Below are 56,357 nucleotides of genomic sequence, written 5' to 3'. Positions count from 1 at the left end.
GCTCGAGGTGACCCTGCTCGGTCAGAACGTGAACGCCTACGGCGTGGAGTTCCGCGACAGCGGCGCCTTCGCCGACCTGCTGCGCTCGGCCGGCCGGATCGACGGCCTGGAGCGGATCCGGTTCACCAGCCCGCACCCGCGCGAGTTCACCGACGACGTCATCGACGCGATGGCCGAGACGCCCGCCGTGTGCCACCAGCTGCACATGCCGCTGCAGAGCGGCTCCGACGACGTGCTCCGCCGCATGCGCCGCGGCTACCGGCAGGAACGCTACCTCGGCATCATCGACCGGGTCCGCGCCGCCATGCCCGACGCGGCGATCACCACCGACATCATCGTCGGCTTCCCCGGCGAGACCGAGGAGGACTTCGAGCAGACCCTCGAGGTCGTCCGGCAGGCCCGCTTCGCCAGCGCCTTCACCTTCCAGTACTCCAAGCGCCCGGGCACGCCGGCCGCGGAAATGGACGGCCAGCTGCCCAAGGAGGTCGTCCAGGAGCGGTACCTGCGGCTCACCGCGCTGCAGGACCAGATCAGCTGGGACGAGAACCGCGCACTCATCGGAGGCAAGGTCGAGCTGCTCGTCGCCTCGGGCGAGGGCAGCAAGGACGCCGCGCGGGGCCGGCTCTCCGGTCGCGCGCGCGACGGCAGGCTCGTGCACTTCACGGCCGCCGACGGGATCCGGCCCGGCGACGTCGTCGAGACGGTCATCACCGAGGCCGCGCCGCACCACCTGGTCGCCGACGGCGTCCTGCTGTCGCACCGCCGCACCCGGGCCGGGGACGCGAGCGAGGCGGGCACCCGCCCGACGACGCCGGGTGTCTCCCTCGGCATGCCGCGGATCGGCGTCCCGGACCCGCTGCCGGTCCTCACGACCGGCTGCTGAACCCGGCGACGGGATGCCGGAGGCGGCTACCAGGCCTGTCCGGGGGCGTAGGTGCCGAAGCTCCACTCCCCGCCCTCGGGGTCCAGCAGCCGCGGGCGACGCGTCCCCCACCCGGTGTCCTCCGGCGGGATGACCGGAGTGCCGCCGGCGGCCGTCCCCCGGTGGAACCGGTCGTCCACCGCGGCGGCGTCGTCCAGCACGAGGTACAGGCCGCCGCCGGTCGAGGCTCCCACCAGGGGTGGCCGCCGGTAGTCGGCGTCGTAGCTCGCGACCATCAGGACGACGTCGTCGCAGCGCACCTCGGCGTGCGCCACCGTGCCGTCCGGCGCATCGCTGCGGCGGACGACGTCGAAACCGATCGCCTGCAACCACTCCAGCGCCGCGGGCGCGTCGCGGTAGCTGAGGTAGGCGGCCAACCGTGCTGCCATGCGCCGGACGGTAGCGAAACGGCCCCGCTGCCCGGAACCTCCGCGGACGCGGGCGGTGGGGCAGCGGGGCCGGTCCTGGTTCTCAGCGGCGGGCGGACTTCTCCGCCTCGGCCAGCCACTCCTGCCGGGTGGCCAGGTTGGCCCGGGCCTCGTCGATCCGGCGCTCGTCGCCCGCCGCCTCGGCCTTGGCCAGCTGCTCCTCGGCCTTGGTCACCGCGGCCCGCATGGACGTGACCATGGGGTTCTCCGGCGCGACGCGGACCCGGCCGGCGTCGGCGGCGCCCCGCACCTTCTCCTCGACGGCCTGCATGCGGTCCTCCAGCGAACGCATGGCGCCGCGCGGCACGTGACCGATGGCGTCGTAGCGCTCCTGGATCTTCCGCAGCGCGTTCTGGGCGCCGCGCAGGTCCTTGCTCGGGTCGAGCTTCTCCGCCTCGGCGAGCAGCTCCTCCTTGGCCTGCTGGTTGGCGACCTGCTCGGCGTCGCGGGCCTTGTCCTGCTCGGCGCGCGCGTTGAAGAAGACGTCCTGGGCGGCCCGGAACTCCTTCCACAGGTCGTCGTCACCGTCGCGGCCGATGCGGGGGATGGCCTTCCAGCGGTCCATCAGCGAGCGCATGGCGGCGCTGGTCGGGCCCCAGTCGGTCGAGGTCGCCAGGCGCTGCGCCTCCTTGATCAGCTCCTGCTTCGCCGCGCGGGATTCGCCGCGCTGGGCGTCGAGCTGGGCGAAGTGGCTGCCGCGGCGGCGGCCGAAGGCGTCGCGGGCGGCGGCGAACCGCGACCACAGCGCCTCGTCGGTCTTCCGGTCGATGCCGCGGATGGTCTTCCACTCCTCGACGATCGCCTTGAGGCGGTCGCCGGAGGCCTTCCAGGACGTCGACTCCGCGGCGATCTGCTCCGCCTCGGCGGCCAGCGCCTCCTTGCGCGCGACCTGCGCGGCGCGGGCGGCGGCCTTCTCGGCGCGGAACTCGGCGGTGGCGGACTCGGCGGTCTCCACCATCGCCCGGGCGCGGGCGGCCAGCCCGTCGAGGTCACCGACGGCGGCGGCGGTGGGGATGGACTCGGCGAGCTCCTGCGCCTTGTTCCGGATCTCGCCCGGGTTGCCGGTGTGCGCCTTGAGGCGCGCCTCGAGCAGCGAGACCTCGGTGGCGAGGTCGTCGTACCGGCGGCCGTAGTGGGCCAGCCCGGCCTCGGCGTCGCCGGCCTGCCACGAGCCCACGGCGCGCTCGCCGTCGGCGGTGCGCACGTGGACCGTGCCGTCGGCGTCGACGCGGCCCCACTTCGTCGGGTCGCTCACCACCCGCTCGGCCGGAGGGGCCGACGGTGCCGGGGCGGGGGTCGGGACGTGCGCCGGTGCCGACGGCGTCGGGCCAGGCACCGGCGGGGTCGGCACCGGGCCCGGGGCCGGGGCCGGCTCGGCAACCGCGGCCGGCTCGGCGACCGCGGCCGGCTCGGCGACCGCGGCCGGCTCGGCGACCGGGGCCGGCTCGGCGACCGGGGCCGGCTCGGCAGCCGGGGCGCCGTCAGTGGGGTCGGCGAGGGCCGCGTCCGCAGGTGTGGGCGCCGCCGGCGTACCGGCCGCGGGGGTCACCGCGTCGGAGCTGCCTGTCTCCTGCGGCGCCTCCGGGACGGTCGTCTCGAGGGTCTCCGCAACCGGCGGAGCTTCCTGCTGCACCCCGGTGCCGGGGTTGTCCGTGCTCGACACGTCCGGAAGTGTCCCACGTCCCATCGGCGACACTGCTGCCGTGACCACCGTTCCGCACGGCCGGGCCCGCTCCTCGGCCGCTGTCGCCTTCTGCCCGAGTCCGCCGCTGCTGCTCCCGGCGGTGGAGGGACGGGCAGCCCCGGAGACCGTCGCCCTGCGGAACGCGTGCAGCGAGGCGGTCACCGCGCTGCTCGAAGCGGCACCGGACGTCGTCGTCGTCGTCGGCGACGGCCCGGCGCCGGGGGAGCGGTTCGGCGTCGGCGACGGGGGCGACCTGCACGGGTACGGCGTCGACCTCGACGTCCCCCTCGACGGCTGGGTGCGACCGGGCGGGCGCACGATGCCGCTCGCGCACACCGTGGGCGCGTGGCTGCTGGAGGAGGCATCGTTCGCCGGTACGCGGGTCGGCGTCGGGCCGGCCGACCTCGGCGAGCTGCTGCGCGACCTGCCCGCGACCGTGGGCGTCCTGGCCATGGGGGACGGGTCCGCGCGGCGCACGGTGAAGGCTCCCGGATACCTGGACCCGGCGGCGGAGCCGTTCGACGCCCGGGTGTCGGCCGCGCTGGCCGACGGGGACGCCGCGGCGCTGTCCGCGCTCGACCCGGAGGAGGGGGAGCGGCTGCTCGCCGCCGGGGTGCCCACGTGGCGCGCGGTCGGGGCGGCGTTTTCCGGGCGGCACGTGACGGCGCGGCTCCGCCACGACGCGGCCCCCTTCGGCGTGGGCTACCTCGTGGCCGATTGGGTGGTGGCGTGACCGACGCCCCGCCGGTGGTCGCCGTCGTCGGGCCGACGGCGACCGGGAAGACGGCGCTCGCCGTCGCCCTGGCCCAGCGGCTGGGCGGTGAGGTGGTGAACGCCGACTCGATGCAGCTCTACCGCGGGATGGACATCGGCACCGCGAAACCCGACGTCGCCGAGCGCGGCGGGGTGCCGCACCACCTGCTCGACCTGTGGCACGTGCGCCAGCCGGCCTCGGTCGCCGAGTACCGGCTGCGGGCACGGGCCGAGATCGACCGGCTGCGGGCGGCCGGGACCACGCCGTTCCTCGTCGGCGGCTCGGGCCTCTACGTCCGCGCCGTGCTGGACGAGCTCGACTTCCCGGGCACCGACCCGGCGGTCCGCGCGCGCCTGGAGGCGGAGCTCGCCGCCGTGGGCCCGGCCGAGCTGCACGCCCGCCTGGCCGGCCTGGACCCGGCCGCCGCGGCCGCGGTGCTGCCCGGCAACGGTCGCCGGATCGTCCGCGCGCTGGAGGTCATCGAGCTGACCGGCGGCCCGTTCCGGGCGGTGCTGCCCGAGCCGAGCCCGCACTACGAGGCCGTCACCATCGGCCTGGACCGGGAACCGGCCGAGCTGGACGAGCGGGTGGCCCTCCGGGTGGACCGGATGTGGGCGGCCGGTTTCGTCGACGAGGTCGCGGCCCTGGCTGCCGACGGGCTGCGCGAGGGGCCGACGGCATCGCGCGCGCTCGGGTACGCGCAGGTGCTGGCGCAGTTCGACGGCACGCTGACCGCTGACGAGGCCCGCGAGCGCACGGTCACCACCACCCGCCGGTTCGTCCGCCGGCAGCGCTCCTGGTTCCGGCGGGATGCCACCACCACCTGGCTCGACGCCGCCCGGCCCGACCTGGTCGAGGCCGCCGCTGCGGTGATCACCGCCCGTACGATCGGCGCGTGACCTCCTCGCCCCGCGTGCTGATCGGGCACGGCACCGAGAACGACTTCGTGGTGCTGCCCGACCCCGACGGCACGGTGTGGCCGGGGGACCGGCTGGACGCGGCGATGGTGCGACGGCTGTGCGAGCGCCGCGCGGGGCTCGGCGGCGACGGCGTGCTGCGGCTGGTCCGCAGCACGCACGTGCCCGACGCGCCGGAGGTGCTGGGGGAGGACCTCGACCGCTGCGAGTGGTTCATGGACCACCGCAACGCCGACGGCTCCCACGCCGAGATGTGCGGCAACGGCATCCGGCTGTTCCTGCACGCCCTGATCAGCGAGGGCCTGGTCGAGCGGGCCGCGTGCGAGCAGGGCCTGCTGGTCGGCACCCGTGGCGGCCCCCGTCGGGTCGGCGCGGCACCGGACGGTGGCTACTGGGTGGACATGGGGCCGGCGCGCGCGTTCGGCCGCGGGACCGCGCAGCTCGGCGGTCGCTCGTTCCCCGGGATCGCCGTCTCGATGGGCAATCCGCACCTTGCGGCGCTCACCGACGTCGACCTCGACTCCCTGGACCTGACGACGCCGCCGCGCTTCGACCCGCAGCTGTTCCCCGACGGGGTCAACGTCGAGCTGGTCAACGTGCTCGAGCCCGCGGCGCACGTGCGGCTGCGGGTGTTCGAGCGCGGGGTGGGCGAGACCCGCTCGTGCGGCACCGGGGCCTGCGCGGTGGCCTACGCGGCGCTCGTCGCCGAGGGCCGCACCGAGGGCACCGTCGTCGTCGACGTCCCCGGCGGGCGCCTGACGGTGCAGGTCGGAGTGCGGACCACGGTGCTCACCGGGCCCGCCGTCCTGGTGTCGGCGGGCGTGCTGTGCCCGGAGTGGCTGTCCGCCTGAGGGGCCTGCGGACCGGCGGTCGCCCCCGCCGGGATGCATCGGGGGAGCCGGTGCGTTGTACCCGGCGATGACAACTCAGGTGACCCGCGCGCGGGACCGTGCCACGCTGGACCCGATGACGACCGCTGCTGACGCTCCGCTCGACGACGAGCAGACCCCCTCGACCCGCCCTGCCCCGGCCGGGCAGTGGGACGAGCCCGACGACTCCACCGGCTCCTACGCACTCGAGGCCCGTGGGGCGCTGCGTCGCGTCGCCGGCCTCTCCACCGAGCTCGCCGACGTCACCGAGGTCGAGTACCGGCAGCTGCGGCTCGAGCGCGTCGTGCTGGTGGGCGTGTGGACCGAGGGGACGCAGGCCGCCGCCGACCGCTCCCTCGCCGAGCTCGCCGCACTGGCCGAGACCGCCGGCTCGGAGGTCCTCGAGGCGGTCAGCCAGCGCCGCGACAAGCCGGACGCCGCCACCTACGTGGGCTCGGGCAAGGCGAACGAGATCCGCGACATCGTCGCGGCGACCGGCGCCGACACCGTGATCTGCGACGGTGAGCTGACCCCCGGCCAGCTCAACCAGCTGGAGAAGGTGCTCAAGGTCAAGGTGGTGGACCGCACCGCGCTGATCCTCGACATCTTCGCCCAGCACGCCACCAGCCGGGAGGGCAAGGCCCAGGTCGAGCTGGCGCAGATGCAGTACATGCTGCCGCGGCTGCGCGGCTGGGGTGAGTCGATGTCCCGGCAGGCCGGTGGTCGCGTCGCCGGTGGTGGCGGTATCGGTACCCGTGGTCCGGGTGAGACGAAGATCGAGACCGACCGTCGGCGGATCCGGTCGCGGGTGAGCAAGCTGCGGCGCGAGATCGCCGGCATGGCCACCGCCCGGGCCACCCAGCGGAACAGCCGTGATCGCAACGCCACCCCCAGCGTGGCCATCGCCGGCTACACCAACGCCGGCAAGTCCAGCCTGCTCAACCAGCTCACCGGCGCCGGCGTCCTGGTGGAGAACGCGCTGTTCGCCACGCTGGACCCGACGGTGCGCCGAGCTCAGGGGCCGGACGGCCGGGAGTACACGCTGACCGACACGGTGGGCTTCGTGCGGCACCTGCCGCACCAGCTGGTCGACGCCTTCCGCTCCACCCTGGAGGAGGTGGCCGCCGCCGACCTGCTGCTGCACGTCGTCGACGGCTCCGACCCCGATCCGCTGGGCCAGATCAACGCGGTGCACATCGTGCTGCAGGAGATCGACGCCTCCTCGGTGCCCGAGGTGATCGTGGTGAACAAGGTGGACGCGATGGGGGAGGAGGACATCCTCGCCCTTCGCCAGGCGCTGCCGGATGCCGTGTGGGTCTCGGCCCGCACGGGCCTCGGCATGGACGAGCTGCGTGCCCTCATCGCCGAGCGGCTGCCGCACCCGGACGTCGACGTCGACGTGCTGGTGCCCTACGAGCGGGGTGACCTCGTGGCGCGGGTCCACCGGGACGGCGAGGTGCTCAGCGAGCAGCACGAGGGCGAGGGCACGCGCCTGACGGCGCGGGTGGACGGCGCCCTGGCCGCAGCGCTGGAAGAGTTCGCCGCGCCGGTCGCCTGAGCGTGCGGCGGGCCCGGAAGCGGATCTCGATCCGGTTTCGGGCCGGTACGGTGGCCCGGTGACGAGGGGAGCGCTGCGGGAGGTGGATCTGCCCGGATCCCCGCCCGTGGTCTCGGCCGGCCGCCCGCCGTGGTGGCTGATGGCCGTCGCCCTCCTGCTGGGCGTCCTGGTCACGGCCGATCTGCTGAGCCGGGGGCGCCTGGAGCGCATGGACCTCCGCATGTCGGAGATCGTCAGCGACTGGGGGTTGAAGGACTCCGCCGCCTACCCCCTGGTCTGGGTGCTGACCCAGGTCGGCGGGCGGGTGACGATCCTCGTGGTCCTCGCCGGTCTCGTCGGCTACCTGGCCTGGCGCCGGGGCACGTGGGTGCCGGCGCTCCGCGTCCTGCTGGCGGTGGCGGTCCTGACCGCGGGCGTCTACGCGATCAAGTACGGCACGGGCCGGACCGCACCGGCGTTCCCGGGCTCGTACTTCTTCCACGCCGAGGGCGCCTCGTTCCCGTCGGGGCATGTGGCCAACGCCGTGCTCATGTGGGGAGTGGCCCGGTGGCAGGCGGTCCAGTACGGCCTGTCACCCACGATCCAGCGCACCTTCTGGTGGTTGAGCATCGCCGGACCGCTCGTCACCGGCGTCGCCATGGTCTCGCTGGACTTCCACTGGGTCACCGACGCCGTCGTGGGGGCCGCCGTCGGCATCGTGCTGTTGGGCGTGGTTCACGCACTGGACGCAACGGTCCTGTCACGCTGGGTATATGCCCATGAGGGATCCCGCACGACCTAGCCGCGCCTGGGGGCGCCGGCTCGTCGTGGCCACGGCGCTGGGCGGCGCCCTGGGGGTGGCGGCTCCAGCAGTGGCGGAGGAGACCGCTCCGTCGGCCGGCCCCTCGACCGTCCGGTGCTCCATCACCGACGCCCGGCTGGCCGAGCTGTCGGGGCTGGTCGTCGTCGGCGAGCAGACGCTGGCGCTCGACGACGGCGGCGACCAGGTCAGCGTCCTCGGCCTGGACTCCGCATGCCAGGTGGTCGACGTGCAGACCGCGCCGGTCGACCCCTACGACCCCGAGGACCTCGCGGTGGGCCCCGACGGTGCGGTCTGGGTCGCCGACATCGGCGACAACGACGCCAAGCGCCCGACCGTCGCGCTGCACGTCCTGCGGCCCGAGGGTCCCGCGCTGTACCGGCTCACCTATCCGGACGGACCGCACGACGCGGAGGCGTTGCTCCTCGCTCCGGACGGCACCCCGTACGTGGTGACCAAGGAGGTGCTCGGCTCCAGCGGTGTCTACCGGCCGGCGGGGGCGCTGGCCGACGGGGCGACCGTGCCCATGGAGCGGGTCGCGACGGTGAACGTGACCCTCACCGGCACGCCCGGCGGACCGGTCGGCCGGGCGGGGCAGCTCATGATCACCGGTGGGGCGGTCGCCTCGGACGGCAGCGCGCTGGCCTTGCGCACCTACACCGATGCCTACGTCTGGCCGCTGGTCGGTTCGGACGTGCCCGGCGCACTGGCGACCACCCCGGTCCGACTGGCCCTGCCGGAGTCGCCGCAGGGGGAGGCGATCAGCTTCAGCACCGACGCCCGGAGTCTCGTGATCGCGAGCGAGGGGCTCCCGATCGATGTGACCGAGGTTCCGCTGCCCACGGTGGTGAGTGCGGCGACGCCCGCGGCAGAGACCGAGGTCCCCGGCTTCGCCGCCCTGACCAGGGAGGGCTCACCGCTGCCGGCCGCTTTGCTGGCCGCGCTGGGCGCCACCATCGTCGTCTGGGTCGGCGGGCGGCTCATCCGCCGCTCCTGAGCTCAGGGCAGGGGATCCCAGCCCAGTTGCCGGCTGCACTCCGCCGCGGCTCGGGCGACCTGCTCGCCGTACACCGGCCACAGGCGCCGGGGGAACCGCTGCGACGGCAGTGACAGGCTCAGCGTCGCCACCGGCTGTCCGGGCTCGCTCAGGATCGCCGCGCCGACGGCCGCGACGTCCGGGTGCCTCGTGCCCACGGCGACCGCGTACCCGTGCCGGCGCACGCCCTCCAGTTCCTGCAGGATGGCCTCGACGTCGGTGTCGGTGTGGTCGGTGAGCGCCTCCAGCGGTGCTGCCCCCAGGAGTGCCGCCGCCTGTGCCGGCGGCATGGCGGCGAGCACTGCCTTACCGGATGCCGTCGTGTGCAGTGGCGCGCTCCGACCGACCTCGGTGTGGGTGCGCACCGGGTGTTCGCCCTCGATCTTGTCCAGGAGCACGATCCGGCGGTCCTCGGGCACCGAGAGGTGGACCGTCTCGCCGGTGGTGGCCGACAGCCCGTGCATCGCGGGCAGTGCGATGTGCCGGATCTCCTCCTGGCCCCGGTGTCGTGAGCCGATCGCCTGCGCCTTGGTGGTCAGCGACCACCGGGTGGGCTCCTCCGGGCTCGCCCGGATCCAGCCCAGCTCGCCGAGGGTGAGCAGCATCCGCTGAGCCGTGGACTTGGGCAGCTGCATGGCGCGCGAGAGCTCGCTGACGCCGACCGGCTGGCGTTCGGACACGGCCTCGAGGACGCCGAGCGCGACAGATACCGATCGCATGTGGTTGACGTCACTCCTGTCCGACCTTAACGTGGCGCCGGTCACACCGTGCCACCACGTGGCAAACCGTGCCACGTGGTGGCACGGTCGTCAAGTCGAAGTCGGGAGAACCACGTGTCAGATCCGGTTCGGCCCAGCGCGCTCGCGGGCGTGCGGGTCCTCGACCTCACGCAGGTCATGGCAGGCGCCTACTGCTCCATGCTGCTGGCGGACATGGGCGCCGACGTGATCAAGGTCGAGCGGCCCGAGGGTGGTGACGACACGCGCCGGATGTCGCGCGGGTCGGACGTGGAGCTCTCGCCGGCGTTCAACGCCATGAACCGCAACAAGCGCGGCCTCGCCGTCGACCTGAAGGACCCGCGGGGTGCCGAGGTGGTGCGCCGGCTGGCCCGGGACGCCGACATCCTCGTCGAGAACTTCCGCCCCGGGCTGCTGGAGCGCTTCGGACTCGGCCAGGAGGCCCTACGAGCTGAGAACCCGGCGCTCATCTACTGCTCCATCTCGGGCTTCGGCGCCACCGGCCCTTACGCCGGCCGGGGCGGCTACGACCTCGTCGCCCAGGCGATGAGTGGCCTGATGAGCATGACCGGCGAGGACGGAGGCGCGCCGGCGAAGGTGGGCGTCCCGATCTGCGATCTGAACGCCGGCGTCTTCGCCGCGTACGGCGTGCTGTCGGCCTACATCCACCGCCTGAAGACCGGCGAGGGTCAGTTCGTCGACACCTCGCTGCTCGAGGCGGGCATCGCCTACACCGTCTGGGAGACGGCCATGTTCTTCGCCACTGGAGAGGTCGCCCGGCCCATGGGCTCGGCGCACCGGTTGTCCGCGCCGTACGAGGCGCTCCCCACCGCGGACGGCTGGATCGCCATCGGCGCGGCCAACCAGCGCAACTGGGAGCGGCTGTGCGGCACCCTCGGGCTTTCGACGCTGCTCGAGGATCCCCGGTTCGCCGACAATCCCGCGCGGATGAAGCACCGCATCGAGCTGGCCGGGGAGCTGGCGACGACGCTGCGCCGGCGAACCACCGCCGAGTGGCTGGAGGTCCTCGGCGCGGCCGCGGTGCCGAGCGGCCCGCTGTACGACATCGAGCAGGTCTACGCCGATCCGCACGTGCAGGCGCGGGAGATGGTCGTGCAGACGGTGCACCCGCGGATGGGCACCGTCCGCCACATCGGCTCCCCGGTGAAGCTCTCGGCCACCCCCTCCGCCGTCCTCCGCCCGGCGCCGCTGCTCGGGCAGCACAGCCGCGAGGTCCTGGCCGGATCCGGGTTTGCCGCCGCGGAAATCGATGAGCTGATCACCGCCGGCGTGCTGCTGAGCACCCCCACCGGCGAGGACCCGGGGGAGTTGTCCTCCAGCCCCACACGTCCCTTCCAGCCGACGGAGGCCTCGGCATGACGCACCTCGTGTTGTCCCGACTCACCAAGAGCTTCGGCGCGGCCCCCGTCGTGGACGGGGTCGACCTGTCCATCCAGGAGGGCGAGGCCGTGGTTCTTCTCGGGCCGTCCGGCTGCGGGAAGACCACGTGCCTGCGCATGATCGCCGGTTTCGAGCGGCCCGACTCCGGGGAGATCCGGCTCCGCGACCAGGTGCTCGTCGGCGGGCGGACGTTCGTCCCGCCGGAGCGCCGCCGCATGTCGGTGGTGTTCCAGAGCTACGCGCTGTGGCCGCACCTCAGCGTGCGGGAGAACGTCGGCTACGGGCCGACGACGGCCAAGGTGGGCCGGACGGAGGTCCGCCGGCGCACCGACGAGGCGCTCGCCATGGTGCAGCTCGACGGTCTCGCCGACCGCTACGCCCACCAGCTCTCCGGCGGGCAGCAGCAGCGCGTCGCGCTGGCCCGCGCGCTGGTCAACGACCCCGCGCTGCTGCTGCTGGACGAGCCGCTGTCCAACCTCGACACGCGGCTGCGCGAGGAGATGCGCTCGGAGATCAAGCGGATCCACCGGTCGCTGGGGGTGACGATGGTCTACGTCACCCACGACCAGGCCGAGGCGCTGTCGCTGGCCGACCGGCTCGTCGTCATGCACTCGGGGCGGATCGTGCAGGTCGGAGCACCCGAAGATGTCTACCGGCATCCACGGACGAGCTTCGTCGCGCGCGCCCTGGGGGCGACGAACCTGCTGCCTGCCACGGCGTGCGGACCGTCGTCCCCCGAGGGGGTTCCCCTCCGGCTGCCCGGGGGGATCACGGTGACCGCTCCGCGGCCGGCGGACGTGGCCGTGCAGGCGGGGGACGTGGTTGCCGTGTCGATCCGTCCGGTCGACCTGCGCCTCAGCTCGGGAAGCCCCGGTGCCGCGGGTGCCGCTCGGGTCAGCGAGGCGCTGTTTTTCGGAGACCACGTGCAGTACGCCGTCGACCTGCCCGGGCTCGCCGAGCCGCTGAAGACGACCGGGCCCAGCCTGGGGCGTTTCGACGTCGGTCAGGACGTCGTGGTCCAGGTGGACGGCACCGCGGTCGCCATCGTCAGTGATGGCCCGGGCAGCCCCGTCCTGGGCCAGGACGACCACCATCCAGGCTCCTCCGCCACCGCGGGGGCCCCGCTTCCCCCAGCTCCGGCCGGGCGGTCCGCCGCGTGACCGGGTTCCGTCGCTCCGCCGTTCGTCCACCCTCCGCGCACGTCCGTCCGAGAAGAGGCACCGTGTCCATCCGTCCCACCGCCCGCCGCAGGAACGCCCTGTTCGCCGTTCCCTTGTCCGCCGTCCTCCTCGCCGGGTGCGGCGACGGCTCCGAGCCGGCCGCCGGCGGCGGCGGCGGAAGCGGGGGCGAAGCCGCCGGCATCGAGGGCATCAGCGAGGACCTCATCGCCGCAGCCCAGGAGGAGGGTGGCGTCGTCATCTACGCCGGCGGCCACACCCGTCCAGGCGTCGAGCTGCTCCAGCAGCGCATGCAGGAGCTCTTCGACATCGAGGTGACGTTCACCCGGGAGGACTCCGGCGCGGTCGCCAACTCCATCTCCGCGGAACTGGCCAGCGGATCCCTCAACGCCGACGTGGTCAGCCTGACCGATCCGGACACGCTCCAGCAGTGGGCGGACGAGGGGGTCATCACCGACGCCGACATCCCCAACGTAGACAAGATCATCGACGGCCTGGACAACCCCGACAACCCGCAGGTGCCCTACAGCCTCGTGCCGCTCGGGATCATGTACAACGGCGCCACCACCGACCCCGCGGACCTGCCGACCACCTGGGAGGAGTTCGCGTCCTCGGCCCAGGGCACGATCGTGAGTGCCGATCCGGGCGCGTCCGGCACCGCGCTGGCGTTCTACACGACGCTCACCGGTCTGTACGGAGAGGAGTGGCTCCAGCAGCTGTCCGAGCGGAACGTGATCGTGACCGACAGCAGCCTGGCTCTCGCGCAGCTGGTGCTCACCGGCGAGGCCGACATCGGTGTTCCGGCCATCGAGTCCGCGGTGCTCAGTGCGGCCGCGGAGGGGGAGCCGCTCGAGATCGCCTTCATGGAGGACGGCGTGCCGACCTTCACCAGCGAGCTGGCGTTGCTCGCCGACGCGCCGCGGCCCAACGCCGCGAAGTTGCTGATGCAGTACCAGCTGAGCGAGGACTTCCAGAACGCGCTGGTCGAGATCGGCGGCCGCAGCGTGCTCGACGGTGCTCCCCAGCCGGCAGAAGGCGCTGACCTGTCCAAGGCCACGCTCCTTCCCTCCGACCTCGAGGACATCGCTACCCGGGGAGACCAGGTGGTGGCCCGCTTCGCCGAACTGTTCAACCGATGAGCACGGACCCGCTACGGGCCGGCGCTCCCGCCGGCCCGCCGGGAGGGGGCGGATCGTGACCCTGAGCCACTCCGCGACCTCGACGGTGTCGGAGGCCGGTCCGCGCGCGCGGTCGGCCTCCGGCCCGGCCGGGGGGCCGACCCCCGGCCGGGCGCCGCGCCGCCGACGGTCGACCGGGTTCGAGCGCGCCATGCGGGTGGTGTGGACGCTGGCGCTGCTGGCCCTGGTCGGTTATCCGATCGCGCAGGTGTTCGGGCAGAGCATCGTGGCCGAGGACGGCGGCATCACCCTGTCCAACTACGCGTTGCTGGGCACCGAGCCCCAGTTGCTCGCGGCCATCCGCAACTCGCTCTGGATCGCCTGCGGCACCGTGCTGGGCAGCCTCCTCATCGGGCTGCCACTGGCGTGGTTCACCGTGCGCACGGACATGCCGATGCGGCGGTTCTTTCGCGGCAGCGCCGTCCTCACCTTCGCGGCCCCCAGTTTTATCGCCGCCCTGGGATGGGTGCTCCTTCTCGGGCCGCGCAACGGGGTGCTGAACACCACGCTGATGTCGATCTTCGGCCTGGAGGAGTCACCGTTCAACATATTCACGGCGTGGGGGATCATCTTCGTCCTGTCGCTGTTCCTCTACCCGTTGGTCTTCCTGCCCGTATCGGCGGCCTTGGAGGGGATCGACCCGGCGCTGGAGCACGCCGCGGCGAGTCTCGGTGCCTCCCGCTGGCGGGTACTGCGTACGGTCACGTTCCCCGTCATCGCGCCGGCCCTGATCGCCGGGGCGATCCTGGTATTCGTCTCCTCGGCGATCATCTTCGGCCCGGTGGCGATCCTCGGGGCTCCCACCGGTTTCCAGACCATCCCGACGGTGCTGCTGAGCCTCATGCAGTTCCCGCCCCGGATCGAGGTCGCCGCGGTCATCTCCGTGCCCATCCTCGTCATCATCGCGGCGCTGCTGCTGATCCAGCGAAAACTCGTGGGCGGGAGGCGTTTCACCGTCATCGGGGGAAAGCCGGGTCGGCAGGACGTCACGCACCTGGGGGCCGGTCGCTACCTGGCGGTGGCGTTCTGCACGGCCGTCGTGGGGCTGAGCCTGGTCCTGCCCTTCGGCATGCTGCTGGTGACGTCCTTCCGCAAGGCACTGGGCCGTCCCCTCGGGTGGGACAACTTCACCCTGACCGGCAACTACGAGGAGGTCTTCGGTCGGCCGCTGATCGCCGCGGCCATGGGGAACAGCTTCGCGCTGGCGATCGGCGGCACCCTCCTGGCGCTGCTCGTGGCGCTGCTCGCCTCGTGGCTGGTGCACCGCACCAAGGCACGCAGCAATGCGCTGATCGTCGGTGCCATGGCCGCTCCGCTGGCCTTTCCGGGGGCGGTCCTCGGTATCGGGCTGATCATCGCCTACGCCGCCCAGCCGTTCGGACTCGGCGGGACGCTCACCATCCTGCTCATCGCATACGCAGGCAGCGCCCTGCCGCTGACGTTCGCCTACGTCCACGCCGGCATGGGCCAGATCGGCGCCGAGGTGGAGGAGGCCTCTCGCGGCCTGGGCGCGTCTTGGGCGCGCACGTGGCGGCGGATCACGGTTCCGCTGCTGCGGCCCTCGCTGCTGGCCGCAGGTCTGCTCAACTTCGTCCTGCTCTTCCGGGAGCTGGAGATGTCGGTGTTCCTCTACACCGGCGCCAATCCCACGGTGGCCACGGTGCTCTACAACCTGGCCAGCGAGTCGCTCTACCAGCGGGTCGGCGCGCTCTCCGTGGTGATCCTGCTGATCAACATCGTGGTGACCGTGATCGCGATGCGGCTGCTCGATCGCAGGCCCGGCGAGTCCGCCAGGCGGTCCCGCCGATCCCCGTCCGTCGTCCTCGACACACCCCCGGAGGAAGCAGCATGACTGAGACCACCACAGATGTCGGCAGCGGCGTCCACCTGCGCTACGAGACGCCGCACATCGCCGTCCTGACCCTGGACTCCGAGCCGGCCAACACGTTCAGCTGGGAGAGCCGGCGATCCTTCATGCGGGCGCTGGACATCCTCGACGCCGACGAGAACGTCCGGTGCCTCGTCATCACCGGCGAGGGCCGTGCGTTCACGGCAGGGGCCCAGCTGCGCGAGGACCAGTTCATGTCCGACGAGCAGCTCACCGACTACCTCGCCGAGTTCAGTCGTGTCCTCAACGGGGTGCAGCACTTCCGTGCGCCGGTCATCGCTGCGATCAACGGGGCCACGGTGGGTGGTGGCCTGGAGTTCGCCCTGTGCGCCGACATCCGGATCGCCTCGACGGACGCGTTCTTCGTCGCCGCGGGGGTGAACGTCGGCCTCATCGTCAGCTTCTGGCGCCTGCCGCGCGTCATCGGGCTGGGGCCGGCCAAGGAGATCCTGCTGACCGGGGCCCGGTACACCGCCGAGCAGGCCCTCAACTGGGGGCTGGTGACCGAGGTCCACGAGCCGGCGGATCTGATGCCGGCGGCCCTGGCGAAGGCGCATCGGATCGCGACCCGTGCGCCGCTGTCGGTGGAGGTCACCAAGGAGGCGGTGACCAAAGCCTTCGAGATGGACTTCGGCGAGGGACAGGCCCTGCAGACCAGGCGCTTCCTGGAGATGTTCCGGACCGAGGACCATCAGGAGGCGCTGAGCGCCTTCTTCGAGAAGCGTGACGGGAACTACCAGCGTCGCTGAGACTCGCCGCACGACCCGACGGCTGACGGCGGCCTCGTCCCTGCGGGGGGCGGGGCCGCCGTCGGCCGTTGCGGTCAGACCCGGCGGAGCACCGAGACCACGCGGCCGAGGATCGTCGCCTCGTCACCCGGGATCGGCTCGTACGCCGGGTTGTGCGGCAGCAGCCACACGTGCCCGTCGCGGCGCTTGTAGGTCTTGACCGTGGCCTCGCCGTCGATCATGGCGGCGACGATCTCGCCGTTCTCCGCGGTCGGCTGCTGACGGACCACGACGTAGTCGCCGTCGCAGATGGCCGCCTCGACCATCGAGTCACCGACGACCTTGAGCATGAAGACGGTGCCCTCGCCGACGAGCTCGCGGGGGAGGGGGAACACGTCCTCCACCGCCTGCTCCGCGAGCACGGGACCACCGGCGGCGATGCGGCCGACCAGGGGGACGTAGGTCGGCGCCGCGGCCTGCTCGCCCTCGGCGGTCGCCGGACGCTCGACGGTCGGGGCGGTGCTGCGGCCGGTCTCGCCGGGCAGGCGGACGTCCAGCGCCCGGGGCCGGTTCGGATCGCGCCGCAGCCAGCCCTTCTTCTGCAGCACCGACAGCTGGTGCGCCACGGAGGATGCCGACGACAGGCCGACGGCCTCGCCGATCTCGCGGACCGACGGCGGGTAGCCGCGCCGCTCGATCGAGTCGCGGATGACCTCGAGGACCCGGCGCTGGCGTTGCGTCAGGCCGTCGCCGTCCGCGCTGCGGTCGGGAAACGTGCGGACCGAGGCCGAGGCGGCATCCGTCGTCCGCGTGTCGCCGGGGGTCCCGCTCGAGTCCGTCACGTGTCCTCCTCGTCGGCCGCCGCGCAGCCCGTGGCGTCTTCCGTCCCAGGGACCGTAGCGCCGATCGGGCCCCAGTTCAAACAGGTGTTCGAAAATTTCCCGTGCCCCGTCGCTTCTGTCGGCGTCATCCGGTAGACATCGGACAGGCGTTCGAATCGAACAGGTGTTCGGTTCGTCGATGGAGTGGCTGATGAGGGGCGGAGTGGCATGGCGAGCAGCACGGCACTGCAAGCGGCAGGAGCGACGGGTGCGGGACGTGGGCGCGGCTCCGCGCCGGTGCGGCCCGAGCGGCACCTGCGGGTGCTGCCGCCGGTGCCGGCGGCGTACGCGGTCGCACCGGCGCGCCGCGGTGCCGCGCCGGGTGTCGGCACGGGAGCCCTCCGTCCGGCACCCGAGGCGGCCCCCCGGCTCCGGTTGACCGCGCGGGGTCGCCGCCTGGTGGCCGTACTGGTCCTGGCAACAGGTGTCGGGCTGGTGGCCCTCGGCGAGTCCGTGCTGGGGGGTGACGGCGGTGGTCTCGAGCTCATGGGCACGAGCAGCGTCGTCGTCGAGCACGGTGACACCCTGTGGTCCATCGCGGGTGCGGTCGCCGGCGAGCGGGACGTGCGCGAGGTCGTCGACCGCATCCAGGAACTGAACGGCCTGCACAGTGCCGACATCGAACCCGGCCAGGTGCTGCAGCTGCCCTAGGTGCCTGCTGGCGCGGTCCGCGGCGCGTGTCGGACGTGCCGGATGGCGTCGACAGAAGGTGCACAACGCGACGCGGCGACTTCGTCAACCCTCTGTATGGGCGCATTCACGCTGTGTGCTCGCCGGCGACATACCGTTCTCACGTGTCGAGCGTCATGGAGAACCGAGCAGCCGTGTTCACCAGCCAGCCCCAGGTCGTCGAGGTCTACCAGGCAGGCGCCTGGTGGGCCGGGGAGCTGCTGGGGTGGCGCCACGACGAGGGCGGCGCCTGCCAGGTGTGGGTGCGCGCCGTCGTCGGTGGCGTGGAGCAGACGACCTGGACCGACCTGGCCGCTCTCCGGCTCCCCGAGCGCTCCACCGAGGCTGCAGGGCAGATGTCCCCACACCGCGACGGGCAGGAGCTGCCGCCCCGCGGGTCCAGCGCCGGCGTGCGCCGTCACTCGGCCGACGCCGCGACCACTGCGAGCCTGCCGCTGGCGCGCGACCGCGGGAGCGAGCCAGCCCCGGTGCGTCCGGGTGGCCGGCGCCGCGCGCCGGAGGACGCGGAGGTCCGGGTCGTCGCGGCATCGGCCGTGCCCGTCCCACCCGGACGGCACCGTGCGCCCTCCACCGATCCGGACGCCGGGCGGCACCGCGCGGCCGACACGGGCCTGTTCCCGGCCGTCGTCGACGAGCCGGCCCCGACGCCGCGGCGTCCACGCGAGGAGTTCCCGCCGACGGCCGCGTGGACGGTTCTCGCCGCCCGGCCCGCGCCGGCGGAGGAGGCGCTCGCCGACGCCTCGTGGGGCAACCCCGGCGACGAGCTGCTCACCCGGCCCATGCGGCTGACCGACCAGGTCCCGCACTCGCGTCGCCCACGCCTGATGGCGCACTGAGGCGACCCATGCGTTCCGCCGACGGCGCCGGGGCCCTGACGGGGCTCCCGGCGTCGTCGGCGCGTGTCGGTGGCGGCCACCCGGCAGGGGAGCGGGCGGGTCTTCCGCGCGTCGCGCACGGCGTGTCGTGTGACGGGTGGGGGCGGGTGTTCCGCGTGCGCACGCCCGGGTCCGGGGGGAACACGCCGAGGAAACGATCACTTGCACATCTTGTGGAGCCCGGCCTAGGGTCCCCCTACATCTAGTAGTTACAGAGCTGTAAGCCCATCCACAGGCGCATCCTCAGGTTCTCCCCGGCGCATCCACCGGATGTCCCCAGGGAGGTCCACAGGACGCCGGTGGGGGGCAGGCCGGGGCGCCCGCCGCGTCCGGCCGGGAGAGGAGGTGAACCACCGTGCGCTGCCCGTTCTGCCACAACCCCGACAGCCGGGTCATCGACTCCCGCGAGGCCGACGAGGGCGCCACCACCCGGCGTCGTCGGTCCTGCCCGAAGTGCGGACGGCGGTTCACCACCGTCGAGGAGGCGGTGCTCGCCGTCGTCAAGCGCAACGGCGTCAGCGAGCCCTTCAACCGCAGCAAGGTGGTCGCCGGCGTCCGGCGGGCCTGCCAGGGCCGCCCGGTCGACGAGGACCAGCTCAAGCTCCTCGCCCAGCAGGTGGAGGACACCATCCGCGCCAGTGGCGCGGCCGAGGTCCCGAGCAACGAGGTGGGCCTGGCCATCCTGGGCCCGCTCCGCGAGCTCGACGAGGTGGCCTACCTCCGGTTCGCCAGCGTGTACCGGTCCTTCACCTCGGTGGCGGACTTCGAGCGCGAGATCGCCGAGCTCAAGGCCCGGGAGTCCGCGTCACCACCGGCCGGGCCTGCCCCGCGGGACCCTGTCCCGTCCGGCGGCTGAGAACTGTCAGTGCCGACCGATAGACAGCAGTTCGAGCAGTTACCGATCGCGGCTCTTCCCCAGCCCCCGATCCACCACCGCGCAGCAGCACCGCGCAGCTCCGCGAAGCACCATGCGACACACGACCAGGGAGAGCTCCACACCATGACCGAGACCGACGACCGCTTGGCGACCCGGGCCCGCCGTTCGAGCAAGGCGCCCAGCCGCAAGGGCCTCAAGATCAAGCGCGTCTTCACCACCGCCGGTGTGCACCCGTACGACGAGGTGACCTGGGAGCGCCGCGATGTCGTCATGACCAACTGGCGGGACGGCTCGATCAACTTCGAGCAGCGCGGCGTGGAGTTCCCCGCCGAGTGGAGCATCAACGCCACCAACATCGTCACCACCAAGTACTTCCGCGGTGCGGTGGGCCAGCCGCAGCGCGAGAGCAGCCTGCGCCAGCTGATCGACCGGGTGGTGCTCACCTACACCGAGGCCGGCCGCGAGCACGGCTACTTCGCCACCGAGGGCGACGCCGAGATCTTCGAGCACGAGCTGACCTGGATGCTGCTGCACCAGTACTTCAGCTTCAACAGCCCCGTCTGGTTCAACGTCGGCACGAGCGCGCCGCAGCAGGTCAGCGCCTGCTTCATCCTCGCCGTCGACGACGAGATGGACTCGATCCTCAACTGGTACCGCGAGGAGGGCCTGATCTTCAAGGGCGGCTCCGGTGCCGGCCTGAACCTCTCCCGCATCCGCTCCTCCAAGGAGCTGCTGTCCTCCGGTGGCACCGCGTCCGGTCCGGTCAGCTTCATGCGGGGCGCCGACGCCTCCGCCGGGACCATCAAGTCCGGTGGCGCCACCCGTCGCGCGGCGAAGATGGTCGTCCTCGACATCGACCACCCCGACATCGAGGAGTTCATCGAGACCAAGGCGCGCGAGGAGACCAAGATCCGCGCGCTGCGCGACGCCGGCTACGACATGGACCTCGGTGGCAAGGACATCACCAGCGTCCAGTACCAGAACGCCAACAACTCGGTCCGCGTCTCCGACGAGTTCATGCGCGCGGTCGAGGAGGGCGACGAGTTCGGTCTCCGCGCCCGCCTGGACGGCTCGGTCATCGAGACCGTCGACGCCAAGGCCCTGTTCCGCAAGGTCACCCAGGCCGCGTGGGAGTGCGCCGACCCGGGCATCCAGTACGACGACACGATCAACGACTGGCACACCAACCCCGAGACCGGCCGCATCAACGCGTCCAACCCGTGCTCGGAGTACATGAGCCTGGACAACAGCTCGTGCAACCTGGCGTCGCTGAACCTCATGAAGTTCCTCAAGGACGACGGCACGTTCGACTCCAAGAACTTCGTCAAGGCCGTCGAGCTGGTCATCACCGCGATGGACATCTCGATCTGCTTCGCCGACTTCCCGACCGAGCCCATCGGTGACACCACCCGCGCCTACCGGCAGCTGGGCATCGGCTACGCCAACCTGGGCGCGCTGCTCATGGCGACCGGCCACGCCTACGACTCCCGCGGGGGCCAGAGCCTGGCCGCGGCCATCACCTCGCTGATGACCGGCACCGCCTACCGCCGCTCGGCCGAGCTCGCCGGCATCGTGGGCCCGTACGACGGGTTCGCCCGCAACGCCGACGCGCACGCCCGGGTCATGCGCAAGCACGCCGCGGCCAACGACGCGATCCGCCCGGTCGGGGCCGACGACGCCGACGTGCTGAAGGCCGCCACCGCCCAGTGGCAGGACTGCCTGGAGATCGGCGCGGAGAACGGCTGGCGCAACGCGCAGGCCTCGGTGCTGGCCCCCACCGGCACCATCGGTTTCATGATGGACTGCGACACGACCGGCATCGAGCCGGACTTCTCGCTGGTCAAGTTCAAGAAGCTGGTCGGCGGCGGCTCGATGCAGATCGTCAACCAGACGGTGCCGCGGGCGCTGCGCAGCCTGGGCTACCAGGAGGAGCAGATCGAGGCGATCGTCGAGTACATCGCCGAGCACGGCCACGTCGTGGACGCCCCGACCCTGCGTCCGGAGCACTACGAGGTCTTCGACTGCGCCATGGGCGAGCGGGCCATCTCCCCGATGGGCCACGTCCGCATGATGGCCGCGGTGCAGCCGTTCATCTCCGGCGCGATCAGCAAGACCGTCAACATGCCGGAGTCGGCGACCATCGAGGACGTCGAGAAGATCTACTTCGAGGGCTGGAAGCTCGGCCTCAAGGCGCTGGCGATCTACCGCGACAACTGCAAGGTCGGCCAGCCGCTGTCCGGCGGCAAGGGCAAGAACGACGGCACCAAGGACGAGGTCAAGGTCGCGGCCAGCGCCTCGCCCGAGCTGTCCCACCCGGTGCGCAAGCGGCTGCCGAAGAAGCGGACGAGCGTCACCACCTCCTTCAGCGTCGCCGGCGCCGAGGGCTACATGACCGCCGGGATGTACGAGGACGGCAGCCTCGGTGAGGTCTTCCTGAAGCTCGGCAAGCAGGGCTCGACCCTGGCCGGTGTGATGGACGCCTTCTCGATCGGCATCTCCCTGGCGCTGCAGCACGGTGTGCCGCTGGAGACCTACATCTCCAAGTTCACCAACATGCGCTTCGAGCCGGCCGGCATGACCGACGACCCGGACATCCGGATCGCCCAGTCGGTGATGGACTACATCTTCCGTCGCCTGGCGCTGGACCACCTGCCCGTGGAGAAGCGGGCCGGCCTCGGCATCTTCACCGCCGAGGAGCGGGCGGCGCAGGTCGCCGGCAGCTACGGCTCGTCGGCCTCGACCGCCACCGTGCAGGAGGAGGAGGTCGACCTGGAGCAGCTGCGTGGCTCCGCGCCGATCGAGACCGCCAAGGTGGAGGAGAAGGTGACCCCTGAGGGCCCGAAGTCGGTGAAGGAGGCGCACTCCTCGGCCGAGCTCCTCGAGCTGGTCACCGGAACCGCGACCGATGCGCCGCTGTGCATGACCTGCGGCACGAAGATGCGTCCCGCCGGCAGCTGCTACGTCTGCGAGGGCTGCGGCTCCACCAGCGGCTGCAGCTGACGAATGGTCCGACGGCAGTGTGTGCTCAGCGCTCGTGACCGATCTCCTGACATCGGTCACGACCTGAGCCGGCTGCCAGGAGTCGACGCCTGATCACGATGAAGCCCCGTGCGGATCACGGCGGGTTCTAACGGTCGCTGCAACACCCGATCACTTCGGGAGTTGCAGCGACCGTGTCGTTTGAGGAGTGGGCTTCATCGCGTCCGGTGGTCATGCGGGAGCGCCGATGGCGGCGCCGCCCGGTGACGTCCAGGGGCCCGTGGCGACGGTCGAACAGCGCGCCTTCCGCGATGCGGATCGGAGCGCCGGACGGTCCCGACGCCGAGGTCGGCACCTGCCGGCCATGGCAAGTAGGCAGTGCCGGTCCGGCCTCGCATGCTGCTCCTCCCGGTCGGTGACCACGCCGCAGGCGCACGTGGCGGGCCGTTGTCATCGATCTGTCATGCATGCAGGGGGGTAAGACGGGTTCCCGGGGTAGGGCCTGACCGCCCTGGAGCCGCCGGGCCGTGACATGAGGAGAAGCTGATGCGCTGCCGTACGGGGCGAGTCCCCGGCTCCCGGGTGCATGGCCGGACGGTCGAGTTCGGCGGCGGCACGTCAGTGGAACGGCCCCCGGGGGGCGATCGCCGATGCTGATCGACACCGTCCTCCTCGCCTCCGGAGCGCTCGGTCTGGCGATCGCGGCGGCGTCCAGCCGCCTCCGGCGCTGGCCGGTCTCCGAGCCGGTGCTCGGCCTGCTCATCGGCGTCGCGCTCGGCCCCCAGCTGCTCGGGGTGGTGGAGCTGCCCCCGTTCACCCAGGACCAGAGCTGGCTGCACACCGCCACCCGCCTGCTGCTGGCCGTCTCCGTCATGTCGGTGGCCCTGCGCTACCCGCTGAAGGACGCGCGGTCGCGGCTGCGCCCGGTCCTCCTGCTGCTCGCCGTCGTCATGCCGGTGATGGCGCTGGTCACCGCCGGCCTGGCCGCCCTCACGCTCGGCGTCGGGCTCGGCGCCGCCCTGCTGCTCGGCGCGGCGCTCTGCCCGACCGACCCCGTCCTGGCCTCCAGCGTCGTCACCGGGAAGCCGGCGGAGGAGGACCTCCCCGCCCGGGACCGCCAGATCCTGTCCCTGGAGTCCGGCGCCAACGACGGTCTCGCGCTGCCGCTCGTGCTGCTCGCGCTCGCGATCGCCGGGGCGGACAGCATCGGCGCCGGGCTGGCCGAGTCCCTGTGGCAGGTTGCCGGCGCCGTGCTGCTCGGCGTCCCGGCGGGCTGGCTGGGCGCCCGGGCGCTGCGCGCGGGGGAGGAGCACGGCTCCACCGATCCCGCGCCCCGCCTGCTGTTCACCGTCGTGCTCGCCTTCGCCGTGCTCGGCGCCTCGGGGCTGCTGCACGTCGACGGGATCCTGGCGGTGTTCGCCGCCGGATTGGCGTTCAACGGAGTCGCCACCGGCACCGACCGCACCGACGACGCCCCGATCGACGAGGCGGTCAACCGGTTCCTCGTCCTCCCGCTGTTCGTCGCCATCGGGATCGTCCTGCCGTGGGAGGCGTGGGCGGACCTCGGCTGGCGTGGCCCCGCACTGGTGCTGGCGGTGCTGCTCCTGCGCCGGCTGCCGGTGCTCTGGCTCCTGCGCAAGCCGCTGGAGCTCGGCCGGCCCGACGCGGCCTTCGTCGGCTGGTTCGGCCCCATCGGGGTGTCCGCGCTGTTCTACCTGAGCCTGGAGGCCGAGCGACTGGCCGTCGACCCGGTGGTGCTGGCCGCCGGCAGCCTGGTCGTCGCCGCGAGCACGGTGGTGCACGGCACCACGTCGTCCCCGGGCCGGGTGCTGTACCGGCGGGCGCAGGCACCCGTCACCGAGCCTTTCCACTCCTGAGGAGACAGCACATGTGGTTCGACTCGTGGTCCGACCTGGGCCGCATCCTCGCCATCGGGCTCAGTGCCTACGTCACCGTCGTGCTGGTCCTCCGCCTGGCGGGCAAGCGGACGCTGGCCAAGCTGAACGCGTTCGACCTGGTCGTCACCGTTGCCCTGGGGTCCACGCTGGCCACGATCCTGCTCAGCAGCGACGTCTCGTGGACCGAGGGGGCGCTGGCCCTGGCGCTGCTCGCCGCCGCGCAGTCCCTCGTCGCCTGGCTGACGGTGCACTGGTCCGGTTTCCGGAAGGTCGTCACCACCCGGCCCACCGTGGTGTTCCGGGACGGGGAACCGCTGGAGGAGGCACTCCGGGACGAGCGGATCTCGATGGACGAGATCCGCCAGGCGGTCCGCGCGAGCGGTTCCGGTGACCTGTCGTCGATCGCCGCGGTGATCCTGGAGAGCGACGGCTCGCTCAGCGTCGTGCCGGCGGAGAAGCTCGGCAACGGGTCGACCCTCCAGGGCGTCGTCAACGCGCAGCAGCCCGCCGACGGGTGACATCGGCGCCGCGGTCTCTCAGGGGTCGGCCGGCCAGCGGCCGGCGAGGGACCCGGCGAGCCGTCCGCGCCACGTCGACGTCTCGTCACCGTCGATGCTGGTGGTCTCCTCGGCGAGCTCGACCACCCGGTCCAGGTACCGGCACAGCGGCTCGTCGAGGCTCCCGGCCGGCGCCCGCCACGCGAGCTCGCGGAGCAGCCCGGCGAGCCGGCGGAGGACGGCGGGCTGGCCGCCCGCGCACTGGATCGGCTCCTCGACACCCAGCCGCACCAGTGCCGTGGCGTCCCACTGCGGCAGCACGAACCGCACCCTGCCCGCCTCGTCGCGGAACGGGGTCGCGCCGAGCGGGCGGCTCACGAGCTCGCCGAGCAGGGCGGAGACGTGCGACAGGCCGTGCACCGCCGTCGTGGGGTCGTTCGTGCCCGGCGACAGCGCGCGCACGGTGATGTCCACGGTCTTGCGCAGGCTGTAGGCGATGTCGCGGTCGGGCGTGCGCTCGAAGCTCAGCCGCACGCCGTCGGCCAGTGCCCGGCCCAGGAGGTCGAGGTCGACGGCGGACCCGGCCGGGGACGCCCACGCGTGCGCGATGGGCGTCCCGGTGACCACCGAGTCACCGATCCGGTGCGCGAGCAGCACCGTCGCCCCGGCCCGCTCGGCCGCCGCGGCGATCCGCGGTCCGTCCACGTCGGTGACGAAGCCGCTGCCCCTGGCCGGGACCGGCTGCGCGGGCCCGGTCGGCAGGGCAGCCCCGGACGGTTCGCCGCCGGCGTCCGGCAGCTCGCGGGAGAAGGTCCGCCGCGCCTCCTCGGAGACGTCGCGCAGCATGGTCTCGACGCGCAGCGAGCGGGCCAGGTGCCCGAGGAACAGCACCAGGGCCATGACGCTGACGACGGTCAGCACGAACGCCACCGTGACCGACAGCCGCGGGACGAAGGCCGGGTCGTCCGACCCCTCGGTCCGCACGGTGCGCAGCACGGTGAGGGCGTAGACGAAGGTGCCCACGAGCACGCCGAGGGTGGCCTGCACGACCCGGTCGGTGACGAAGGTCTGCAGCAGCCGCGGGGAGTGCTGGCTGCTGCTGAGCTGGAGGGCCACGACGGTGAAGGAGAACGTCAGCCCGGTCACCGAGATCAGCGACCCGGCGATGGCGGCGAGGACGTCCCGTGCCGCTGACGGGCCGCCGCCGAACGCGAAGGTCAGCGGGTGGTCGTCGGCCGGCCCGCCCAGCAGGCCGTCCAGCGCCGGGAAGGCGATGCCGAGGCCGACGGCGACCACGATGGCCAGCGCGGGGACCGGCCACAGGGAGCTGCTCAGCCGGTTGCGGACCCGGCGCAGCGCACCCGGGGTCATCGCCGTCCGCCCGCGGTCCGGGGGCCGGCCGGACGGCGCCCCGTCGGCGACGCGGGCGCGGAGGTCGCCGGGACGGAGCCGGCCGGCTCGGGCAGGGCGGGAGCCGACGGCGTCTGCGCCGGGACCGGCGCCACCGAGGCGTGGTCCGCCCGGCCGACGGGCCGGTCGGTCAGCCCGCGGTCGGTCGGCACCTCCAGCGGCTCGCCCTCGGTGGAGAACCGCACGCGGTCCACCGTCGGGAACTGCGTGGCCGTCCAGACCAGCTGGGCGACGGCGAGCTGCTGGTTCCCGCCGACGAGGCCGGTGAACTCCCGCGTGACGTCCAGCGTCACGACCTGGTCCTCCGGAGTGGGGCCGCTGTCCTGCAGGGTCTGGGGCGCCAGCGCCGTCCGCAGCCCGGACGCCGCCTCCTCGGGGGTGGGACCCGCGAGGAGCGCCTGGAGCACCGTCGGCACGTCGGCCGGGGAGACCGGCCGGGACACCGCCTCGAGCCGCGCCCCGCGCACGAGCCAGATCTGGGCCTCCTGCCCGCCGAGGGTCGCGGCGGGATCGGCGGGCGCCTCGGGAGCCGGGACGCCGAGGACCTCCGGGTGCTGCTGGGTGGGCACGCCGCATCCGCCCAGGGCCACCGCCGTCAGGAGGAGCCCCGCGGCGAGCCGCCGCGTCACGGCGCGTCCTGCAGCGGCAGCCGGACGGTGAACCGGGCGCCACCCTCGGGGCTGTCGGTGACCGAGACCCGGCCGCCCATCGCCGCCACGTGCCGCGTCACCAGCGACAGTCCGAGCCCGGCGCCGTCGGTGCGTGCCCGGTTGGTGTCCCGGCCCCGGGCGAAGCGCTCGAACACCCGGGAGCGCTCGCGCTCCGGGATGCCGGGGCCGGCGTCGTCCACCAGGAGCCGGGCCTCGTCGGGTCCCGCCTCGACCCGGACGGCGGTGACGCCGCCCCCGTGCTTGTCGGCGTTCTCCACCAGGTTGCCGATCACCCGTTCCAGGCGTCGCTTGTCGGCCAGCACGACGACGTCGGCGGCGTCCGGGGCGACGGTGAGCGGGGCGGAGGCGCGACCGTCGATCCGGCGGCGGGACAGCGACTCACGGACCAGGGCGGGCAGGTTGACCTCCTCCAGGACGGCGTCCGCGCTGCCGGCGTCACCGCGCGAGATCTCCAGCAGGTCGGCCACCAGGCGCTCGAAGCGGGTGACCTCCGCCTGCAGGAGCGCCAGCCCTTCACGGCCGTCCTCGGGCAGATCCTGCTCGTGCTCCACGAGCAGGGCCAGCGCGCCGAGCATCGTGGTGAGCGGGCTGCGCAGCTCGTGGCTGACGTCGGCGGCGAAGCGGGCGTCGCTGCGGACCCGCTCCTCCAGCGCCGTCACCGTGGTGTTGAACGAGCGGGCGATCGGCACCAGCGCGGGGTCCCCCTCCGGGTCGATCCGCGCGCTCAGGTCACCGGCCGCGACGGCCGCGGCAGCGGCCGCGACCCGGTCCAGCGGCCGCAGCGTCGGGCGGGTGGCCCAGCTGCCCACCAGCAGCGATGCGGGCACGACCGCCAGCACCGCCGCGGCCAGCACCCCGGCCAGGACCCGGTAGGTGTCGTCCAGCTCGTCGAGCGGGAAGACCTCGAAGTACGCCCCGCCGGACTCCCCGAGCGGCAGCCCGATCGCCAGCACGGTCCGCCCGTCGACGGAGAACCGCTGCCGCGCCGGCGTCCCCTCCAGCACGGTCCGCCGCAGCGCGGTCGGCAGGTCGTCGCGGCCGAAGCCCAGGGAGCTGGTGATCCACCGGTCGCCCTCGGCGATCAGCGAGGTGGAGCCGCTCTCGCGGGGGAGCTGGGAGAGCAGCTGCTCCGGGGACAGCCCCTCCGCGGCCGCCGCGCGCTGCACCTGCGCGGCGTTGGCCGTGGTCTGCGCGAGGGTGGCCCGCTCCCGGCCGAGGAGCAGGTAGCGCGAGACAGCCAGCCACACCCCGACGGACAGCACGAGGCTGAGGACGACGGCCACCGCGGTGAACGCCAGGGTCACGCGACCCCGGAGCGTGCGCGTCCAGCGCGCAGCGCTCACCCCGGTACCCGGTAGCCCATGCCGCGCACGGTCGTGACCACCTCCGGGCTGGCGGGATCGCTCTCGATCTTCTTGCGCAGCCGGCGGATGTGGACGTCGACCAGCCGGGAGTCGCCGAAGTAGTCGTACCCCCAGACCCGCTGCAGCAGCTCCTCCCGGCTCAGGACGCGACCGCGGTCGGAGGCGAGCTCGGTGAACAGCCGGAACTCGGTCCTGGTGAGGTCCAGGGACCGGCCGTCGCGGGTGACGCTGCCGGCCAGTGGCGAGATCTCCAGGTCTCCGACGGTGATCACCGGCAGCTCCTCGGCCTCGCGGGACCGGCGGGTGAGTGCGCGCACGCGGGCGACGAGCTCCTTGGGTACGAACGGCTTGGTGACGTAGTCGTCCGCCCCCGCCTCCAGGCCGGCGACGACGTCGTCGCTGTCCGAGCGGGCGGTCACCATGATCACCGGGGTGGTGCTGGTGCGGCGGATCTCCCGGCACACCTCGAACCCGTCCATCCCGGGCAGCCGGAGGTCGAGCAGGACGACGTCGTAGGGCTGCCCGGCGAGCCGGACCAGACCGTCCTCGCCGGTGGCGGCCTCCGCCACCTCGAAGCCCTCGCGGCGCAGCGTCATGTGGACCATCCGGCGGATCCGGGCGTCGTCCTCGATCACCAGTACAGAGCGCGGCACAGGGAGCAGTGTGCCCACTCCGGCGGCATCCGTGTCGTCCACGGCCGTACTGTGCGCATCCCGCGCGGCCGCGGCGCTCCGCCGCGCGGAATGTCACGGACCTGTCACACGCCTCGGGACTGGTCCGCGCGCACCGGGTAAGGGCACGCCACGGAACCCCCGGGTGCGAGGAGACGATCGGTGGACGGCGGGCTGACGACGACCGGAGCGCTGGTCGGGGCACTCGTCATCACCCTCCTCCTGGTCGCGCTGCACCTGGCCGCCCCGCGGCTGCGCGGGCTGCCGCTGGTGCCCGAGCGCGTCACCGGCTCCTTCGCCGGGGGGCTCGCGGTGGCCTACGTCTTCCTGCACCTGCTGCCCGAGCTCGCCGAGGGGAACGAGGCGATCGGCGAGGCGCTGAGCGACGTGGTGGAGCCGACGCCGCTGCTGGACCTGAGCGTGTTCCTGGTGGCGCTGGCGGGCTTCGCCGCCTTCTACGGCCTGGACCGCCTGGCGCGGTCGCGGGCGCACCCGATCCCGGCCGGCGTGGGCTCCGGCGGCAGGGGAGCCGGCGACCGGGGAGGAGGCGGTCGGCGGGACGGCGGTCCGGAGCCGGCCGGCGTCTACTGGCTGCACCTCGGCTCGTTCATGGTCTACAACGCGCTGATCACATACACGATGGCGCTCCGGTTGGAGACCGGTGTGGCCTTCGCCGCGCTGTTCGCGCTCGCCATGGGGCTGCATTTCGTGCTCACCGACCGGTCGCTGGAGGAGCACTACCCCCACCGGTTCCCGCGCAGCGGCCGGGTGCTGCTGGCCGCCGCGCTGCTGCTCGGCTGGGGTGCCGACGCGCTGGTCGCGCCGACCAGCACCGTGCTGGTGGCGCTGCTGACGGCGCTGCTCGGCGGTTCCATCCTGCTCAACGTCTTCAAGGAGGAGCTGCCGTCCAGCGGTCGTTCCAGCTACGGCTGGTTCCTGGCCGGGCTCGGCCTGTACGCGGGGCTGCTGACCCTCGTCACCGCGCTGGGGCAGTGACCTGGCCGGACGGCGGCGGGTCCGCGGGCCGGACGTCGCCGACGCCACGCAGACGGCGGACGGCGGGGGCGGGTACCGTCCCGGTCCCGGGTCTACGACGTGCACGTCGGCGCCGAGGGGGAGCCGTCGCAGGTGATCGCCGCCGTCCGGGTGCCGCTCGCGCTCGCCCTGCGGTGCGCAGCGCGCTTCGGGCCCACGACGTGCCGCCCGAGCTGGTCCGGCGGCCGGCGCCGAGCCCCTCCGCGGCCGGTCGGGTGTGAGATGCACCCACCCGGCGGCGCGCGCCCCGGGTGGCTGCGCATGCTGGACGGATGAGCCCGACCAGAGACCTGCTGCGCGAGCCGTGGGTGCAGCGCGGGGTGCGGGCGGCGCTGGCCGCCGCGCTCGCCTGGCAGGTGGCCGTGCTCCTGCCCCCGCCGCTCGCGCAGTACTCCTACTACGCCGCGCTCGGCGCGGTCATCGCGGTGCACCCCACGGTCGCCGACTCCGCGGCCGCGGCATGGCGCACCGTGCTGGCCATCCTGCTGGGCTTCGTCCTCGCCGTCGGGGTGCACGAGCTGACGGCGTCGCCGCTGATCCCCGGTGCGGTCACCATCGCCCTCGTCGTGGCCGTGGCCATCGTCGTCGAGCAGTGGCCGGTCCTGGGCGAGCACCGCACCTGGGTCAGCTTCGCCGCCGTCCTGATGTTCACCGTGGGCGCCGCCGACCCGGCCAGATACGCGGCCAGCTACGGCGGGCTGACGCTGCTCGGCGCGGCCATCGGCGTCCTGGTCACGACCGTGCTGTTCCCGCCGCTGCAGCTCACCACCGCCGTGCGGCGGATCGACGCGTCCCGTGAGCTGCTCGCCCGGCACCTGCAGGACATCGCCGGCGGGTTGCGGGAGGGCGTGGTGCCCTCGCCGGGGGAGTGGGATGCCCGGGGCCAGGCTCTGGCGGGCGCGCTGGACCGCATGCGTGCCGCGGAGAACCTCGTGGAGCGCGCCCGGCGGGCCAATCCGCGCGCCCGGCGGTGGAGGGGTGAGGCGTCCAGCATCCGGGAGCAGTCCCGGGCCCTGGACCGGGTGGCGGTCCTGATCGACGACCTGACGACGATGGTGGTGGAGTTCCAGCCGCACCGCCGGGGCATCGACCGGATCGAGGGCGGCACCGGCTGGGTCCTGGCCGAGGCGCTCGACGGACTGGCCCACGTGGTGCGCACCCCGCACGCCACAGGGACCGGCCACGACGTGCCGGACGACCGGGCCGAGGCCCTCGCGGCCGCGGAGCACGCGTTGCAGCGCCTCACCGCGCTCGTGCGGACCTCGGACGTCGCCGACGACGAGGGCTTCTTCGCCCTCGGGGCTGTCACTGTCGGAATGCACCGCGCTCTGGACACGCTGCGCGACCGGAGGGGGGAGGCGCACATGGCCTGATCGACCCCGCTCACGTCATTCGCGTAGGTGACACGGGGTTTCGCCGCCGCAGGGCGGAGCACTTCCCGAGCGACCCGAGCACGCGGGTCCCCACCCGGCTGTCCACGGACGACGGCCCGGCGGCGGCTGCCGCCGGTCCGCGCGCTCGCAGCACCACCTGCCCGAGGACCCATCGCACGCACACGAACGGGAGGGGCGTCCGAGACGGACGCCGTACCAGCCAGTGACCATCACTTCCCCCCAGCCCTCAGCCCAGGACGGCCGCGAGCCGACCTCCGCGTCGTCCACCGATGCCCTCGCCGGCACGGGCCCCGGCACCGACGAGCACCCGGCCATCGCCGAGCCGCCGGCCCTGCCGGCCGACCAGCGGGCCACGCTCGACCGGACCGTCTTCGCCATCGCGGCCGTCGTCGCGCTCACCTTCGTCGCCTGGGGCTTCCTCGCGCCCAGCGGTCTGGGGTCGGCCAGTGGCACCGCGCTCGTCTGGATCGAGACGAACCTCGGCTGGCTCTTCGTCACCCTGGCCTCGGCGTTCGTCGTCTTCGTCGTGTGGCTGGCCGCCAGCGCGTACGGCCGCATCCCGCTCGGCCGCGACGGTGAGGCGCCGGAGTTCCGGACCGTCTCCTGGGTCGCCATGATGTTCAGCGCCGGCATGGGCATCGGCCTGATGTTCTACGGCGTCGCCGAGCCGCTGACCCACTACGTCGCGCCGCCGCCGCGCTCGGTGGCTGCGGAGACCCCCGAGGCGGTCCAGACGGCGATGGCCACCACGCTGTTCCACTGGACGCTGCACCCGTGGGCCATCTACGCCGTCGTCGGTCTGGCGATCGCCTACGGCACCTTCCGCCGGGGCCGCAAGCAGCTGATCAGCGCCGCGTTCGAGCCGCTGTTCGGCGCGCGCCGCACCACCGGACCCGCCGGCAAGCTGATCGACGTCCTCGCCATCTTCGCGACCCTCTTCGGCTCGGCCGCCTCGCTCGGCCTCGGGGCGCTGCAGATCGGCAGCGGCATGGAGATCCTGGGCTGGGCCGGGAGCGTGGGCAACGGCCTGCTGGTCGGCATCATCGCCGTCCTCACCGCCGCCTTCGTCGCCTCCGCGGTGTCCGGCGTCGCCAAGGGCATCCAGTGGCTGTCCAACATCAACATGGTGCTGGCCGTCGTCCTGGCCCTGTTCGTGTTCGTCGTCGGCCCGACGGTGTTCATCCTCAACCTGCTGCCCGGCGCGGTCGGCAGCTACTTCTCCGAACTGGCGCAGATGGCCGCCCGCACCGAGGCCAGCGGAGGCGACCCCATGGCCGAGTGGCTGCGCGGGTGGACCGTCTTCTACTGGGCCTGGTGGATCTCGTGGACGCCGTTCGTCGGGCTGTTCATCGCCCGCATCAGCCGGGGCCGCACCATCCGCCAGTTCGTCAGCGGTGTGCTGCTCGTGCCCAGCGTGGTCACCCTGCTGTGGTTCGCGGTGTTCGGCGGGGCCGGCATCGCCGCCCAGCGCGACGGCGCGGACGTGGCCGGGCAGGCCACCTCCGAGGGGCAGCTGTTCGGCGTTCTCGACCAGTTCCCGCTGGCCACGGTCATGACGGTGCTGGTCATGGCGCTGGTGGCGATCTTCTTCGTCTCCGGCGCGGACGCCGCCTCGATCGTGATGGGCGCGCTGTCCGAGCGGGGCACGCTGGAGCCCAGCCGCCCGACCGTCATCTTCTGGGGCGTCGTGATGGGCGCCGTCGCGGCGGTGATGCTCCTGGTCGGCGGGGACGAGGCCCTCACCGGCCTGCAGAACCTGACGATCATCGCGGCGTTGCCGTTCGCCCTCGTCATGGTGGGGCTGGCGGTCTCGCTGGCCAAGGACCTGCGCTCGGATCCGATGGTCCTGCGCCGCACCTACGCCACCGAGGCCGTCGAGCAGGCCGTCGTCGAGGGCATCACCCGGCACGGCGACGACTTCGTGCTGGTGGTGGAGGCCGGCGGCGAGGGGACCGGCTCGCCCGGGTCCGGGGCCACCGCCGCCCGGAGCGGCCAGGGCCCGGCCGATCGGGACCCCGACGGCCGGGATCCCGACGTCCGGGATCCCGACGTCCGGAATCCCGACGGCCGGGAACCGGCCGCGCGGAACTCCTAGCCCCGACTGCGGCGGGCCCCCAGGACGACGTCCTGGGGGCCCGCCGCGTATTCGTGCCCGGTCGCTCAGCGGCGGCCGCAGGCCTTGAGGTCCACCCGCAGCTGCTGGCCGCGGTCGACCACGACGGGCACCCGCTCGACGACCCGGCCGTCCCGCTCGCAGGTGAGCGTCCAGGCCTCCACCAGCCCGGGCACGGTGGACGTCTCGGCCTCGAACAGCGAGGCGGTCAGCGTCCACGTCGGCGTGACCGAGGCGAAGTTGATCGCCCGCAGGACGTAGGTGCCCTGCTCGGGCGCCTGGAGAAGCACGCGCTCCTTCTCCCCGACGAAGTTGCCCGAGCTGCCCACCTGCACGAGGGAGCCGTCGGCGTTCTTGCGGTAGACCTCGAGGTCCATGTCGTCCGGGGTCGGCCAGTCGAGGACCACCTCGAGCAGGTCGGCGTCGCGGGCGACGGTGAACTCCCGGTCGGTCGACTGCAGCGGCAGCGTCGTGCCGGTCCAGGACTCCTCCTGCACCGGGTCGCCGGACAACGTCTCCACCTGGCGGTCCTTGACCACGGGCCGGGTCGAGGGGTTGACGTGCCAGGTGTAGCGGCCGTCGGGCCCGACGGTCATCGTGGTGTCCAGGGTGTCCTGGATCGAGCCCTCCCACGTCGGGCTGGGGAAGGTCTTCTTCAGCCGCAGCGTGGCGCCGGCCGGCGCCTTGCCGCTGAGCACCGAGTGCGTCGTCGGGTCGACGGCGTTCTCCAGGGCCACCAGGTAGGCCTCCCGGTTGCCCTTCCCGGCGAACTCCCCGGCCCCGAGGTACTCGTCGATGACCTCCGGGAACGGCGGGTGGAACTCGTCGGGGCCGATCTCGAAGGTGTAGCCGAACCCGCCGGTGGCGTTGTAGGACCAGTCCTCGGTGGAACCGGTGGTGTCGTAGAGCTCCCACGCGTGCTGGCTGGTGTAGCCGTTCTGCGCGGCCATCTCGTCACCGAGCGCCTTGAGCGCCGCCTCGTCGAACGGGTCACCCAGCGGGATGCCCTCGCTCGGCGGGACCAGGTCCGGTGCCGCGCCGTTCGGCCGGAGCACCAGGTTGGAGAAGGTGTGGTTCGTGATCAGCGTGGTCACGTGCCGCCCGCTGACCAGCTCGCGGATGTTCTGCGTCTCCGGCTCCGAGAACGGTGCGGCACCCCGGTACGTCGGGTCGGCGAAGAGGTCCGAGGCGCCCGGGCCGCCCCAGTAGCCGCCGTAGTTGCGGTTGAGGTCGGTGCCGGTGCCGAAGCCGCCGGGGCTCGTCAGGCTGCCCGCCCGGCAGGTGCCGTCGGGGGTGTCCTGCCCGTCCACGAGCCGGCAGTTCTTTCGCTTGTAGGCGTTACCGGGGTTGCCGAGGATCGTCGCGGTGCCACCGCCGTCCACCTCGCGGATGTCCACCAGTTCCCCGTCGGTGCGGGAGAGCTCGAAGCCGTCGACGTTGACCACCGGCACCACGACCACGCGTGAGCGGTCGACCAGGTCGGTGATGCGGCGGTCGGTGCCGTAGTTCCGCACCAGGTCGACCGCGAACTCCATCGCGTTCTCCCCGGAGGGCCACTCCCGCGCGTGGTGCACGCCGAGCATCACGAAGACGGGCAGGCCGCGGTCGGGTCCGTGCACGTCCTTGCCGATCTCCACGCCGAAGATCTCCCGGCCGTCGAGGGACCGGTGCGGCAGCGCGAAGCGCTTGACCAGGTCGGGGCGGTCGCTCTCCAGCGCCGCCATGTCGGCGTTGTAGTCGGCCAGCGTGCGGTAGGCGTCCCGGCCCGACGGCAGGGGCGAGGTGGTGGTGGCCGCGGCGTACGCGGCGTTGATCCGGTTGTTCTCGGCCTCGCGGGCCAGCAGGTCCGGGATGCGGACGTCGAAGCCGAGCCCGGCGCCGAGCAGCGCGGCGAGGTCGGCCGGCGTGTGCAGCACCACCTCGACGTAGTCGTGCCCGGCGTGCTCGGTGAGGTCCAGGCCCAGCGTCTGCAGCAGTGCCTTGTCCGCGCGGGTCGGGGTGTCGACGGTGACCAGCTGGGGCCGGAACTCGTCGGGCACCGCGGCGGCGGGGGTGGAGAGGCCGGCGGTGGTCAGACCGATCAGCACGGTCGTGGCCACCGCGCACAGCGTGGCTCGGCGGGGGAGGGGACGACGTCTCATGGCGGCGCTCCGGTCTGGAGGAGGGGTGCGTCGGGCGCTGGACCAACGAGCACCCGCCCGCGAGGTCACGCCCGGGTCCGGGGCGACCGAGGTCACAGCCGGAGCCGCTCAGGTCACGGCCGGATAACGCCGATGAGATCTCTGGCCGTCGAGCCGCGCCGCTCATCGAGGAGCGTGCCGACCCGGCCGTGCGGTTCTCCCCGACGACGGCCCCGCCCGTCGCACCCCTCCCCGAACGGAACGTCGCTCCACCATGTCCGCCGCCCTCGGCGTCCTCGCGTCCACCCTCACCATCGCCCTCGTCTGGCCCCAGGTCTGGCTGTCCTGCCGGCACCGCCGCACCCGCGGGATGTCCCCGACCGGCACCTGGCTCGCCGTCGCCCTGAACGCCTGCTGGCTCGTCTTCGGCCTGCTCACCGGGGATCCGGCGCAGATCGTCACGAACGCCGTCGTCGGCGCCGCCAACACCGGCCTGCTGCTCGCGCTGCTGCTCACCCAGCCGCACCTGCGCTCCCGCGGGGTGCTGCTGCGCACCGCCTCGGGCGCCCTCTGCCTGGTCGCGTTCGCGGTCGGCAGCGGGCTCGTCGTCGTGCTCCTCGGCGCCGACCCGGCCGCCGTCGCCGGGCCGGTCGCGTCCGCGGCCTCCCTGGTCGGCGCCGCGGCCGCGCTGCCGCAGCCGGTGAGCCTGCTGCGCGACCGCACGCAGGACCTGTCGGGGTTGTCCCCGGCGCGGTGGGTCCTGGGTGCCGCCGCCAACGCCGCGTGGGCCGGCTACGGCTGGGTCCTCGGGCAGCCGTCGGTGTGGCTGTCGGCGTCCGTCGGCCTCGGCTGCTCGCTGGTCGTCTGCGCGGTCCTGCGCCACCGGCGGCCGACCGCGGCCCCGGCCCCGTGGTCGTCCCCCCGGCCTCGTGCGCCCGGGGTCGCCGCCACGGGCGTGGTGCCTCAGCCGAGCGCCGGCCGGCAGCTCTCCGACGCGCGGCCGGTCCTCGTCGCCGCCTGACCGGCGCGGCCGGCGTGCGCGGCCAGCAGGCCCGCGGCCAGCGCGCCGGTCGCGTTGAGGGCCGCGTCGAGCGGGGACACCACCCGGCCCAGCGGCAGCAGCCACTGGAGCACCTCGATGGTCGCGCCACCGGCCAGCGCCACGGCCGTCAGCCGGGACGCGCGCGCGAGCGACGGGCGCAGCAGCACCGCCGACGCCGCGGGCACCGCCAGGAGCGCGAGGTTGCCCAGCAGCTGCAGCAGCGTGGCCTCGGAACCCAGGCCGGTGGCGTACCACCGCAGCTCGGTGGCCGGCGAGCCCCAGGCCCAGCCGGTCCCCACCGGCAGCAGGGTCAGCGCGGCCACCGCGGCCAGCGACGCGATCAGGACCGCACCGAGCGCGGACCGCTGCGGCGTCACCGCGTCACACGCCGGACCCGGCCCGCCGGCCGGTGCGCGAGCACCAGGTCGCGGGTGGTCGGCGGGACGGAGAGCCAGTGGTCCGCGTCGTCGTCCATGCCGCCACGGTCGCCGGTCTTCCTCCGGCCGCCCTGGGCGCCGCCTGGACGTCCGCTGTCCGCGTGCGGCCGGCACGGGCCGCCGGGCCCGCGAAGGATCCACAGCCGGGCAGGAGCGCCGGCACAGCGCAGTCACAGGGACGGTGCCGAGGCTCCGGTCGACGGCCGGAGAGCTCCTCCGGCCCCGGAGGAGGAGTGCACGTGCGCAAGAAGAAGATCATCATCGCCACCACGGCCGGGGTGCTCGGCCTGTCCGGTCTCGCCTTGGCGGTACCGGCCGTAGCGGCGCCCGGCAGCGACAGCGGCACCCCCGCCGCCGTGGAGCGGATCACCGAGGCGCTGTCCGGCCTGGTCACCGACGGGTCGATCACCCAGGAGCAGGCCGAGGAGGTGGCCGGCACGCTCGGCGAGGCGGGGATCGGCCGCGGCGGGCACCACGGGGGAGGTGGCCTCTCCCTGGCGGCGGCCGCGACCGCGCTGGACATGACCGAGGACGAGCTGCGCACCGCGTTGGAGCCCGAGGGCACCACGCTGGCCGAGGTGGCCGAGGCCGAGGGCGTCCCCGTGGGGGACCTGGTGGCCGCGCTGGTGCAGGCCCGGGAGGAGCGCGTCACCCAGGCCGTGGAGGACGGCCGGCTCACCCAGGAGGAGGCCGACGAGGTGCTGGCCGACGTCGAGGAGCGGGTGACGGAGCGGGTGAACAGCGAGGCGCCGGCCCGCGGGCACGGTCCGCGCGGTTCCGGCGGGGACTGACCGCCCGACGGCGCCGCCACCCACGCGGAGGCGGCGCCGTCGCTGCTCGTCGTAGCCTGCCGCCATGCCGCCGGACATCCTCGAGGTCCGTTCCGCCCACGACGTCGCCGTCACCGTCTACCGCTGGGACCCGGCCGGGACCCCGCGCGGCGTCGTGCAGCTCGCCCACGGGATGGGGGAGCACCTGCTGCGCTACGAGCCCCTGGCCGCGGACCTCACCGACGCCGGCTTCGTCGTCGTCGGACAGGACCACCGGGGGCACGGCGCCACCGCCGCGGACGACCGGCAGGGAGAGCTCGGGGAAGGCGGCTGGGACGAGCTGGTGCGCGACATCGGCCGGGTCAGCGACCGGGTGCGCGCGGACCTCCCGGACCTGCCCGTGGTGCTGCTCGGCCACAGCATGGGGTCCTTCGCGGCCCAGCAGCACGTGCTCGACCACAGCCGGGAGCTGGCCGGGCTGGTGCTCAGCGGGACGACGACGCTGGACCTGCTGGAACCCGCGCTCGACCTCGACGGCCCCACGGACCTGTCGGCGTTCAACGCCCCGTTCGCGCCCGCCCGCACCGACTACGACTGGCTGTCCCGCGACGAGGCGCAGGTCGACGCCTACGTCGCGGACCCGCGCTGCGGCTTCGGCCTCGCGGCGCCGGACAACCAGCAGATGTTCGTCTCGGCCCGTCAGCTGGCCGACCCGCAGCGGCTCGCGCAGCTGCGCCGCGACCTGCCGGTGTACGTCGTCGTCGGGGACGCCGATCCGCTCAACGCCCGGCTGGCGCTGGTGCACGCCCTGGTGCAGCGGCTGCAGGAGGCCGGCCTGCAGGACGTGACCCTCCGGTCCTACGAGGGCGCCCGGCACGAGGTCTTCAACGAGACCAACCGGGCCGAGGTGGTCGCCGACCTGCTCGCCTGGCTGGACCGGGTCGTCCCCGCCACCTGACACTGGACAGCCGGACGGGCCTGCGGGACCCTCCCGTCATGAGCGAGAGCCCGTACGCGCTGCCGGTCGAGGAGTTCCTGGACCGCACCCGAGTGCCCGTGGTCGACCAGGTCGAGACGCGGACGGAACCCCGCCTCCCGGACCCCGACTGGTCGACGAGGCTCGACCCCTACCTGGACGGCGGCGGCGGGGACGTCGACGGCGACTGACCCCAGCCCGGCCGCGTCATGGCCGAGCGGCGGCGGAACTCCTCGACCGGGAGGTGGGTGACGCCGGCCAGGCGCAGGGACGCCACCCGCCCCGACGGGTCGCGCTCCACCGGCACGCGCTCGCCGGAGGCGCCGAAGCCCGGCTGCGGGGCGACCCGCAGCGTCTCCCCGTCGACGACCTCCAGCTCCTCCACCGTGGGCAGCGGATCCGGCGCGGTGGGCCGCAGCAGCACCAGCCGGCCCCCCAGCTCGGCGACGTCGACCATCCCCCAGAGGCCGGCGAACCGGCCGGTGAACGCCGAGGCCGGCGGTGCGCCCGGTGGCGGGGGAGGGACCTCGGTGCGGGGAGCCAGCGCGACGCCGACCAGCTTCACCAGGCCGACGGCGAGCTCGTGGGCCGGCCCGTCGATGGCGTTGGTGAGCACGCTGACCACCAGCTGCGCGACCGGGTCGACCAGCGTCAGGGTGATGTGCCCGGGCCAGCCGCCGCTGTGGCCGACCAGCTGCCGGTCGCCGACGGTCATCAGCTCCAGGCCCAGGCCGTAGCGGCCCACCTCCGTGCCGTACGCGGTGACCACCGACTCCAGCCGCTGCATCAGCCGCTTCGAGTCGTCGGTCAGCAGCCGCTCGTCGCCGAGGACGTGCGCCGTCCCGTAGGCCGACAGCTCCTCGGCGGTGGAGAAGAAGCCGGTGGCCGCGGCCATCGCGCCGGTGCCGACCTGCGCGAGGACCTCCCGGGGGTCCTCGCCCAGGAGCCGCCCGGTGTGGCCGGATGCGTACTCGCCGGCCCGCGCCGGGTCCAGGTCGGTGCCGGTGCGCGTCAGGCCCAGCGGATCCAGGATCGCCGTCCGGCAGTGGTCGGCGAACGACGTGCCGGTGACCGCCTCGACCGCCAGCCCGACGAGCGCGTACCCGAGGTTCGAGTACTTGAAATGCTCGTTGCGGGCGTGCACGAGGCCGGCCCGCCGCACCTCGGCGAGCACGGCGGCGCGGTCGGGGAACGGGGTGCCCAGCTGCCAGAAGTCGGCGTCCGCACCGTCGCGGAGCACGCCGGCCTGGTGGCCGAGGAGCTCGCGGACCGTGACCCGGCCGACCGGGGAGCCGGCGAGCTCCGGCAGGTGCTGCCCGATCGGGTCGTCCAGCCGCATGCGGTCGGCCTCGACCAGCTGCAGGACGGCGGTCGCGGTGAACGTCTTGGAGTGCGAGGCGATGCGGAACAGGTGCTCGCGGGTCAGCGGTGTGCCGGCCACCTCGTCGGCCAGCCCGACGGCGGCCGACAGCACCAGCTCGCCGCCGGAACGCACCGCCACCTGGACGCCGGGCACCCGCCGGTGCGCGGCCTGCGCCGCCACCCAGGAGCGGAGGTACCCGGCGGCGGCGCGGACGGTGGCGGTCTGCGCGGCGAGCTCCCCGGGGGAGGCGGTCATCGCCCGCGGGGCAGCGACTTCCGGTCGCGCTGGACCCAGCCGAGCACCGCGGTGCCGGCGAAGAACAGCACACCGACCACGGCCAGCCAGAACAGCCCCTCGACGACGGCGCCGATGACGGTGATGGCCAGCCAGACGACGAGCAGCAGGCCGAGCAGACGGAGCACGGGGTCCTCCCAGCGTCAGCGGGTGGTGGGGCTTCCACCCTAGGCCGGGGTCGCGGGGGGATCGGCCGCGGACGCAGGTACCGGCCGCGGAGCGACGTGGGGCGCCGTCGGAAAGGATGGCGGCATGTCCTTCCGCGCAGCCGAGAACCGCTACGACTCCATGACCTACCGCCGCACCGGCCGCAGCGGCCTCGACCTGCCGGTCATCAGCCTGGGGCTGTGGCACAACTTCGGCGACGACGTGCCGTTCGACCGCCAGCGCGACATCCTGCGCCGGGCCTTCGACCTCGGCATCACCCACGTCGACCTGGCCAACAACTACGGACCTCCCTACGGCAGCGCCGAGACCAACTTCGGCCGGCACCTCGACGACGACTTCCGGCCCTACCGCGACGAACTGGTGATCAGCACCAAGGCCGGTTACGACATGTGGCCCGGCCCGTACGGCCAGGGCGGGGGGTCGCGGAAGTACCTGACCGCCAGCCTCGACCAGTCGCTGCGCCGCATGCGGCTGGACCATGTCGACATCTTCTACAGCCACCGGCCGGACCCGACGACGCCGCTGGAGGAGACGATGACCGCGCTCGACACCGCGGTCCGGTCCGGGAAGGCGCTGTACGCCGGCATCTCCTCGTACTCGCCGCAGGACACGGCGCGGGCAGCGGCGATCCTGGCCGACCTCGGCACGCCGCTGCTCATCCACCAGCCGTCCTACTCGATGCTCAACCGCTGGATCGAGCGCGACGGCCTGCTGGACACCCTGGCCGACGTCGGCGCCGGGTGCATCGCCTTCTCCCCGCTGGCGCAGGGCATGCTCACCGACAAGTACCTCGGCGGCGTGCCCGAGGGGTCGCGGGCCAGCCAGGGCAAGTCGCTGTCACCGGACTTCCTGACCGAGGAGGCGCTCGGCCACGTGCGCGCGCTCGACGAGATCGCCCGGGGGCGGGGGCAGAGCCTGGCCCAGATGGCGCTGGCGTGGGCGCTGCGCGACGAGCGGGTGACGACGGTGCTCGTGGGTGCCAGCAGCGTGCGGCAGCTGGAGCAGAACGTCGGGGCGCTGGCGAACCTCGGCTTCGCCGACGACGAGCTGGCCGCCATCGACCAGCACGCCGTGGACAGCGGCATCGACCTGTGGGAGGGACCCCGCACGGGCGCCTGACGGGACGTCCGAGCAGGTCGACCGACCGGTGGCCCGGCGTGATCCGCGCCACGATCACGGTCGCATCAGCGGTCGGCGTGCTCGCCGGCGCTGTCCGGCGGCCTCGTCCGTCCGGTTTCGGGGAGCAGAAGGTCCGGTCGCCGGCGTGACCGCCGGGCGGCCGGCCCGTTGGTGTTCCACGACGCCCCTCGACGGGGGGCGTCCGTCCTTTCCCAGCAGAGGGAGCCACCATGAGCGACTCCGATCGGCCGAACATCCTGCAGCGGGTCATCCAGTGGCGCGTGGGCGCCGCGATGGAGCCCCAGCCGCCCAACGAGACGGTGAGGAAGCTCCAGCAGCCGCTCGTCGACCTGCTCGAGAGGTACTGGTTCCGGCTCGAGATCTCCGGCTGGGACCGGGTGCCCGACGAGCCCTGCCTGGTCGTCGGCGTGCACTCCGGCGGCGCCCTGACCATGGACGCGTGGACGCTGGTCAACGCGTGGCAGAAGCACTTCGAGGGGAAGCGGTTCCTGCACGGAACGGCGCACGACGTCCTCATGGCGTCGCCGGGGCTCGGTGACTACTTCCGCGCCGTCGGCGTCATCGCGGCGAACCGGAAGAGCGTCTCGGCGGCGCTGGCGCAGGGGCGGGACGTCGCGATCTGGCCCGGTGGCGAGATCGACGCCATGCGCAGCTGGCTCAAGCGCGACGTGGCCACGCTCGCCGGGCGCACGGGGTTCGTGAAGCAGGCGATCCGCTCCGGCGTGCCGATCCTGCCGGTGGCCACGGTCGGCGGGCACGACACCGTCTTCGTGCTGTCGGAGGGCAAGTGGCTGGCCAACGGGCTGGACAAGCTGCTCGGCCTGAAGAAGACGCTGCGGGGCTCCAACCTGCCGATCATCGCCGGCTTCCCCTTCCCGATCGCGGTGGAGATCCTGCCCGCGCACGTGCCGCTGCCGGCGAAGATCCGCACCGAGCTGCTGGAGCCGATCGAGGTCGACACCGACCCGGAGCGCGCGGACGACGCGGCCTACGTGCAGAAGATCTACGACCAGGTCGAGGCCGCCATCCAGGCCGGCATGGACCGGCTGGCCGCGAAGCGCACGCTGCCCGTGCTCGGCTGAGCAGCCCGCGCGCCCCCGCGCGCCTCACCCCGACGGGGGATGTGCCGCGCGGCCGGGCGTGCCGATGCCTGCGGGGTGAGCACTCTCGCGGCAGACCCCCAGCGCGGTGCCCTGCCCGGTGCCGGGCGGTCGGCCGCGGCAGGCCTGGGACGCCCGACCGGGGCGCGGGACGCCGTCCCCGCGCCGGAGAGCGCGCGGCGGCTGCTCGTCGTCCGGGCCGTGGCCGTGGCCGCCGTCCTGGCCACCGCCGGCTACCTGGGCTGGCGGGTGCTCACGACGCTCCCGGAGGGGCCGGCCCTGTGGCTCGGGGTGCCGTTCCTCGCCCTGGAGCTCTACGGCGGCGTCGCGCTCCTGCTGTTCGTGATGACGACGTGGAACGTGGCCCCGGCGCCGGTCCCACCACGTCCGGGACCGGCGCCGTCGGTCACCGTCCTCGTCGCCACCTACGACGAGCACCTCGACGTGCTGCTGCCGACGGTCGCCGCCTGCCTGGCGATGACCGGGAACCACGAGACCTGGGTCCTCGACGACGGCGACCGCCTCGAGGTGGAGGAGATGGTCACCGCCCTGGGGGCCCGCTACGTCAGCCGCCCGGAGCACGACCACGCCAAGGCCGGCAACCTCAACCACGCCTTGGGGCTGGTGAGCACCGAGCTGGTGGCCGTCTTCGACGCCGACCACGTGCCGGACCCGCAGTTCCTCACCCGCACGGTGCCGTACTTCGCCGACGACCGGCTGGCTCTCGTGCAGACCCCGCAGCACTTCTACAACACCACGTCCTTCGAGCACCTGCGCCCGGGCGCCGACCTGCACGAGGAATCGCTGTTCTACCGGGTGATCCAGCCCGGCAAGCACCACGCCGGCGCGGCCTTCTGGTGCGGCACCAACGCGGTCCTGCGCGCCGATGCGCTGCGCGAGGTCGGCGGCGTGGCCACGGAGTCCCTGACCGAGGACTTCCACACGACCATGAAGCTGCACCGCGCCGGCTGGCGGAGCGCCTACCACAACGAGGTGCTCGCCCGGGGCCTGGCCGCGGGCAGCCCGGACGCCTTCTACGCCCAGCGCCGTCGCTGGGGCAGGGGTGCCATGCAGGTCCTGCGGCACGACAACCCGCTCACCGCCTCCGGCCTGACCGTGCGGCAGCGGCTGAGCTACCTCTACACGCTGTCGGCCTGGTTCGACGCCTGGCGGACGCTGGGCTTCGCCCTCGTGCCGGTCGCCGTCCTGTTGACCGGCCTCTTTCCCGTCGCGGCACCGCCCGCCGAGTTCGCGCTGATGGCCGGCGTCCCGTTCGTGCTGCAGCAGGTAGCCCTCACGCTGCTGTCCCGGGGGTTCGCCCCCGCGCGGTTCTCGCTGCTGTTCGAGGTGGTGCGGCTGCCTTCCAACCTGGCCGCCACCCTCACCCTGCTGCGGCGCGGCACCGGCCGGTTCGCGGTCACCGCCAAGGGCCGCACCGGCGAGGAGCGCACCCGTGCCCGGGTACCGGCCGTGCTCCTCCTCCTGGCCGCCGTCCTGGGCGGCAGCCTGCTCTACACGGCCGCCAGCTTCTACGGTTGGACCCCGACGCGACACGGGCTGGACGGCACCACCCTCGTCCCGATCTGCTGGGTCGCGGTCACGCTGGGCTTCGTGCTGGCCGGCATCCGCCGGATCCGCGATCCGCGCTTCTCCGCCGAGCGGCGGGACGGCCACCGGTTCCCCGCCGCCATGCAGGCGGTCGTGGACGGCGCCCCGGCCCTGCTGATCGACGTCTCCCTCGGCGGTGCGCAGGTGCGCATCCGGGGGGTGGGCGTCGCCGTCGGCGTCGACGTGGAGCTGGCCATCCGGGTGCCCGACCGGGCGAGCCACGTCGTCCTCCGGGGGACCGTCCGCTCCCGGGAGGGCGACGTGCACCGGCTGCAGTTCACCGGACGGCAGTGGGTCGAGCTGGCGGCCCTGTCGGCGACGGCGTTCGGGGCGGGTGCCGCCCGCTGGGCGGCGGCCGGCGTCACGCCGTCCACCGTGGGGGCCGCGCCGGAGCGCGGGCAGCGCGTCCGTGCGGCGGAGCTGCACCCGGACGTGGTCGCCGCGGCCGTGCGCGGCCCGCTCGTCCCGGCGTCCCGGCGCCCGACCTCCGAGGACGAAGACGCACGGGACCTCGCCCGGGGCTGACCCCTCGCCACGCGGCCGCCGAACCGGCAGGGTGGGTGCTCCACCCCGACGGACGGAGCGGTCATGGCAGCGCGGTACGAGTACAAGGTCGAGGAGATCCGCGAGGGGATGATCGGCGGCAAGATGTCCGGCGGCAAGCTGGAGAAGGTCCTCAACCAGCACGCCGGCCAGGGCTGGCAGCTCAAGGCCATCACCTCCGTGGAGGTGAAGGGCCGCATCGGGCCCGGCGGGGTCGAGGGCGTGCTGGTCACCTTCGAGCGCCCGGTGGCATGACCGCCGGGTCCACCGACGCCGGCCGGCTGGGCGACCACGCCGGCGGCGCGACCCCGGCCGAGGCGCTGGCGTGGTTCGACGCCCGCGACCCGGTGGAGCCGGAGGAGATGGTCGGCCGGTGGCGGGGGAGCGGGCTGCCCACCGGGTCCCCGCTGGACGGCCTGCTGGAGGCCTACGGCTGGTGGGGCAAGGAGTTCCTCGACGCCGAGCGGGTGCACCCGCTGCTGTTCTCCGCGGCGTCCGGTCCGCGCCCCGTCGACCCGGCGCTGATCCCGATCGGCGTGCTCCGGGACCGGCCGGGGATCGCGCACTCGCCGGTGGCGCGGGTCGCCTTCCGGGCGCTCCGCCCGCTGCTCACGACGTCCAGGCCGAGGGCACGGTTGCGGGCGGTCGAGCACCGCGGCGTCGTCACCGCCGCGATGGTCTACGACGTGCTGCCGATCATCGACGTCTTCCGCCGGGTCGACGGCGCGACCGTGCTGGGCCTGATGGACCTGCGCGGCCTGCCGGACCCGTTCTTCTTCCTGCTCAGGCGGGAGCGCTGACCCCGAGCTCGGCCAGCAGCCCGCGGATGCGCTGCTCGATGTCGTCCCGGATGGGGCGCACGGACTCCACGCCCTTGCCGGCCGGGTCCTCCAGCTGCCAGTCCAGGTAGCGCTTGCCCGGGAAGACCGGGCAGGCGTCGCCGCAGCCCATGGTGATGACGACGTCGGAGGCCTCGACCGCGTCGGTGGTCAGCACCTTCGGTCGCTGGTCGGAGATGTCGACGCCGACCTCCGCCATCGCCTGGACCGCGGCGGGGTTGACCTGGTCGCCCGGCACGGAGCCGGCCGAGCGCACCTCGACGGCGTCGCCGGCGAGGTGGCGCAGCCAGCCGGCGGCCATCTGGGAGCGGCCGGCGTTGTGCACGCAGACGAACAGGACGCTGGGCTTCTCGGACACGGGCTTCCTCTCGATCAGGGGTCAGGCGGGAGCGGGCTGGAGCTCGGCGAGCAGGGCGCGCACCCGGGCGTCGACGTCGTCGCGGATCGCGCGGACCTCCCCGACAGAGAGCCCGGCGGGGTCGCGCACCTGCCAGTCCAGGTAGCGCTTCCCGGGGTACACGGGGCAGGCGTCGCCGCACCCCATGGTCACGACGACGTCGGCGGCGCGGACGACGTCGTCGGTGAGCGGCTTGGGGAACTCGGCGGTGAGGTCGACGCCGATCTCGGCCATGGCGGCCACCACGGCATCGTCGATCCCGGGCGCCGGCTGGGAACCGGCCGAGCGCACGTGCACGCGGTCGCCGCCGTGCAGCTGCAGGAGGCCGGCGGCCATCTGCGAGCGGCCGGCGTTCTGCACGCACACGAACAGCACCTCGCAGGCCTCGCTGCTCAGCGCCCCCTTCGACTGGGCCAGCGCGGTGAGCCGCTCGGTCGCGAACCGCCCGGCGAGGACCGGTAGGTGCGTCGTGACCTTCGCCGTGCGGGCCAGGGCCGTGTAGGACTCGAAGACGTAGCGGTCGATCGTCTCGCGGGCGAAGACGCCGGTGAAGCGCGCTGCCAGGTCGTCGGCGAGCCGGTGCAGCGACGCCTCGGGGGTGAGCAGTCCGGGCAGCGACCGGTCGGCGGTCATCGGGTGCTCCTCGCCGGTGCCGGGACGGTCGGGTCGCCCGGGAACCAGCGGCGGGCAGCCCGGAGGGACACGTAGACCAGGGCGACGAGCACCGGCACCTCGATGAGCGGGCCGACGACGCCGGCGAGCGCCTGCCCGCTGGTGACACCGAAGGTGCCGATGGCGACGGCGATGGCCAGCTCGAAGTTGTTGCCGGCCGCGGTGAACGCCAGGGTCGCCGTCTTCGCGTAGCCCAGGCGCAGCCGCATGCCGAGCAGGAAGGACCCGGCGAACATCAGGAAGAAGTAGGCCAGCAGCGGCAGCGCGATGCGGGCGACGTCCCAGGGCCGGGAGGTGATCGCGTCGCCCTGGAGGGCGAAGAGCATGACGATCGTGAACAGCAGGCCGTACAGCGCGACCGGCCCGATGCGCGGCAGGAACGTGCCCTCGTACCAGGCGCGGCCGCGGCGGCGCTCGCCGACCGTGCGGGTGAGGAAGCCGGCCACCAGCGGGACGCCGAGGAAGACGAGCACCGAGACGACGATCGCCCAGAAGCTGAACTCCGCCGACGTGGTGGCCAGGCCGAGCCAGCCGGGGAGCACCTGCAGGTAGAACCAGCCCAGGAGGGCGAAGGCGAGGATCTGGAACACCGAGTTGATCGCGACCAGGACGGCGCCCGCCTCGCGGTCGCCGCAGGACAGGTCGTTCCAGATCAGCACCATCGCGATGCAGCGGGCCAGGCCCACGATGATCAGCCCGGTCCGGTACTCGGGGAGGTCCGGCAGCAGCAACCACGCCAGCGCGAACATCAGCGCCGGGCCGATCAGCCAGTTGAGCACCAGGCTGGCGCCGAGCAGCTTCCGGTCGCCGGTCACCCGGTCCAGCTCGGAGTACCGGACCTTGGCCAGCACCGGGTACATCATCAGCAGCAGGCCGACGGCGATCGGCAGGCTGACGTTGCCGACCTCGACGGCGCTCAACGCGTCGTCCAGGCCCGGGACCCAGCGACCCAGCGCCAGCCCCAGCGCCATCGCCGCGACGATCCAGACCGGCAGGAAGCGGTCGAGCGGAGACAGCTTCTGCAGGACGGGGGCGTCGGCGGGGGCGTCGGTGCGCGCGGTCTCGCGGACGGCGTCGCTCATGCCGGCACGGCCGTGCTGAACAGGGTGGCGACGGCGGTGAGGGCCGCCGGCCGCACCGCGTAGTAGACCCACACGCCGCGCTTGTCCCGGTCCAGGATCCCGGCCGAGTGCAGCACCTTGAGGTGGTGGCTGATGGTGGCCTGGGTGAGGTCGAAGGCGTCGTTCAGGTCGCAGACGCAGGCCTCGCCGCTGGCGCTGGAGGCGATCAGGCTGACCAGCCGCAACCGCACCGGGTCGGCCAGCGCCTTGAGCAGGGGGGCGACCTGCTCGGCCTGCTCGGCGGACATCGCCGTGCCGGACAGCGGCGTGCAGCACGCCAGGCCGGGCTCGCTCATCGTCAACTCCTGGGTCGTGGACATCGCCGCCGATAATAACGATAGGCGTCGTATTGACAAGCATCGATGTCCGATGTTCATTCTCGGTTCACACATCGACGTCCGTCGATGTCCTGTTCCAGGAGGTCCCCGTGTCCCGTGTCCAGCTCGCTCTCCGCGTCGCCGACCTCGACGCCGCCGTCGCGTTCTACTCGCGGCTCTTCGACACCGCCCCGGCCAAGCGCCGCCCGGGCTACGCCAACTTCGCCGTCGTCGAGCCGCCGCTGAAGCTGGTCCTCCTGGAGGGCGGGGCCGGGGAGCCCACCCGCATGGACCACCTCGGCGTCGAGGTGGCGTCCACCGACGAGGTCACCGCCGCCACCGGCCGGCTGGCCGACGCGGGCCTCGCCACGCGGGTCGAGGGCAGCACCACCTGCTGCTACGCGGTCCAGGACAAGGTGTGGGTGACCGGTCCCGGCGGCGAGCCGTGGGAGGTCTACACGGTCACGGGCGACGCCCGCCCCGATCTGGAGGGCGCGACGTCCGCGGAGCTCTCCGCGGTGGCCGGGGACGGCACCTGCTGCCGGCCCGAGGGTTCGGCCGCCGATGCCCGGGTCGCGGCGAGCTGCTGCTGAGCGGTGGGGGAGACGCGCCCGGCTCGATCGTTTCCGGATCGGTACCGAGGAGGGTGCCCGGCCGGCGCCGGCTCTGAGAGGGTTGCCCCGCTCCCAGCGGTGAGCAGTGGTACCCCCCTCGACCCGAGAGGCCCGTCATGGAAGAAGTCGTCCCGACCCTGGGAACCGGCCCGCTGCTGCTGATCGCGGTCGCCGCCGTCGCCGTGCTGCTCGTCCTCGTCATGAAGTTCAAGCTGCACGCCTTCGTGGCCCTGGTCCTGGTCAGCCTGCTCACGGCGCTGGCCACCGGCATCCCGACGGCCGAGGTGATCGACACGCTGCTCGCGGGGTTCGGCTCCACCCTGGCCAGCGTGGCGCTGCTGGTCGGTCTCGGTGCCATGATCGGCAAGCTGCTGGAGGTGACCGGCGGCGCCACCGTGCTCGCCGACACCCTGATCGGCCGCTTCGGGGAGAAGCGGGCCCCGCTGGCGCTCGGCGTCGCCTCCCTGCTCTTCGGCTTCCCGATCTTCTTCGACGCCGGGTTCGTGGTCTTCCTGCCGATCATCTTCAGCGTCGCCCGCCAGTTCGGCGGCTCCGTGCTGCTCTACGCGCTGCCCTCGGCCGGCGCGTTCGCGGTCATGCACGCGTTCGTCCCACCGCACCCGGGTCCGGTCGGTGCGGGGGACATCCTCGGGGCGAACATCGGCCTGCTGGTCGTCGTGGGCCTCGTGATCGGGCTGCCCACCTGGTACATCGCGTCCTACCTGTTCAGCAAGTGGGCCGGGCACCGCTTCCCGCTGCCGGTGCCCGACGCGTTCGCGACCGGCGGCGGCCCCGCCGAGCGCCTGCCCGGCGGCACCCTGGACGACACCCACGGCGACGCCGGAGGCACCGGCGGAGCCACCCCGGCGGGCGGGGGCGTGGATGTCGCGACCCGCGGCCCGGCGCGCACCGCACCGCGCTTCGGCACCGTGCTCGCGCTGCTCCTGCTGCCCCTGGTGCTGATCCTGTTCAACACCGGGCTGAACACGCTGGGCACCGCGGGGGTCGTCGACGGCGACGCGACCTGGGTCGCGGCCCTGCGGCTGATCGGCCAGACGCCGGTGGCCCTGCTCATCACGGTCCTGGTGGCCGCCGTCGTCCTCAGCCGCGAACGGTTCTCGAAGGGTGAGATCGAGGAGCTGCTCAACTCCTCCCTCGGGCCCGTCTGCGCCATCATCCTGATCACCGGCGCCGGCGGTATGTTCGGTGGCGTCCTGCGGGCCAGCGGGATCGGTGCCGCGCTCGCCGACAGCCTCGAGGGGCTGGGGCTGCCGGTGATCGTGGCCGCGTTCGTCGTCGCCACCTGCCTGCGGGTCGCGCAGGGCTCGGCCACCGTCGCGCTGCTCACGACGGCCGCCCTGATCGCGCCGGCCGTCTCCGCCAGCAACCTGTCCGAGCTGGACGTGGCGCTCGTCGTCATCGCGATCGCCTGCGGTGCCACGGTGCTGTCGCACGTCAACGACTCGGGGTTCTGGCTGGTGGGCCGTTTCCTCAAGATGGACGTCGCCACGACCCTGCGCACCTGGACGGTGATGGAGACCCTGATCGGCGTGGTCGGGTTCGCCATCGCCGCGCTGCTGAGCCTGGTCGTCTGACCGGGTCCGGCCGGGGCGGGCCCCGCCCTTCCCCGGCCGGACGGCCGGTACGACGACGGCGTGCTCCGGCTCTGGCAGGGTCGGCGGCGTGCAGCTGGAGGAGATCGCCGACGAGCTCTACGAGACGGCGCCCGAGGAGTTCGTCGCGCGGCGCACGGAGCGGCAGGACGAGGCCAGGGCGGCGGGCGACAAGGCCCTCGCCAAGGAGATCGGCGCGCTGCCCAAGCCGTCCACGCCGGCGTGGGTGTGCAACCTGCTGGTCCGCGCCCACCGCGCCGAGATCGAGGGGCTGGTCGACCTCGGCGACCTGCTGCGCGACGCCCAGCAGAACCTCGCCGGCGACCAGCTGAAGGCCCTGGACGTGCAGCGGCGGCAGCTGCTGGGCGCGCTCACCCGCCAGGCGCGGGCGCTGGCCTCCGAGCGCGGGCACCCCGTCAGCACCGCCGTCGCCACCCAGGTCGAGGAGACGCTGCGGGCGGCCATGTCCGATCCGGACGCCGGGGAGGCGCTGCTGACCGGCCGGCTCACCGCGCCGATGTCCTACAGCGGCCTGGGGGAGGTGACCGGCCGGCCGAAGCTCCGCCTGGTCCCGCCCACCGCGCCGGCCGCCGCACCTCCTCGGTCGCCGTCGAAGCGGAAGGAGCGGGCCGACGGCGAGGAGTCCCCGGCCGATCGCCGTCGCCGCGAGCAGGAGGAGCGCCGCCGGGTCGCCGAGGAGAAGCGCCGGCGGGAGCTGGCGGACGCGCGGCAGGTGGCCGACGAGGCGCAGCGGGCCGCCGACGAGGCGCAGGCCGTCCTCGAGGAGCACCGCCGCGCGACCGAGGAGCTGGCCGCCCGCCGGGCCGAGTTGCAGGCCCGGGCCGAGGAGCTGGCCGACCAGCTGGCCGAGGCCGAGCGGGCGGCCGGGGACGCGGCCGCGGCGCTTCGGCGCGAGGAGCGCCGGCGGGCGACGGCCGAGCGGGAGGCCGCCGACGCCGCCGCGGCCCTCGACGCCGCCGTCGCCCGAGTCGCGGGGCTCCAGGGCGACGGCGGGTGATCGCCGCCCGGTGCCGTCAGCCCATCGTCTTCTGACCGTCCGCGACGGGCCTCACCGGCGCCGAGTGCACCGTGGTCTCCCCGCCCGAGCTGCGCGAGCTGCTGGGGGAGTGGGCGCAGCGCTTCGACCGGGCCGCCACGGGCTGAGGCCGGCGGTCCACGGCCGGGCTGCGTCCTGCGACGTCGCGACCTAGCGTGCAACCCATGGCCGAGGAGCGCGTGCGGGTCGCGATCGTCACGGGGTCGGAGTCGGGCATCGGGCGGGCGACCGCCGTCGCGCTCGCCGAGCAGGGCTGCGACATCGGCATCACCTGGTACCGGGACCGGGACGCCGGGGAAGCCACCGCGGAGGAGGTGCGGGCCCTCGGCCGGCGCGCGGAGGTGCGCCACCTCGACCTGACCCAGCTCCCCGGCGCCGCCGACGTCGTCGACGAGCTGGCCGAGGCGCTCGGCGGCGTCGACGTGCTGGTCAACGACGCCGGCACCGGCCACATGACGCCGTTGCTGGAGCTGGACTTCGACACCTGGCGGGAGGTGCTGGCCACCGACCTCGACGGCGCGTTCCTGTGCCTGCAGCGCGCCGCGCGGCGGATGGTCGCCGCCGGGAACGGCGGACGGATCGTGAACATCACCAGCGTGCACGAGCACGCGCCCCGCGTCGGTGCGGCCGGCTACTGCGCGGCCAAGGGCGGACTGGGGCTGCTCACCCAGGTCGCGGCGCTGGAGCTGGCCGAGCACGGCATCACCGTCAACGCCGTCGCGCCCGGGGAGATCTCCACCCCGATGACCGGCCAGGAGGACGAGGACCCGACGGTCGGTCACGAGCGCCCCGGGGTCCCGCTGCGCCGTCCGGGGGACGCCCGCGAGGTGGCCACCGTCGTCGCCTTCCTGGCGTCGCCGGCCGCCGGGTACGTCACCGGGGCGTCGTGGCCGGTGGACGGCGGCATGCTCCGGATGGGGCCGATGGCCGGCTCGCACCTGGGCGACGACGCGTGGCGACGGGGCTGACCGGCGCACCCGGCTGACCGGTGTTCCCGGCTGGCCGGACTCAGGTGGTCCGGCCGCTGCGCTTCCGCCGGTAGAGCTGCTCGTCGGCGCGAGCCAGGACCGACGTCAGGGTGTCCCCGGACCGGGCCGTGGCGACCCCGCCCGTCCAGGTGAACGGATGGGTCGCGGCGAGCTGGCCCAGCAGCTCGGTCGCCGCAGCCTCGTCGGTCGCCGGCAGGCACAGCACGAACTCGTCGCCCCCGTAGCGGCCGAGCAGGTCGGCGTGGCGCAGCCGCCGGCTCCAGCCGGCGGTGAGCTCGCGCAGCAGGGCGTCCCCGGCGCCGTGGCCGTCCCGGTCGTTGACCTCCTTGAAGTCGTCGAGGTCGAGGACCGCGAAGCTCAGCGGCTCCCCGCTGCGGGCGGCCCGGGCGAGGTGGCGGGAGGCCTCCTCCTCCCACGCCCGCCGGTTGGCGAGGCCGGTGAGCGGATCGGTGCCGGCCGCCGTGCGGAGCTGCCTGGCCAGCCGGGCCTGCACCTCGACGAGGACGACGGCGGTGGCGATCAGCGTGATCCACGGCGACAGGAAGTCCGAGGGGGCGGCGGCCCACGCGCCGGCGCTGCCGGAGAGCAGGGCGAAGCCGGCGTGCACCCGTGCGGCGGGCAGCGGCAGGAAGTGCGCCGCGTACAGCCCGACGGCGATCAACGCCGGACCCAGCCCGACGATGCCGACGGCGGTGGCGGACTGCCAGGCCAGCACCCCGACCAGGACGGAGGCGAGGGCGACCGCGGCGTGCAGGACCCAGGGGCGCACGTCGCGGCCGGACCACCACAGCCCCGCGCCGACGCCCAGGCCGATGGCGCCGAGGACCCAGAGCAGCGCGACGGGGGTTCCCCGGTCCATCGGCATGGCGGCGCCGGCCCAGCAGAGTGCTCCGCTGACCGTGTACAGCGTCGCCAGCAGCGTCGTGGCCGTGCGATGTCCCGTCTGCACCCCGTTCCCCTTCCCCGTGGGTGCCCATCCTGCTGGTCGGAGAGGCGTTCGGTACGGCGCCCTCCGGCGGATGCCCCTCGATGGGGGTGCGTGCGCGGACGGGGGCTCGTACCGTTCCGGTGCGGTCGGCTCTCGGCCGCCCCCGGACCCCGGGGCCGCTGGCAGTGCCGGAGGCGGCACCTCCTGCACGGGAGCGCGCATGGAGCCCACCGCCTGTCGCCCACGGGCCGAGGTGGGCGCCACCGTGGGGGTGGAGGAGGAGTTCCACCTCGTCGACCCGGCCACCCTGGCGCTCACCCCCAGCCCGGAACTCGTCGCTGCCGCCGTGCGGCACGAGCTCGGCGATCGGGTGCACCCCGAGATCACCACGACGCAGCTGGAGACGGCCACCGGCGTGTGCCGGTCGCTCGACGAGCTGCGCGCCGAGCTGACCGCCGCCCGCGCGCAGGCCCGCGCGGCGGCCACCGGCGCCGGCGTGCTACTGCTCGCGGCCTCCACCCACCCCTTCGCCGGCTGGCGGGAGCAGGTGATCACCCCGGACCCGCGGTACGAGGCGATGGTCGACCGGTGGGCCGCACTCGCCGTCCGGCAGGACATCGCCGGCTGCCACGTGCACGTGGGGGTCCCGGACGTGGGGACGGCCGTCGCCGTGCTCGACCGCGCCCGCCCGTACCTGCCGCTGCTGCTGGCGATGACCGGCAGCTCCCCCTTCCACGACGGCGCCGACACCGGCTACGAGAGCTACCGCACGCTGTGGTGGGGTCGCTGGCCGCACACCGGCATCCCGGAGCCGCTCGGCACGGCGGCGGGCTACCGCGAGGTGGTGGACGGCCTGGTCGCCGCGGGGGTCGTGGGCGACGCGTCGCACCTGTACTGGGACGTGCGCCCCTCGTCCCACCTGCCCACCGTCGAGTTCCGGCTGGCCGACGTCTGCACCGAGCTGGACGACGTCGTCCTGCACGCCGCCCTGGTGCGCTCGCTCGTGCGGGTGCTCGCGGCCCGGGCCGAGCGGGAGGAACCGGTTCCGCGCCCTCGCCGGGAGCTGCTGCGCGCCGCGCGCTGGCGCGCCGCCCGGGACGGCCTCGGCGGGCAGCTGTTCGACCCGCTGGCCGGTGGGCTCGTCGACGCCCGCGCGGCGGTCGAGGGGCTGCTCGCCGAACTGGCCGACGACCTCGCCGACCGGGGGGAGGAGGACGAGGTGCGGAACCTGGTGCAGCAGCTGTTCGGCCGGGGTACCTCGGCCGCGCGGCAGCGCGCAGCCTGGCAGCGGACCGCGGACCTGCGGCAGGTCGCGGCCTCCGTGGTGCTGGGAGGAGCCGCCCGTGACTGACCGGACGACCGAGGACATCCGGGCCCTGGCCCGCCCGCTGCGCGGTGCCGGCGACCTGGACCCGCTGATCGAGCGGATCGGCGACGCGCGCGTGGTGGCCATCGGCAAGGCCGGCCACCGCACACTCCTGCAGCCGCTGCACCTCGAGCGCGCCGACGAGCACGTGCCCGTCGCGGCCCACGGGGAGTGACCGTGCCCGGTTCCCGGCACGCCGACGGCCGGCTCGACAGCCGCCCCACGGCGTCACCGGCCGGCCCGCCGTGGCCGGCCGGGATGCACGAGCTGGACCTCGGTGGGGGAGCGGAGGTGCTGCTCGCCGTCCCGAACGGCGAGCCGCGGCCGCGCCCGCTGCTGGTGTTCTTCCACGGTGCCGGCGGTGAGCCGCGGCAGAGCATCGGGGCCGTGGGCGCCGCCGCGGCCGAGCGCGGCGTGCTGGTCCTCGCGCCGCGGTCGGGGGCGGCCACCTGGGACCTCGTCGCGGGCCGGCTGGGCCGCGACGTCGCCGTGCTGGACGCCGCGCTGGCCGAGGTCGGCCGGCATGCCGCGGTGTCGCGGTGCGCGGTGGGCGGCTTCTCCGACGGCGCCTCCTACGCGCTCTCGCTGGGGCCGGCCAACGGCGACCTGTTCGACGCGGTGCTGGCCTTCTCCCCGGGCTTCGCGCACCCGCCGGCGGCGATCGGTCGGCCCCGCATCCGGATCACCCACGGCACCGACGACCGGGTGCTGCCCGTCGACCGCTGCGGCCGGCGGCTCGCCGCGGCCTTCGACGGCTCCGGCCACGAGGTCACCTACGAGGAGTTCGACGGCGGGCACGTCGTCCGCCCCGGCGACGTCGTGGCCTCGCTGGGGTGGTGGCTGGACGCGGGGTGATCGCGCGACTTCACATCGAGCGGGTCTCACCGGCGCGGTCGGCGAAGGCCTCGGCGGCCGGCCGGTGCCCGGTGCTCAGGCGGACTCGCGGTTGGTGGGGTCCTCGTCGTCGGGTGAGGTGTTCTTCGGACCGCCGGTCTTGGAGACCTCCCACCCGCTGCCGAGCTCCTCCAGCGCCAGCCGGCCGTAGACCTGCTGCTGGGTCGCGACCCGCTCCGACCGGCCGCGGCCGAGGAAGCTCACCATCCAGTGCAGGACCGTGGTGATGCGGCTCTTGAAGCCGACGATGTACATCAGGTGCACGACCAGCCACAGCACCCAGGCGGTGAAGCCGCTGAACTTGAACTTCCCGATGTCGGCCACCGCGGAGAACCGCGAGATGGTCGCCATCGAGCCCTTGTCGAAGTACGTGAACGGCTCCTGGGGCGACTTGCCGCTGACCTTGCGCTTGATGGACTCCGCGGCGTACCGGCCGCCCTGGATGGCCACCTGGGCGACGCCGGGCAGCTTGCCCAGCGCCATCATGTCGCCGACCACGTGGATCTCGGGGTGGCCGGGCAGCGTCAGGTCGGGCAGCACCGAGATGCGGCCGGCGC

The 56,357-nt window shown here is 73.8% G+C and carries 55 protein-coding genes (2 of these 55 running past the window's edge); 37 read left to right on the top strand and 18 right to left on the bottom strand.

Translation table 11 applies throughout. The features are described 5' to 3' along the window. On the top strand, positions 1–883 hold the 3' portion of the coding sequence (miaB, locus tag C5507_RS08095) for a tRNA (N6-isopentenyl adenosine(37)-C2)-methylthiotransferase MiaB (RefSeq protein WP_207225775.1). 581 nt of this gene lie to the left of the window's left edge; only the last 883 of its 1,464 coding nucleotides appear in the window; its start codon lies off the left edge, out of view; it ends in the stop codon at positions 881–883. A gap of 26 nt (positions 884–909) precedes the next feature. On the opposite strand, the gene C5507_RS08090 is transcribed toward miaB, so the two are convergent. Next, positions 910–1,311 carry a VOC family protein gene (locus tag C5507_RS08090; protein ID WP_104528019.1) on the bottom strand — a complete coding sequence of 134 codons (402 nt, stop codon included), beginning with the start codon at positions 1,309–1,311 and terminating at the stop codon, positions 910–912. 82 nt (positions 1,312–1,393) lie between these two features. Next, on the bottom strand, positions 1,394–3,013 hold the full coding sequence (locus C5507_RS08085) for a DUF349 domain-containing protein (protein ID WP_242611097.1): 1,620 nt from the start codon (positions 3,011–3,013) through the stop codon (positions 1,394–1,396). A gap of 40 nt (positions 3,014–3,053) precedes the next feature. Between C5507_RS08085 and C5507_RS08080 the strand changes: the two genes are divergently transcribed. The 6 genes from C5507_RS08080 (at position 3,054) to C5507_RS08055 (ending at position 8,928) form a co-directional block, all read left to right on the top strand. Further along, positions 3,054–3,767: a class III extradiol ring-cleavage dioxygenase family protein gene (locus C5507_RS08080; RefSeq protein ID WP_104528017.1), complete on the top strand. Its 714-nt coding sequence runs from the start codon at positions 3,054–3,056 to the stop codon at positions 3,765–3,767. Further along, entirely contained in the window at positions 3,764–4,687 is a 924-nt protein-coding gene (gene miaA, locus C5507_RS08075) for a tRNA (adenosine(37)-N6)-dimethylallyltransferase MiaA (RefSeq protein WP_207225773.1), read from the top strand. Before C5507_RS08080 ends, miaA begins: the two co-directional genes overlap by 4 nt. Beyond that, the gene (gene dapF / locus C5507_RS08070) at positions 4,684–5,556 is read left to right on the top strand and encodes a diaminopimelate epimerase (protein ID WP_104528015.1); all 873 of its coding nucleotides are present in this window, start codon (positions 4,684–4,686) and stop codon (positions 5,554–5,556) included. The genes miaA and dapF overlap by 4 nt, the downstream gene beginning before the upstream one ends. A 115-nt stretch (positions 5,557–5,671) precedes the next feature. After that, positions 5,672–7,132: a GTPase HflX gene (hflX, locus tag C5507_RS08065; RefSeq protein ID WP_207225771.1), complete on the top strand. Its 1,461-nt coding sequence runs from the start codon at positions 5,672–5,674 to the stop codon at positions 7,130–7,132. Positions 7,133–7,190: 58 nt separating this feature from the next. Next, a complete protein-coding gene (locus C5507_RS08060) occupies positions 7,191–7,913 on the top strand; it encodes a phosphatase PAP2 family protein (RefSeq protein ID WP_242611096.1) in 723 nt (240 codons plus the stop codon). Beyond that, entirely contained in the window at positions 7,885–8,928 is a 1,044-nt protein-coding gene (locus C5507_RS08055) for an NHL repeat-containing protein (protein WP_249027810.1), read from the top strand. Before C5507_RS08060 ends, C5507_RS08055 begins: the two co-directional genes overlap by 29 nt. A 2-nt stretch (positions 8,929–8,930) precedes the next feature. Here the strand turns inward: C5507_RS08055 and C5507_RS08050 are convergent, their stop codons facing one another. Further along, on the bottom strand, positions 8,931–9,686 hold the full coding sequence (locus tag C5507_RS08050; protein ID WP_104528012.1) for an IclR family transcriptional regulator: 756 nt from the start codon (positions 9,684–9,686) through the stop codon (positions 8,931–8,933). Between the two features lie 114 nt (positions 9,687–9,800). On the opposite strand from C5507_RS08050, the gene C5507_RS08045 reads away from it, so the two are divergent. The 5 genes from C5507_RS08045 (at position 9,801) to C5507_RS08025 (ending at position 16,098) form a co-directional block, all read left to right on the top strand. After that, on the top strand, positions 9,801–11,084 hold the full coding sequence (locus C5507_RS08045; protein ID WP_104528011.1) for a CaiB/BaiF CoA transferase family protein: 1,284 nt from the start codon (positions 9,801–9,803) through the stop codon (positions 11,082–11,084). Further along, a complete protein-coding gene (locus tag C5507_RS08040; RefSeq protein WP_104528010.1) occupies positions 11,081–12,265 on the top strand; it encodes an ABC transporter ATP-binding protein in 1,185 nt (394 codons plus the stop codon). The genes C5507_RS08045 and C5507_RS08040 overlap by 4 nt, the downstream gene beginning before the upstream one ends. A gap of 62 nt (positions 12,266–12,327) precedes the next feature. After that, complete coding sequence (locus tag C5507_RS08035; RefSeq protein WP_158657546.1) at positions 12,328–13,422, top strand: extracellular solute-binding protein; 1,095 nt, start codon at positions 12,328–12,330, stop codon at positions 13,420–13,422. A gap of 55 nt (positions 13,423–13,477) precedes the next feature. Further along, positions 13,478–15,313: an ABC transporter permease gene (locus tag C5507_RS08030; RefSeq protein WP_104528008.1), complete on the top strand. Its 1,836-nt coding sequence runs from the start codon at positions 13,478–13,480 to the stop codon at positions 15,311–15,313. Beyond that, complete coding sequence (locus C5507_RS08025) at positions 15,310–16,098, top strand: enoyl-CoA hydratase/isomerase family protein (RefSeq protein WP_104528007.1); 789 nt, start codon at positions 15,310–15,312, stop codon at positions 16,096–16,098. Before C5507_RS08030 ends, C5507_RS08025 begins: the two co-directional genes overlap by 4 nt. Positions 16,099–16,172: 74 nt before the next feature. Here the strand turns inward: C5507_RS08025 and lexA are convergent, their stop codons facing one another. Further along, entirely contained in the window at positions 16,173–16,919 is a 747-nt protein-coding gene (lexA, locus tag C5507_RS08020; RefSeq protein WP_104528006.1) for a transcriptional repressor LexA, read from the bottom strand. Between the two features lie 207 nt (positions 16,920–17,126). Between lexA and C5507_RS08015 the strand changes: the two genes are divergently transcribed. The 6 genes from C5507_RS08015 to C5507_RS07990 all read left to right on the top strand — a co-directional run bounded on the left by C5507_RS08015 (position 17,127) and on the right by C5507_RS07990 (position 24,795). Continuing rightward, positions 17,127–17,609, top strand: coding sequence for a LysM peptidoglycan-binding domain-containing protein (locus C5507_RS08015; RefSeq protein ID WP_104528005.1), 483 nt, complete (start codon positions 17,127–17,129; stop codon positions 17,607–17,609). Positions 17,610–17,752: 143 nt separating this feature from the next. Next, positions 17,753–18,484: a hypothetical protein gene (locus C5507_RS08010; protein WP_130504235.1), complete on the top strand. Its 732-nt coding sequence runs from the start codon at positions 17,753–17,755 to the stop codon at positions 18,482–18,484. A 394-nt stretch (positions 18,485–18,878) separates the two neighbouring features. Further along, the gene (nrdR, locus tag C5507_RS08005) at positions 18,879–19,379 is read left to right on the top strand and encodes a transcriptional regulator NrdR (RefSeq protein ID WP_104528003.1); all 501 of its coding nucleotides are present in this window, start codon (positions 18,879–18,881) and stop codon (positions 19,377–19,379) included. A gap of 144 nt (positions 19,380–19,523) precedes the next feature. After that, positions 19,524–22,400 carry a vitamin B12-dependent ribonucleotide reductase gene (locus C5507_RS08000; RefSeq protein ID WP_104528002.1) on the top strand — a complete coding sequence of 959 codons (2,877 nt, stop codon included), beginning with the start codon at positions 19,524–19,526 and terminating at the stop codon, positions 22,398–22,400. A gap of 629 nt (positions 22,401–23,029) precedes the next feature. Continuing rightward, a complete protein-coding gene (locus tag C5507_RS07995; RefSeq protein ID WP_104528001.1) occupies positions 23,030–24,256 on the top strand; it encodes a cation:proton antiporter domain-containing protein in 1,227 nt (408 codons plus the stop codon). Positions 24,257–24,267: 11 nt separating this feature from the next. Beyond that, positions 24,268–24,795 (top strand): DUF421 domain-containing protein, encoded by a 528-nt coding sequence (locus C5507_RS07990; RefSeq protein WP_104528000.1) that lies wholly within the window; start codon positions 24,268–24,270, stop codon positions 24,793–24,795. Positions 24,796–24,813: 18 nt separating this feature from the next. Here the strand turns inward: C5507_RS07990 and C5507_RS07985 are convergent, their stop codons facing one another. From C5507_RS07985 to C5507_RS07970, 4 genes are read right to left on the bottom strand one after another with little or no spacing between them, the layout of a single operon-like run. Continuing rightward, positions 24,814–26,145, bottom strand: a complete 1,332-nt coding sequence (locus C5507_RS07985; protein WP_104527999.1) for a DUF2254 domain-containing protein — start codon at positions 26,143–26,145, stop codon at positions 24,814–24,816. After that, complete coding sequence (locus tag C5507_RS07980) at positions 26,142–26,813, bottom strand: GerMN domain-containing protein (RefSeq protein WP_104527998.1); 672 nt, start codon at positions 26,811–26,813, stop codon at positions 26,142–26,144. Before C5507_RS07980 ends, C5507_RS07985 begins: the two co-directional genes overlap by 4 nt. Further along, positions 26,810–28,159, bottom strand: coding sequence for a sensor histidine kinase (locus tag C5507_RS07975; protein ID WP_158657545.1), 1,350 nt, complete (start codon positions 28,157–28,159; stop codon positions 26,810–26,812). The genes C5507_RS07980 and C5507_RS07975 overlap by 4 nt, the downstream gene beginning before the upstream one ends. Positions 28,160–28,194: 35 nt before the next feature. Beyond that, entirely contained in the window at positions 28,195–28,914 is a 720-nt protein-coding gene (locus tag C5507_RS07970) for a response regulator transcription factor (protein WP_282957581.1), read from the bottom strand. 138 nt (positions 28,915–29,052) lie between these two features. Between C5507_RS07970 and C5507_RS07965 the strand changes: the two genes are divergently transcribed. The 3 genes from C5507_RS07965 to C5507_RS07950 all read left to right on the top strand — a co-directional run bounded on the left by C5507_RS07965 (position 29,053) and on the right by C5507_RS07950 (position 33,414). Next, positions 29,053–29,886: a hypothetical protein gene (locus tag C5507_RS07965; protein WP_104527995.1), complete on the top strand. Its 834-nt coding sequence runs from the start codon at positions 29,053–29,055 to the stop codon at positions 29,884–29,886. Positions 29,887–30,197: 311 nt separating this feature from the next. Next, positions 30,198–31,298 (top strand): aromatic acid exporter family protein, encoded by a 1,101-nt coding sequence (locus C5507_RS07955; RefSeq protein WP_104527993.1) that lies wholly within the window; start codon positions 30,198–30,200, stop codon positions 31,296–31,298. Between the two features lie 223 nt (positions 31,299–31,521). After that, the gene (locus C5507_RS07950; RefSeq protein WP_211295506.1) at positions 31,522–33,414 is read left to right on the top strand and encodes a BCCT family transporter; all 1,893 of its coding nucleotides are present in this window, start codon (positions 31,522–31,524) and stop codon (positions 33,412–33,414) included. A 65-nt stretch (positions 33,415–33,479) separates the two neighbouring features. Here the strand turns inward: C5507_RS07950 and C5507_RS07945 are convergent, their stop codons facing one another. After that, positions 33,480–35,531 carry a M14 family zinc carboxypeptidase gene (locus tag C5507_RS07945; protein WP_242611095.1) on the bottom strand — a complete coding sequence of 684 codons (2,052 nt, stop codon included), beginning with the start codon at positions 35,529–35,531 and terminating at the stop codon, positions 33,480–33,482. Positions 35,532–35,826: 295 nt separating this feature from the next. Between C5507_RS07945 and C5507_RS07940 the strand changes: the two genes are divergently transcribed. Then, positions 35,827–36,573 carry a SemiSWEET transporter gene (locus C5507_RS07940; protein WP_104527991.1) on the top strand — a complete coding sequence of 249 codons (747 nt, stop codon included), beginning with the start codon at positions 35,827–35,829 and terminating at the stop codon, positions 36,571–36,573. Here C5507_RS07940 and C5507_RS07935 read toward each other — a convergent pair. Continuing rightward, a complete protein-coding gene (locus tag C5507_RS07935; RefSeq protein ID WP_104527990.1) occupies positions 36,516–36,971 on the bottom strand; it encodes a teicoplanin resistance protein VanZ in 456 nt (151 codons plus the stop codon). The genes C5507_RS07940 and C5507_RS07935 overlap by 58 nt on opposite strands. Positions 36,972–37,270: 299 nt before the next feature. Between C5507_RS07935 and C5507_RS07930 the strand changes: the two genes are divergently transcribed. From C5507_RS07930 to C5507_RS22185, 3 genes are all read left to right on the top strand, one after another. Then, positions 37,271–37,822, top strand: a complete 552-nt coding sequence (locus tag C5507_RS07930) for a hypothetical protein (protein WP_104527989.1) — start codon at positions 37,271–37,273, stop codon at positions 37,820–37,822. A 64-nt stretch (positions 37,823–37,886) separates the two neighbouring features. Further along, on the top strand, positions 37,887–38,759 hold the full coding sequence (locus C5507_RS07925) for an alpha/beta fold hydrolase (RefSeq protein ID WP_104527988.1): 873 nt from the start codon (positions 37,887–37,889) through the stop codon (positions 38,757–38,759). A gap of 38 nt (positions 38,760–38,797) precedes the next feature. Next, on the top strand, positions 38,798–38,968 hold the full coding sequence (locus tag C5507_RS22185; RefSeq protein ID WP_158657544.1) for a hypothetical protein: 171 nt from the start codon (positions 38,798–38,800) through the stop codon (positions 38,966–38,968). Here the strand turns inward: C5507_RS22185 and C5507_RS07920 are convergent. Next, positions 38,929–40,395 carry a serine hydrolase domain-containing protein gene (locus C5507_RS07920; protein ID WP_104527987.1) on the bottom strand — a complete coding sequence of 489 codons (1,467 nt, stop codon included), beginning with the start codon at positions 40,393–40,395 and terminating at the stop codon, positions 38,929–38,931. The two genes, C5507_RS22185 and C5507_RS07920, sit on opposite strands and share 40 nt — an antisense overlap. After that, positions 40,392–40,562: a hypothetical protein gene (locus C5507_RS22655; RefSeq protein WP_165400452.1), complete on the bottom strand. Its 171-nt coding sequence runs from the start codon at positions 40,560–40,562 to the stop codon at positions 40,392–40,394. The genes C5507_RS07920 and C5507_RS22655 overlap by 4 nt, the downstream gene beginning before the upstream one ends. Positions 40,563–40,686: 124 nt before the next feature. On the opposite strand from C5507_RS22655, the gene mgrA reads away from it, so the two are divergent. The 5 genes from mgrA to C5507_RS07895 all read left to right on the top strand — a co-directional run bounded on the left by mgrA (position 40,687) and on the right by C5507_RS07895 (position 45,793). Then, positions 40,687–41,721 carry an L-glyceraldehyde 3-phosphate reductase gene (gene mgrA / locus C5507_RS07915; RefSeq protein ID WP_104527986.1) on the top strand — a complete coding sequence of 345 codons (1,035 nt, stop codon included), beginning with the start codon at positions 40,687–40,689 and terminating at the stop codon, positions 41,719–41,721. Positions 41,722–41,951: 230 nt separating this feature from the next. After that, positions 41,952–42,824: a lysophospholipid acyltransferase family protein gene (locus C5507_RS07910; protein WP_104527985.1), complete on the top strand. Its 873-nt coding sequence runs from the start codon at positions 41,952–41,954 to the stop codon at positions 42,822–42,824. 75 nt (positions 42,825–42,899) lie between these two features. Then, positions 42,900–44,975 carry a glycosyltransferase family 2 protein gene (locus tag C5507_RS07905; RefSeq protein ID WP_158657543.1) on the top strand — a complete coding sequence of 692 codons (2,076 nt, stop codon included), beginning with the start codon at positions 42,900–42,902 and terminating at the stop codon, positions 44,973–44,975. A gap of 63 nt (positions 44,976–45,038) precedes the next feature. Next, positions 45,039–45,248 carry a DUF4177 domain-containing protein gene (locus tag C5507_RS07900; protein WP_104527983.1) on the top strand — a complete coding sequence of 70 codons (210 nt, stop codon included), beginning with the start codon at positions 45,039–45,041 and terminating at the stop codon, positions 45,246–45,248. After that, positions 45,245–45,793 carry a DUF4334 domain-containing protein gene (locus tag C5507_RS07895; RefSeq protein WP_104527982.1) on the top strand — a complete coding sequence of 183 codons (549 nt, stop codon included), beginning with the start codon at positions 45,245–45,247 and terminating at the stop codon, positions 45,791–45,793. The genes C5507_RS07900 and C5507_RS07895 overlap by 4 nt, the downstream gene beginning before the upstream one ends. Here C5507_RS07895 and C5507_RS07890 read toward each other — a convergent pair. The 4 genes from C5507_RS07890 to C5507_RS07875 are packed head-to-tail and all read right to left on the bottom strand — an operon-like array spanning position 45,777 to position 48,342. After that, a complete protein-coding gene (locus tag C5507_RS07890; protein WP_104527981.1) occupies positions 45,777–46,190 on the bottom strand; it encodes an arsenate reductase ArsC in 414 nt (137 codons plus the stop codon). The genes C5507_RS07895 and C5507_RS07890 overlap by 17 nt on opposite strands. 21 nt (positions 46,191–46,211) lie before the next feature. After that, positions 46,212–46,862: an arsenate reductase ArsC gene (locus C5507_RS07885; RefSeq protein ID WP_104527980.1), complete on the bottom strand. Its 651-nt coding sequence runs from the start codon at positions 46,860–46,862 to the stop codon at positions 46,212–46,214. Beyond that, positions 46,859–47,983 (bottom strand): ACR3 family arsenite efflux transporter, encoded by a 1,125-nt coding sequence (arsB, locus tag C5507_RS07880; protein WP_104527979.1) that lies wholly within the window; start codon positions 47,981–47,983, stop codon positions 46,859–46,861. The genes C5507_RS07885 and arsB overlap by 4 nt, the downstream gene beginning before the upstream one ends. Then, complete coding sequence (locus tag C5507_RS07875; protein ID WP_104527978.1) at positions 47,980–48,342, bottom strand: ArsR/SmtB family transcription factor; 363 nt, start codon at positions 48,340–48,342, stop codon at positions 47,980–47,982. Before C5507_RS07875 ends, arsB begins: the two co-directional genes overlap by 4 nt. 107 nt (positions 48,343–48,449) lie before the next feature. Here C5507_RS07875 and C5507_RS07870 point away from each other — a divergent pair, with 107 nt between their 5' ends. The 4 genes from C5507_RS07870 (at position 48,450) to C5507_RS07855 (ending at position 52,591) form a co-directional block, all read left to right on the top strand. Then, positions 48,450–48,932 (top strand): ArsI/CadI family heavy metal resistance metalloenzyme, encoded by a 483-nt coding sequence (locus C5507_RS07870; RefSeq protein ID WP_104527977.1) that lies wholly within the window; start codon positions 48,450–48,452, stop codon positions 48,930–48,932. 137 nt (positions 48,933–49,069) lie between these two features. Then, positions 49,070–50,548, top strand: a complete 1,479-nt coding sequence (locus C5507_RS07865) for a GntP family permease (RefSeq protein ID WP_104527976.1) — start codon at positions 49,070–49,072, stop codon at positions 50,546–50,548. Positions 50,549–50,636: 88 nt separating this feature from the next. Beyond that, positions 50,637–51,584 carry a hypothetical protein gene (locus tag C5507_RS07860; protein ID WP_104527975.1) on the top strand — a complete coding sequence of 316 codons (948 nt, stop codon included), beginning with the start codon at positions 50,637–50,639 and terminating at the stop codon, positions 51,582–51,584. Positions 51,585–51,787: 203 nt separating this feature from the next. After that, complete coding sequence (locus C5507_RS07855) at positions 51,788–52,591, top strand: SDR family oxidoreductase (RefSeq protein WP_104527974.1); 804 nt, start codon at positions 51,788–51,790, stop codon at positions 52,589–52,591. Positions 52,592–52,631: 40 nt separating this feature from the next. Here C5507_RS07855 and C5507_RS22180 read toward each other — a convergent pair whose 3' ends face one another. Then, entirely contained in the window at positions 52,632–53,561 is a 930-nt protein-coding gene (locus C5507_RS22180; RefSeq protein WP_158657542.1) for a GGDEF domain-containing protein, read from the bottom strand. 199 nt (positions 53,562–53,760) lie between these two features. Here C5507_RS22180 and C5507_RS07845 point away from each other — a divergent pair, with 199 nt between their 5' ends. The 3 genes from C5507_RS07845 to C5507_RS07835 are packed head-to-tail and all read left to right on the top strand — an operon-like array spanning position 53,761 to position 55,761. Next, positions 53,761–54,891 (top strand): carboxylate-amine ligase, encoded by a 1,131-nt coding sequence (locus C5507_RS07845; protein ID WP_158657541.1) that lies wholly within the window; start codon positions 53,761–53,763, stop codon positions 54,889–54,891. Further along, a complete protein-coding gene (locus C5507_RS07840; RefSeq protein WP_207225769.1) occupies positions 54,884–55,081 on the top strand; it encodes a hypothetical protein in 198 nt (65 codons plus the stop codon). Before C5507_RS07845 ends, C5507_RS07840 begins: the two co-directional genes overlap by 8 nt. A 2-nt stretch (positions 55,082–55,083) precedes the next feature. After that, a complete protein-coding gene (locus tag C5507_RS07835) occupies positions 55,084–55,761 on the top strand; it encodes an alpha/beta hydrolase (protein ID WP_104528062.1) in 678 nt (225 codons plus the stop codon). 75 nt (positions 55,762–55,836) lie between these two features. On the opposite strand, the gene C5507_RS07830 is transcribed toward C5507_RS07835, so the two are convergent. Beyond that, on the bottom strand, positions 55,837–56,357 hold the 3' end of the coding sequence (locus C5507_RS07830; protein ID WP_104527972.1) for an NAD(P)/FAD-dependent oxidoreductase. It continues 907 nt past the right edge of the window; only the last 521 of its 1,428 coding nucleotides appear in the window; its start codon lies beyond the right edge, outside the window; the stop codon is at positions 55,837–55,839.

The organism is Blastococcus saxobsidens (assembly GCF_002938435.1).
GTDB classification, from domain to species: Bacteria; Actinomycetota; Actinomycetes; order Mycobacteriales; family Geodermatophilaceae; genus Blastococcus; species Blastococcus saxobsidens.
Note: the sequence above shows the minus strand (reverse complement) of the source record. Positions and strands in the feature narration are given on the sequence as shown.

Bases quoted from the DNA above. Each gene is read 5' to 3' on its own strand.
- C5507_RS08015 (WP_104528005.1), top strand. From the start codon at position 17,127: ATGGCGAGCAGCACGGCACTGCAAGCGGCAGGAGCGACGGGTGCGGGA.
- mgrA (WP_104527986.1), top strand. From the start codon at position 40,687: ATGTCCTTCCGCGCAGCCGAGAACCGCTACGACTCCATGACCTACCGC.
- hflX (WP_207225771.1), top strand. From the start codon at position 5,672: ATGACGACCGCTGCTGACGCTCCGCTCGACGACGAGCAGACCCCCTCG.
- C5507_RS07855 (WP_104527974.1), top strand. From the start codon at position 51,788: ATGGCCGAGGAGCGCGTGCGGGTCGCGATCGTCACGGGGTCGGAGTCG.
- C5507_RS07920 (WP_104527987.1), bottom strand. From the start codon at position 40,395: ATGACCGCCTCCCCCGGGGAGCTCGCCGCGCAGACCGCCACCGTCCGC.
- C5507_RS07955 (WP_104527993.1), top strand. From the start codon at position 30,198: ATGAGCCCGACCAGAGACCTGCTGCGCGAGCCGTGGGTGCAGCGCGGG.
- C5507_RS07885 (WP_104527980.1), bottom strand. From the start codon at position 46,862: ATGACCGCCGACCGGTCGCTGCCCGGACTGCTCACCCCCGAGGCGTCG.
- C5507_RS07985 (WP_104527999.1), bottom strand. From the start codon at position 26,145: ATGACCCCGGGTGCGCTGCGCCGGGTCCGCAACCGGCTGAGCAGCTCC.
- C5507_RS07940 (WP_104527991.1), top strand. From the start codon at position 35,827: ATGTCCGCCGCCCTCGGCGTCCTCGCGTCCACCCTCACCATCGCCCTC.
- C5507_RS08090 (WP_104528019.1), bottom strand. From the start codon at position 1,311: ATGGCAGCACGGTTGGCCGCCTACCTCAGCTACCGCGACGCGCCCGCG.
- C5507_RS07925 (WP_104527988.1), top strand. From the start codon at position 37,887: ATGCCGCCGGACATCCTCGAGGTCCGTTCCGCCCACGACGTCGCCGTC.
- C5507_RS08000 (WP_104528002.1), top strand. From the start codon at position 19,524: ATGACCGAGACCGACGACCGCTTGGCGACCCGGGCCCGCCGTTCGAGC.
- C5507_RS07995 (WP_104528001.1), top strand. From the start codon at position 23,030: ATGCTGATCGACACCGTCCTCCTCGCCTCCGGAGCGCTCGGTCTGGCG.
- C5507_RS08025 (WP_104528007.1), top strand. From the start codon at position 15,310: ATGACTGAGACCACCACAGATGTCGGCAGCGGCGTCCACCTGCGCTAC.
- C5507_RS07895 (WP_104527982.1), top strand. From the start codon at position 45,245: ATGACCGCCGGGTCCACCGACGCCGGCCGGCTGGGCGACCACGCCGGC.
- C5507_RS07865 (WP_104527976.1), top strand. From the start codon at position 49,070: ATGGAAGAAGTCGTCCCGACCCTGGGAACCGGCCCGCTGCTGCTGATC.
- C5507_RS08040 (WP_104528010.1), top strand. From the start codon at position 11,081: ATGACGCACCTCGTGTTGTCCCGACTCACCAAGAGCTTCGGCGCGGCC.
- C5507_RS07900 (WP_104527983.1), top strand. From the start codon at position 45,039: ATGGCAGCGCGGTACGAGTACAAGGTCGAGGAGATCCGCGAGGGGATG.
- C5507_RS08050 (WP_104528012.1), bottom strand. From the start codon at position 9,686: ATGCGATCGGTATCTGTCGCGCTCGGCGTCCTCGAGGCCGTGTCCGAA.
- C5507_RS07910 (WP_104527985.1), top strand. From the start codon at position 41,952: ATGAGCGACTCCGATCGGCCGAACATCCTGCAGCGGGTCATCCAGTGG.
- C5507_RS08055 (WP_249027810.1), top strand. From the start codon at position 7,885: ATGCCCATGAGGGATCCCGCACGACCTAGCCGCGCCTGGGGGCGCCGG.
- C5507_RS07990 (WP_104528000.1), top strand. From the start codon at position 24,268: ATGTGGTTCGACTCGTGGTCCGACCTGGGCCGCATCCTCGCCATCGGG.
- C5507_RS07845 (WP_158657541.1), top strand. From the start codon at position 53,761: ATGGAGCCCACCGCCTGTCGCCCACGGGCCGAGGTGGGCGCCACCGTG.
- C5507_RS07875 (WP_104527978.1), bottom strand. From the start codon at position 48,342: ATGTCCACGACCCAGGAGTTGACGATGAGCGAGCCCGGCCTGGCGTGC.
- C5507_RS22185 (WP_158657544.1), top strand. From the start codon at position 38,798: ATGAGCGAGAGCCCGTACGCGCTGCCGGTCGAGGAGTTCCTGGACCGC.
- arsB (WP_104527979.1), bottom strand. From the start codon at position 47,983: ATGAGCGACGCCGTCCGCGAGACCGCGCGCACCGACGCCCCCGCCGAC.